The sequence below is a fragment of the Nocardia sp. JMUB6875 genome (assembly GCF_041154655.1).
Classification (GTDB): domain Bacteria; phylum Actinomycetota; class Actinomycetes; order Mycobacteriales; family Mycobacteriaceae; genus Nocardia.
The window spans coordinates 1-43486 of sequence record NZ_BAAFGR010000055.1; the positions used below are offsets into that span (position 1 = coordinate 1).

The 43486-nt window shown below is 68.6% G+C and carries 50 protein-coding genes and 1 pseudogene; 30 read left to right on the plus strand and 21 right to left on the minus strand.

What is annotated here, in order from left to right:
- The 3 genes from ACAM49_RS16275 to ACAM49_RS16285 all read right to left on the minus strand — a co-directional run.
- The coding region (locus ACAM49_RS16275; RefSeq protein ID WP_369636347.1) for an enolase C-terminal domain-like protein at positions 1 to 876 on the minus strand (876 nt) is incomplete at its 3' end.
- The gene (locus tag ACAM49_RS16280; protein ID WP_369636348.1) at positions 873 to 3299 is read right to left on the minus strand and encodes an FAD-binding and (Fe-S)-binding domain-containing protein; all 2427 of its coding nucleotides are present in this window, start codon (positions 3297 to 3299) and stop codon (positions 873 to 875) included. The genes ACAM49_RS16280 and ACAM49_RS16275, both read right to left, overlap by 4 nt.
- A 17-nt stretch (positions 3300 to 3316) precedes the next feature.
- Positions 3317 to 3775, minus strand: a complete 459-nt coding sequence (locus ACAM49_RS16285; RefSeq protein WP_369636349.1) for an FAD-binding oxidoreductase — start codon at positions 3773 to 3775, stop codon at positions 3317 to 3319.
- A 175-nt stretch (positions 3776 to 3950) separates the two neighbouring features.
- On the opposite strand from ACAM49_RS16285, the gene ACAM49_RS16290 reads away from it, so the two are divergent.
- On the plus strand, positions 3951 to 5747 hold the full coding sequence (locus tag ACAM49_RS16290; protein ID WP_369636350.1) for a thiamine pyrophosphate-requiring protein: 1797 nt from the start codon (positions 3951 to 3953) through the stop codon (positions 5745 to 5747).
- A gap of 97 nt (positions 5748 to 5844) precedes the next feature.
- On the opposite strand, the gene ACAM49_RS16295 is transcribed toward ACAM49_RS16290, so the two are convergent.
- Complete coding sequence (locus ACAM49_RS16295) at positions 5845 to 6165, minus strand: hypothetical protein (protein ID WP_369636351.1); 321 nt, start codon at positions 6163 to 6165, stop codon at positions 5845 to 5847.
- Positions 6166 to 6345: 180 nt separating this feature from the next.
- Here ACAM49_RS16295 and ACAM49_RS16300 point away from each other — a divergent pair, with 180 nt between their 5' ends.
- The 6 genes from ACAM49_RS16300 to ACAM49_RS16325 all read left to right on the plus strand — a co-directional run bounded on the left by ACAM49_RS16300 (position 6346) and on the right by ACAM49_RS16325 (position 8611).
- The gene (locus ACAM49_RS16300; RefSeq protein WP_369636352.1) at positions 6346 to 6591 is read left to right on the plus strand and encodes a CsbD family protein; all 246 of its coding nucleotides are present in this window, start codon (positions 6346 to 6348) and stop codon (positions 6589 to 6591) included.
- 13 nt (positions 6592 to 6604) lie between these two features.
- Complete coding sequence (locus ACAM49_RS16305) at positions 6605 to 7174, plus strand: hemerythrin domain-containing protein (protein WP_369636353.1); 570 nt, start codon at positions 6605 to 6607, stop codon at positions 7172 to 7174.
- A 72-nt stretch (positions 7175 to 7246) separates the two neighbouring features.
- Positions 7247 to 7519 carry a hypothetical protein gene (locus tag ACAM49_RS16310; RefSeq protein ID WP_369636354.1) on the plus strand — a complete coding sequence of 91 codons (273 nt, stop codon included), beginning with the start codon at positions 7247 to 7249 and terminating at the stop codon, positions 7517 to 7519.
- A gap of 48 nt (positions 7520 to 7567) precedes the next feature.
- Positions 7568 to 7753, plus strand: a complete 186-nt coding sequence (locus ACAM49_RS16315) for a hypothetical protein (protein WP_369636355.1) — start codon at positions 7568 to 7570, stop codon at positions 7751 to 7753.
- A gap of 91 nt (positions 7754 to 7844) precedes the next feature.
- Positions 7845 to 8048, plus strand: coding sequence for a hypothetical protein (locus tag ACAM49_RS16320; protein WP_369636356.1), 204 nt, complete (start codon positions 7845 to 7847; stop codon positions 8046 to 8048).
- Between the two features lie 125 nt (positions 8049 to 8173).
- Positions 8174 to 8611, plus strand: coding sequence for a CBS domain-containing protein (locus tag ACAM49_RS16325; RefSeq protein ID WP_369636357.1), 438 nt, complete (start codon positions 8174 to 8176; stop codon positions 8609 to 8611).
- Positions 8612 to 8646: 35 nt separating this feature from the next.
- Here ACAM49_RS16325 and ACAM49_RS16330 read toward each other — a convergent pair whose 3' ends face one another.
- Entirely contained in the window at positions 8647 to 9564 is a 918-nt protein-coding gene (locus ACAM49_RS16330; RefSeq protein ID WP_369636358.1) for a DoxX family membrane protein, read from the minus strand.
- Between the two features lie 27 nt (positions 9565 to 9591).
- Complete coding sequence (locus tag ACAM49_RS16335) at positions 9592 to 9747, minus strand: hypothetical protein (RefSeq protein ID WP_086007968.1); 156 nt, start codon at positions 9745 to 9747, stop codon at positions 9592 to 9594.
- Positions 9748 to 9850: 103 nt separating this feature from the next.
- Here ACAM49_RS16335 and ACAM49_RS16340 point away from each other — a divergent pair, with 103 nt between their 5' ends.
- The 6 genes from ACAM49_RS16340 to ACAM49_RS16365 all read left to right on the plus strand — a co-directional run bounded on the left by ACAM49_RS16340 (position 9851) and on the right by ACAM49_RS16365 (position 15309).
- Complete coding sequence (locus ACAM49_RS16340; protein ID WP_369636359.1) at positions 9851 to 10351, plus strand: DUF6328 family protein; 501 nt, start codon at positions 9851 to 9853, stop codon at positions 10349 to 10351.
- Between the two features lie 113 nt (positions 10352 to 10464).
- The gene (locus ACAM49_RS16345) at positions 10465 to 10887 is read left to right on the plus strand and encodes an STAS domain-containing protein (RefSeq protein WP_369636360.1); all 423 of its coding nucleotides are present in this window, start codon (positions 10465 to 10467) and stop codon (positions 10885 to 10887) included.
- A 198-nt stretch (positions 10888 to 11085) separates the two neighbouring features.
- A complete protein-coding gene (locus ACAM49_RS16350) occupies positions 11086 to 11715 on the plus strand; it encodes a PAS and ANTAR domain-containing protein (protein WP_369636393.1) in 630 nt (209 codons plus the stop codon).
- A gap of 159 nt (positions 11716 to 11874) precedes the next feature.
- A complete protein-coding gene (locus ACAM49_RS16355) occupies positions 11875 to 12318 on the plus strand; it encodes an anti-sigma factor (RefSeq protein ID WP_369636361.1) in 444 nt (147 codons plus the stop codon).
- Positions 12308 to 13078, plus strand: a complete 771-nt coding sequence (locus ACAM49_RS16360; protein ID WP_369636362.1) for an RNA polymerase sigma factor SigF — start codon at positions 12308 to 12310, stop codon at positions 13076 to 13078. Before ACAM49_RS16355 ends, ACAM49_RS16360 begins: the two co-directional genes overlap by 11 nt.
- Before the next feature lie 122 nt (positions 13079 to 13200).
- Positions 13201 to 15309, plus strand: a complete 2109-nt coding sequence (locus ACAM49_RS16365; protein ID WP_369636363.1) for a catalase — start codon at positions 13201 to 13203, stop codon at positions 15307 to 15309.
- A 479-nt stretch (positions 15310 to 15788) separates the two neighbouring features.
- Here ACAM49_RS16365 and ACAM49_RS16370 read toward each other — a convergent pair.
- A pseudogene (locus ACAM49_RS16370) lies at positions 15789 to 16769 on the minus strand (SDR family oxidoreductase); the annotation flags it as partial.
- On the minus strand, positions 16763 to 18571 hold the full coding sequence (locus ACAM49_RS16375) for a glycoside hydrolase family 15 protein (RefSeq protein ID WP_369636364.1): 1809 nt from the start codon (positions 18569 to 18571) through the stop codon (positions 16763 to 16765). The pseudogene ACAM49_RS16370 and the gene ACAM49_RS16375, both read right to left, overlap by 7 nt.
- A 41-nt stretch (positions 18572 to 18612) precedes the next feature.
- Between ACAM49_RS16375 and ACAM49_RS16380 the strand changes: the two genes are divergently transcribed.
- Genes ACAM49_RS16380 through ACAM49_RS16400 form a run of 5 tightly spaced genes read left to right on the plus strand, consistent with a single transcriptional unit; the run spans position 18613 to position 21614 of the window.
- On the plus strand, positions 18613 to 19566 hold the full coding sequence (locus ACAM49_RS16380; protein ID WP_369636365.1) for a TIGR03557 family F420-dependent LLM class oxidoreductase: 954 nt from the start codon (positions 18613 to 18615) through the stop codon (positions 19564 to 19566).
- 44 nt (positions 19567 to 19610) lie between these two features.
- Positions 19611 to 19937, plus strand: coding sequence for a plasmid stabilization protein (locus tag ACAM49_RS16385; RefSeq protein WP_369636366.1), 327 nt, complete (start codon positions 19611 to 19613; stop codon positions 19935 to 19937).
- A gap of 47 nt (positions 19938 to 19984) precedes the next feature.
- Complete coding sequence (locus ACAM49_RS16390; protein ID WP_369636367.1) at positions 19985 to 20545, plus strand: hypothetical protein; 561 nt, start codon at positions 19985 to 19987, stop codon at positions 20543 to 20545.
- Positions 20542 to 20811 carry a BON domain-containing protein gene (locus ACAM49_RS16395; protein ID WP_369636368.1) on the plus strand — a complete coding sequence of 90 codons (270 nt, stop codon included), beginning with the start codon at positions 20542 to 20544 and terminating at the stop codon, positions 20809 to 20811. Before ACAM49_RS16390 ends, ACAM49_RS16395 begins: the two co-directional genes overlap by 4 nt.
- The gene (locus ACAM49_RS16400) at positions 20808 to 21614 is read left to right on the plus strand and encodes a metallophosphoesterase (RefSeq protein WP_369636369.1); all 807 of its coding nucleotides are present in this window, start codon (positions 20808 to 20810) and stop codon (positions 21612 to 21614) included. The genes ACAM49_RS16395 and ACAM49_RS16400 overlap by 4 nt, the downstream gene beginning before the upstream one ends.
- Here ACAM49_RS16400 and ACAM49_RS16405 read toward each other — a convergent pair.
- Together ACAM49_RS16405 and ACAM49_RS16410 are read right to left on the minus strand one after the other, a co-directional pair.
- Positions 21500 to 25918 carry an HAD-IC family P-type ATPase gene (locus tag ACAM49_RS16405; protein WP_369636370.1) on the minus strand — a complete coding sequence of 1473 codons (4419 nt, stop codon included), beginning with the start codon at positions 25916 to 25918 and terminating at the stop codon, positions 21500 to 21502. The two genes, ACAM49_RS16400 and ACAM49_RS16405, sit on opposite strands and share 115 nt — an antisense overlap.
- A 174-nt stretch (positions 25919 to 26092) precedes the next feature.
- Complete coding sequence (locus ACAM49_RS16410) at positions 26093 to 26266, minus strand: CsbD family protein (RefSeq protein WP_369636371.1); 174 nt, start codon at positions 26264 to 26266, stop codon at positions 26093 to 26095.
- Between the two features lie 194 nt (positions 26267 to 26460).
- Here ACAM49_RS16410 and gvpJ point away from each other — a divergent pair, with 194 nt between their 5' ends.
- From gvpJ to ACAM49_RS16450, 8 genes are read left to right on the plus strand one after another with little or no spacing between them, the layout of a single operon-like run.
- On the plus strand, positions 26461 to 26958 hold the full coding sequence (gvpJ, locus tag ACAM49_RS16415) for a gas vesicle protein GvpJ (RefSeq protein WP_369636372.1): 498 nt from the start codon (positions 26461 to 26463) through the stop codon (positions 26956 to 26958).
- Complete coding sequence (locus tag ACAM49_RS16420) at positions 26955 to 27737, plus strand: GvpL/GvpF family gas vesicle protein (RefSeq protein WP_369636373.1); 783 nt, start codon at positions 26955 to 26957, stop codon at positions 27735 to 27737. The genes gvpJ and ACAM49_RS16420 overlap by 4 nt, the downstream gene beginning before the upstream one ends.
- Positions 27734 to 27958 (plus strand): gas vesicle protein GvpG, encoded by a 225-nt coding sequence (locus ACAM49_RS16425; RefSeq protein ID WP_369636374.1) that lies wholly within the window; start codon positions 27734 to 27736, stop codon positions 27956 to 27958. The genes ACAM49_RS16420 and ACAM49_RS16425 overlap by 4 nt, the downstream gene beginning before the upstream one ends.
- A gap of 5 nt (positions 27959 to 27963) precedes the next feature.
- A complete protein-coding gene (gene gvpO, locus ACAM49_RS16430) occupies positions 27964 to 28317 on the plus strand; it encodes a gas vesicle protein GvpO (RefSeq protein ID WP_369636375.1) in 354 nt (117 codons plus the stop codon).
- On the plus strand, positions 28314 to 28715 hold the full coding sequence (locus ACAM49_RS16435; RefSeq protein WP_369636376.1) for a gas vesicle protein: 402 nt from the start codon (positions 28314 to 28316) through the stop codon (positions 28713 to 28715). Before gvpO ends, ACAM49_RS16435 begins: the two co-directional genes overlap by 4 nt.
- Entirely contained in the window at positions 28705 to 29460 is a 756-nt protein-coding gene (locus ACAM49_RS16440; RefSeq protein ID WP_369636377.1) for a GvpL/GvpF family gas vesicle protein, read from the plus strand. The genes ACAM49_RS16435 and ACAM49_RS16440 overlap by 11 nt, the downstream gene beginning before the upstream one ends.
- Entirely contained in the window at positions 29457 to 29669 is a 213-nt protein-coding gene (locus tag ACAM49_RS16445; RefSeq protein WP_369636378.1) for a gas vesicle protein, read from the plus strand. Before ACAM49_RS16440 ends, ACAM49_RS16445 begins: the two co-directional genes overlap by 4 nt.
- A complete protein-coding gene (locus ACAM49_RS16450) occupies positions 29666 to 29956 on the plus strand; it encodes a gas vesicle protein K (protein WP_369636379.1) in 291 nt (96 codons plus the stop codon). The genes ACAM49_RS16445 and ACAM49_RS16450 overlap by 4 nt, the downstream gene beginning before the upstream one ends.
- Positions 29957 to 29974: 18 nt before the next feature.
- Here the strand turns inward: ACAM49_RS16450 and ACAM49_RS16455 are convergent, their stop codons facing one another.
- The 3 genes from ACAM49_RS16455 to ACAM49_RS16465 form a co-directional block, all read right to left on the minus strand.
- Positions 29975 to 30328 (minus strand): phage holin family protein, encoded by a 354-nt coding sequence (locus ACAM49_RS16455; RefSeq protein WP_369636380.1) that lies wholly within the window; start codon positions 30326 to 30328, stop codon positions 29975 to 29977.
- Positions 30329 to 30397: 69 nt separating this feature from the next.
- Entirely contained in the window at positions 30398 to 32320 is a 1923-nt protein-coding gene (locus ACAM49_RS16460; protein WP_369636381.1) for a potassium transporter Kup, read from the minus strand.
- An 86-nt stretch (positions 32321 to 32406) separates the two neighbouring features.
- Entirely contained in the window at positions 32407 to 32748 is a 342-nt protein-coding gene (locus ACAM49_RS16465; RefSeq protein ID WP_369636382.1) for a putative quinol monooxygenase, read from the minus strand.
- Between the two features lie 59 nt (positions 32749 to 32807).
- On the opposite strand from ACAM49_RS16465, the gene ACAM49_RS16470 reads away from it, so the two are divergent.
- Positions 32808 to 33131: an ArsR/SmtB family transcription factor gene (locus ACAM49_RS16470; protein WP_369636383.1), complete on the plus strand. Its 324-nt coding sequence runs from the start codon at positions 32808 to 32810 to the stop codon at positions 33129 to 33131.
- Between the two features lie 33 nt (positions 33132 to 33164).
- Here the strand turns inward: ACAM49_RS16470 and ACAM49_RS16475 are convergent, their stop codons facing one another.
- The gene (locus tag ACAM49_RS16475; RefSeq protein WP_369636394.1) at positions 33165 to 34328 is read right to left on the minus strand and encodes a lipase family protein; all 1164 of its coding nucleotides are present in this window, start codon (positions 34326 to 34328) and stop codon (positions 33165 to 33167) included.
- Between the two features lie 699 nt (positions 34329 to 35027).
- On the opposite strand from ACAM49_RS16475, the gene ACAM49_RS16480 reads away from it, so the two are divergent.
- Positions 35028 to 35747 (plus strand): cytochrome P450, encoded by a 720-nt coding sequence (locus ACAM49_RS16480; protein WP_369636384.1) that lies wholly within the window; start codon positions 35028 to 35030, stop codon positions 35745 to 35747.
- 85 nt (positions 35748 to 35832) lie between these two features.
- On the opposite strand, the gene ACAM49_RS16485 is transcribed toward ACAM49_RS16480, so the two are convergent.
- Genes ACAM49_RS16485 through ACAM49_RS16500 form a run of 4 tightly spaced genes read right to left on the minus strand, consistent with a single transcriptional unit; the run spans position 35833 to position 39045 of the window.
- Positions 35833 to 36192, minus strand: coding sequence for a hypothetical protein (locus ACAM49_RS16485; protein WP_051179680.1), 360 nt, complete (start codon positions 36190 to 36192; stop codon positions 35833 to 35835).
- 51 nt (positions 36193 to 36243) lie between these two features.
- Positions 36244 to 37221, minus strand: a complete 978-nt coding sequence (locus tag ACAM49_RS16490) for an ABC transporter substrate-binding protein (protein WP_369636385.1) — start codon at positions 37219 to 37221, stop codon at positions 36244 to 36246.
- A gap of 31 nt (positions 37222 to 37252) precedes the next feature.
- Complete coding sequence (locus ACAM49_RS16495) at positions 37253 to 38284, minus strand: ABC transporter permease (RefSeq protein WP_369636386.1); 1032 nt, start codon at positions 38282 to 38284, stop codon at positions 37253 to 37255.
- Complete coding sequence (locus tag ACAM49_RS16500) at positions 38281 to 39045, minus strand: ATP-binding cassette domain-containing protein (RefSeq protein WP_369636387.1); 765 nt, start codon at positions 39043 to 39045, stop codon at positions 38281 to 38283. Before ACAM49_RS16500 ends, ACAM49_RS16495 begins: the two co-directional genes overlap by 4 nt.
- Before the next feature lie 112 nt (positions 39046 to 39157).
- Here ACAM49_RS16500 and ACAM49_RS16505 point away from each other — a divergent pair, with 112 nt between their 5' ends.
- A complete protein-coding gene (locus tag ACAM49_RS16505) occupies positions 39158 to 39706 on the plus strand; it encodes a hypothetical protein (protein WP_369636388.1) in 549 nt (182 codons plus the stop codon).
- On the opposite strand, the gene ACAM49_RS16510 is transcribed toward ACAM49_RS16505, so the two are convergent.
- From ACAM49_RS16510 to ACAM49_RS16520, 3 genes are all read right to left on the minus strand, one after another.
- Complete coding sequence (locus ACAM49_RS16510; protein WP_369636389.1) at positions 39679 to 40548, minus strand: ParA family protein; 870 nt, start codon at positions 40546 to 40548, stop codon at positions 39679 to 39681. The genes ACAM49_RS16505 and ACAM49_RS16510 overlap by 28 nt on opposite strands.
- 160 nt (positions 40549 to 40708) lie before the next feature.
- A complete protein-coding gene (locus ACAM49_RS16515) occupies positions 40709 to 41779 on the minus strand; it encodes an alcohol dehydrogenase catalytic domain-containing protein (RefSeq protein WP_369636390.1) in 1071 nt (356 codons plus the stop codon).
- A 4-nt stretch (positions 41780 to 41783) separates the two neighbouring features.
- Entirely contained in the window at positions 41784 to 42968 is a 1185-nt protein-coding gene (locus tag ACAM49_RS16520) for an LLM class flavin-dependent oxidoreductase (RefSeq protein WP_369636391.1), read from the minus strand.
- Between the two features lie 137 nt (positions 42969 to 43105).
- On the opposite strand from ACAM49_RS16520, the gene ACAM49_RS16525 reads away from it, so the two are divergent.
- A partial coding sequence (locus tag ACAM49_RS16525; RefSeq protein ID WP_369636392.1) for a TetR/AcrR family transcriptional regulator occupies positions 43106 to 43486 on the plus strand: 381 nt, incomplete at its 3' end.

Below are 43486 nucleotides of genomic sequence, written 5' to 3' on the forward strand. Positions count from 1 at the left end.
GTGGGCGGAGATGTCGCGGTGGTGGGCGGCGGCGAGGGCGGCGGCGTGGCGGAAGCCGGTGTAGCCGCCGCAGCGGGTTACGTCGAGTTGGAGGCAGTCGACGGAGTCGAGGAGGCGGACGGCGTCGGTTGCGGTGCAGATGTATTCGCCCGCGGTGACATCGCAGCGGACCGCGTCGCGGACCAGGCGCAGGCCGGCGGGGTCGTCGCTGGTGACGGGTTCCTCGAACCAGGCGACGCCGAGGCGGTCGAGTTCGTGGCCCATGCGCCGGGCCTCGCCCGGGCCGTACGCGCCGTTGGCGTCGACCATGATGCGGGTGTTCGAGCCGACGAGCTTGTCCACCAGCCCGATTCGCTCCAGGTCCCGGCGCTGGTCGATCCCGATCTTGATTTTCACGCCGGTGCAGCCCGCGGACTGCCAGTCCATCACCTGTTCGGCGAGCTCGTCGTCGGTGAGGTTCACGAAGCCGCCCGACCCGTACACCGCCGTCGCGTCCCGCACCTTGCCGAACAGGGTGGGCAGCGGCAGTTCCAGCAGTCGCGCCTTGAGATCCCACAGCGCGATGTCGACCGCGCTGATCGCGTGCGCCACCACACCGGAGGTCCCGATATTGCGGCACGCCTTGTGCATTCGCCCCCACAGATCCGGAATGTCTTCGGGCGAACAGCCGCGCAACAGCGGCGCGAGATGCTGTTCGATGACGGTGGCGGCGGCCGGGGAACTGTAGGTCCAGCCCAGCCCGCGTTCGTAATCGGCCAGCACGGTCACCACGACGGCCGTGGTGGCGTCCCAGCTCAGGGTGCCGTCCGCTTCGGGATGCGGCGTGGGGAATCGGTAGACCTCGACGGCGACGTCGTCGATGGTGGGAATGTTCATGGGTTACCGCCTCGCAGGGCATCGGCCAGCAGTTCGGCCGTATGCCGCGGCCGGATCGCGGGCAGGAGGTGGCGGACCTGGGTGCGGCAGCTGAACCCGTCCGCCAGGATCGCCGCGTCGGGGGACGCGGCGCGCAGCGCGGGCAGGAGCTGGTCCTGCGCGCAGGCGACGGACACGTCGTAGTGCCCGCGTTCGAAGCCGAAATTGCCTGCCAGGCCGCAGCATCCGGCATCGAGTAGTTCGACGTCGGCGCCGGTGGCCCGCAACAGGTCCCGATCCCGCTCGGAGCCCAGAATAGCGTGCTGATGGCAATGCGGCTGGACCACAATCGGTCCGGCGATCTCCGGCGGACGCCATTCCGGCGCGCGTTCGGCCAATAGTTCGGCCAGGGTGCGGACCTGACCGGCGAGCCGGTGGGCGTCCTCGTCGCCGTCGAGCAGTTCGGGCAGGTCCGAACGGAACACCGCCGCACAGCTGGGTTCCAGCACCACGATCGGGATCCCTTCGCGCAGTGCGGGTTCCAGCACCCGAAGGGTCCGATTCAGCACCCGTTTCGCGGTCGGGAGCTGACCAGTGGAGATCCAGGTCAGCCCGCAGCAAACGGTGCGCCGCGGAACATCGACCGAAAATCCCGCGGCGGTCAGCACCAGCGCCGCGGCCTCGGCGATGGCGGGGTCGAAGTTATTGGTGAAGGTGTCGGGCCACAACAGCACGCGGCCGTGCGGCGCGGTCGTGGGATCCGCGGGCGCGGTGAAGGTCCGGGTGAATCTGTGTGTGGCGAAGCGCGGCAGCTCCCGCCGCGGATCGATGCCACCCATCCGGGCGATCAGCCCGCGCAGACCCGGCGTGTGGGTGAGGGCATTGGCCACCGGCGCGGCGGTGGTGGCCAGCCGCGCCCACAGCGGTATCCAGCCCATCGAGTAGTGCGCCATGGGCCGCAGCCGGTGGTGATAGTGATGCGACAGGAACTCCGCCTTGTAGGTGGCCATATCCACATCAACGGGGCAGTCGCTGCGGCATCCCTTGCAGGACAAGCACAGATCCAGCGCATCGCGCACCTCGGTGGAGCGCCAGCCGTCGGTGATCACATCGCCTTCGAGCATCTCGAACAGCAGCCGCGCCCGCCCGCGCGTGGAGTGCTCCTCCTCGCGGGTGGCCCGGTAGCTCGGGCACATGACGCCGCCGTGATCGCCGCGGCACTTGCCCACTCCGACACAGCGGTTGGCGGCATGGCTGAACCGGTGACCGTCGTCGGGATAAGCGAAGTGCGTCACCGGCTCCCAGGGCCGGTACGAAACACCTTGGCGCAGATCGCCGTCCAGCGGCCTCGGATCCACGATCTTGCCCGGATTCATCCGATTGCGCGGATCGAAGAGCCGCTTCACCTCGCCGAACGCCTCGACCACCCGATCACCGAACATGATCGGCAGCAGTTCGGCGCGAGACTGACCGTCACCGTGCTCACCGGACAGCGAACCACCGTAGGCGACGACGAGATGCGCGCTGTCCCGCGCGAATCGGCGATAGGTCGCGATCCCCTCGGCGGTACGCAGATCGAACGGGATACGGGTATGCACGCAGCCCTGGCCGAAATGTCCGTAGAGCGAACTGGATTGGTAGCCGTAGGAGCCCAGCAGGCGCTCGAAATCGCGCAGGTAGTCACCGAGCCGATCCGGCGGCACCGCCGCATCCTCCCAGCCCTCATGGGTTTCCGGGCCGTCGGGCGGGTAGGCGGTCGCGCCCAGTCCCGCCTCGCGCGCGGCCCACAGTTCGGATTCGCGCTCGGGATCGTCGAGCACGATCGCGTGCACGTCGCGGCGATCGGAGAACTCGCCGAGCATGTCCCGGGCACGGGCGTCGGCCTCGTCGGTGGAGTCACCGTCGAATTGCGCCATCAGCCAGGCCTTCCCGTCGGGCAGCTGCCCGATCGCCCGGTCGGCCAGATGCCGCAGGTGCTCGAGCTGCACCAGCCGATGGTCGAGGCCCTCGAGCGCGGCCGGATCGTGCGCGAGCACCTCGGGCACCGCGTCGGCGGCGGTGTAGATATCGGGGAATCCGAGTACCACCAGCGCCTTCGCGGCCGGGACGGGCACCAGCTCCAGCTCGGCGCGCAGCACGGTCACCAGCGTGGACTCGCTGCCGACCAGGAACTTCGCCGCATCCGGATTCCGTTCGGGCAGCAGCGAATCCAGGTTGTAGCCCGAGACCCGGCGCGGAATATCGGGATAGCTCTTGCGAATGTCGGCGGCATAGCGGTTGGCGATATCTCCCAACCCCGTCCGCAGCGCATCGCTCAGCCCGTCCATGCCCGGCCCCACCCACATGCGCTCGCCGTCGTAGGTGAGCACCTCGAGGCGGCGCACCGAATCGGCCGTCTTCCCGTACGCCTGCGCGGTGGAACCGCAGGAATTGTTGCCGATCATGCCGCCGATCGTGCAGCTCACATGGTCGCCGGTTTGGGCCCGACCATCAGCCCGTGCGGTCGCAGCGCCGCGTTGAGCCGGTCCAGGGCGATGCCCGGCTCGACCACCGCCGTCCGCGCCGCCGGATCGATCGACACCACCCGATCGCAGTACTTGCTCCAATCCAGAACGATTGCGGCATTGCAGCATTGACCGGCGAGGCTGGTGCCGCCGCCGCGCGAGAGCACCGGCATGTCATGCGCGCGGCACACCTCGATCGTCCGCACCGCGTCCTCCGGCGTGCGCGGCACCACCACACCCAGCGGCAGCACCCGATAGTTCGAGGCGTCGGTCGAGTAGGCGGCCCGCGAGCCGGCATCGAAGCGCACCTCCCCCGCCACGCGTTCGGCCAGGGCCGCGCCGACCGCGTCCAGCGGCAGCGTGGTGCGGTCCCGGCGCCGAGCCGGACGGGCCTGGTCATCGCGTCGCACGGGCATCGCCGCTCCTCCATTCGAATTGGCGCGCGCGGGTATTCACCACCCCACTTTCGCGCGGGTACCCCCGCGCGCGATCTACGCGCTCCGCTCGCGCGTGATCTACCGGCTGATTCGGACTCCGGCGCGCGGGTACCCGGGCGCTGTCGAACCCGATGCGGACCCGAACAGGAGAATCATGACGAGACAAGTCGGTGATCATGTCGTGGAGCGACTGCGAGAATGGGGCGTCGACCAGGTCTTCGGCTATCCGGGCGACGGGATCAACGGTCTGCTCGCCGCCTTCGGGCGCGCCGACGACCGGCCCGCGTTCATCCAGGCCAGACACGAGGAGATGGCGGCCTTCCAGGCCGTCGGCTACGCGAAGTTCAGCGGCCGGGTGGGAGTGTGCACCGCCACCTCGGGACCCGGCGCGATCCACCTGCTCAACGGCCTCTACGACGCCAAACTCGATCACGTCCCCGTGGTCGCCATCGTCGGCCAGACCGCGCGCAGCGCCATGGGCGGCAGCTACCAGCAGGAAGTGGACCTGCAGAGCCTCTTCAAGGACGTGGCCTCGGACTATCTGGTCGAGGTGAACGTGTCGAGCCAGTTGCCCAATGCCCTGGACCGCGCCTTCCGCACCGCGCTCACGCGGCGCGCGCCGACCGCGGTGATCATTCCCTCCGATCTGCAGGAGGAGCGGTATGAAAAGCCCGAACACGACTTCAAACAGGTGCCTTCCAGTCCCCCCGGCCCACCGGTCGCACCCCTGGTGGTGCCCCCGCGCTCCGAGATCGAACGTGCCGCCGAGGTGCTCAATGCCGGTACCCGGGTCGCGATCCTGGTCGGCCAGGGCGCGCGGAACGCGGCCGCCGAGGTCTCGCGAGTGGTGGACGTGACCGGTGCGGGCGTGGCGAAGGCGTTGCTGGGCAAGGACGTTCTCTCCGATGAGCTGCCGTACGTGACCGGTTCGATCGGCCTGCTGGGCACCCGGCCCAGCTACGAGCTGATGCGCGACTGCGACACCCTGCTCATCGTCGGCTCGAATTTCCCGTACACGCAGTTCATGCCGGGCTTCGGGCAGGCGCGCGCGGTGCAGATCGATATCGACGGCACCATGATCGGCATGCGCTACCCGACCGAGGTGAATCTGGTCGGCGACGCCAAAGCCACACTGTCGGAACTGATTCCGATGCTGAAGCCCAAACAGGACCGCACCTGGTCGATGGACATCCAGCGCAATGTGGCGCGCTGGTGGCAGGTCATCGAGCGGCAGTCCATGCTCGACGCGAAACCGGTCAACCCCATGCGGGTGGTGTGGGAGCTGTCGCAGTGCATTCCCGAAAATGCCATGGTGACAGCCGATTCCGGCTCCTCCACCAACTGGTACGCGCGCTGCCTGCGCTTCCACAGCGAGATGCGCGGCTCCCTGTCGGGCACGCTGGCGACCATGGGACCGGGCGTGCCGTACGCGATCGGCGCCAAGTTCGCCAATCCCGACCGGCCCGCCATCGCGCTGGTCGGCGACGGGGCCATGCAGATGAACGGGCTGGCCGAACTGCTCACCATCGCCCGCTACCACGACCGCTGGTCCGATCCGCGCCTGATCGTGTGCGTCTTCCACAACAATGACCTCAACCAGGTCACCTGGGAAATGCGCGCGATGGGCGGCGCACCGAAATTCGAGCAGTCCCAGACCCTTCCGGAGATCTCCTACGCCGAGGTCGCCCGCGCCGCGGGCCTGGCCGCGCTCGAGGTCGACGACGGCGAGTCGGTGGCCTCCGCCTGGCGGGCCGCGCTGGCCGCGGACCGTCCGATGCTGCTGGACATCCACACCGATCCGGAGGTCCCGCCGATCCCGCCGCACGCCACCTGGGAGCAGATGAAGGCGACCGCCGAGGCGGTGCTGCAGGGCGATCCCGGCGGCTGGCATCTGATCGCCCAGGGCGCGAAAACCAAGGCCCAGGAATTCATTCCGACCAGGGAAACCTGATCCATCAGACCACGGCCACCGGGCCGGGCACCGTCAACGGCGACGTGCCTCTCAACGGCGAGAGGACGCTTGACCCGGAGGCCCTACTTTTCGCCTGCTACTTCTTGGGCACGAGAATTCCGGTCAGATCCGCCTCGCGGATCGGCGTATCCGGATTGGCCTGCGCCCGGCACATCAGATCGATGGCGGCGATGGACGCGTCCACCTGATTCGCATCGGGCGTCGGGGTCACCTTGGTGTCCTGCTCCAGATACTTGCGCACGGTGATGCGCTGGGTGTTCTCGTCCTGCGTGGTGAATTCGCTGCACGGCGTATTGCCGCCCTTGTTGGTGATCTCCTTGGCCTGTTCGCAGGCCCCGAGCAGGACCGTCGAGCACAGGGCCGCGACCACCAGGGACAGTCGGTATCGGCGGTTCATGAGCTTTCCTCCTCGGAAAACAGATCCTGCGGCGTGGCGCCGGGATCCTTCGGCCTGGCAATGCCCGGTACGCCGCCGGTCAAACGGTGTGACGAAACAGGCTGGGGTGGTAGCCGTTTCGGCTTCGAACTCGCGGGTAGGTCCGGGATGTCCCAGTAATCGATAGGGGAGGTACATCCCATGTCCGAGCACGACAAGACCGGTCCTCGCGAAGCCGCGGAAGGCGTCGTCGAGGGAGTCAAGGGCAAGGTCAAGGAGGCCGCGGGCACCGTCCTCGGCAACGAGAATCTGCGCGAGGAGGGCCGCGCCCAGCAGGACAAGGCGGAGGCTCAGCGTGATGCCGCCAAGAAGGAAGCCCAGGCCGAGAAGGACCGGGCCCAGGCCGCGGCCGAAGAAAAGCGCCAGCGCGCGCAGCAGAACTGGTAAGGGGCGCTCGCTCATGGCTGCCGAGAACGGCACCGATGTGATCGACCTGCTGCTCGCGCAGCACGGTCAGATCAAGAACGCCTTGGAATCGGTGCGCACCTCCACCGGAGCCGACAAACAGCGCGTCTTCGACGATCTGGTGCGGCTGCTCGCGGTCCACGAGGCCGCCGAGGAGGAGGTCGTGCACCCAGCGGCCCGCATGCACAAGGTCGCCGACGAGATCGTCGACAGCCGCCTGCACGAGGAGGACGAGGCCAAACACGTCTTGTCCGAGCTCGCCGGGCTCGGCGTGGATCACGCCGAATTCGACGCCAAGTTCCGCGAGTTCGCCGAGAAGGTGGTCGAGCACGCGGAATTGGAGGAGAAGGAGGAGTTCGGCCAGCTGCTCGTCCACGCCTCCCCGCAGGAGCGGGTCCGCCTGGCGAGCGTCGTCCGCTTCGCCGAGGCGCTCGCACCCACCCGTCCGCATCCCGGTTTCGGCGAATCCGCGGCGGCCAACCTACTGGTGGGCCCGCCGCTGGCGGTCTTCGACCGCATTCGCGACGCGCTCCGGGACTGGCGCCGCCAGAGCGGCGACGCCTGATCGTCGAATGGGCCGGCTGCCGAAGACGGCACCGGCCCTTCGCTTTTCGGGGTATCGGAGAGGAGGCCGGTCATGACCGAGAACCAGCAATCACCGCGCATGCATGAGGACGAGGGCATCGAGGACGGCGTCAATATGGTCGGCGTCGTGCTCTGGCTGCTCGGCGTGGTGGCCCTGGCATTGGCGCTCGTCGCCGGCGGCTACGGCTTCGCCGGTTGGGCGCTGGTGGCCGGAATCGCCTGCGCCCTGCTGTGTCTGGCGGGCACGGCGGTGCTCGCACTCGAATGGCGGCGCCGCCATCGCCACCGTCCGCAATCGAATCGATCTGTACGACAAGGGCATTGACGATGCCTCGAGGGGCATCGACAACTTCATCGAGGGCAGTGATATCCAATGACGCAGAGAGCCAGGGGTCGCGGCGAACACGCCCGCGGCCGACAACACCGCGCCGACGGCCGGGCCGCGGCCGTCTGGCCCGAACCCAGCCCGCTGCAGGAGTGGTGGGAGACCGTCATGTACGGGCCCGGACCGGTACCGGACTGGAAACCCGCGGATTCGAATTTGTCGCCGGATAGCTGAATACCCGGCCGGGGCGCGGGTAGGGCTGGGACGTGGGCCCGCGCAGTTCGCGCCCACAGTCGAAATTCAGATCCCTGAAGGAGGTTTCGCCATGCCGGACCCGAAGAACCCGGGCCAGTTCGGCAACCGGCCCGATACCGCGGAACAGGCCAGCAAGGGCGGTAAGGCCAGCAGCGGCAGCTTCGGCGCCGAGCACGGGGCCGACCCGCGCGAGGCCGGCCGCAAGGGCGCCGCGGCCCAACCGACCGCGGCGAAGGCCCAGGGCGGCCACCGCAGTCACGGCGGCAAGTCCTAGCGCGGCCGCGGCGGCAACTGCCGCCGCGGTGGTGCGGAGCTAGTCGGAGAGAGCCGGGCCGGGTGGGATCTTCCACCCGGCCCGACTCCTATCCGGGGCTCGAAAAATAAAGGAGGACAACGGAGATGACAATCGTAGGACACGAGAAGCTGACCGCGCGCGACATCATGACACCGGAGTGTCAATGCGTGCGATCCAGCGACAGCGTGCTCGACGCCGCGCGCAAGCTGGTCGAGCTCGAGGTCGGGGCACTCCCGATCTGCGGCGAGGACAACAAGCTCAAGGGCATGCTGACCGACCGCGACATCGTGGTGAAAGTGGTGGCGCAGCGCAAGGATCCGATCGGTCTGAAGGCCGGGGACCTGGCCGAGGGCGTGCCGGTGGTGGCGCAGGCCGACGACGATGTGGATCAGGTGGTGCGGCTGATGGCCGAGCATCAGATCCGGCGGATCCCGGTGCTGGACCGCACGGAGCTGGTGGGCATCATCGCCCAGGCCGATATCGCCCGGGCATTGGAAAATCGGGCCTCCGGTGAGGTCGTGGAAGCGATCTCACAGGAATGACCCGATAGTCCATCCGTGCGCGGGTGCGGCCGGAATCAGTCCGGCTGCACCCGCGCGGCGTATTCGCGGGCACGACGCCGCGCGACCTTCCGGCGCTCACGCGCGACCTCGGCCGCGTACTCGCCACGGTGGCGAGCGGCCTCGGCCAGGTGACCGCCCTTGTCGCGCGCGACCTCCGCCAATTGCTCACCGCGATCGCGAGCGATCTCGGCCAGCTGACCACCCTTGTCAAGGGCGGTTTCCGCGAACTGTCCGCCCTTGTCGCGCGCGGTCTCGGCCAGCTGCCCGCCCTTCTCGCGGGTGACCTCGGCGACCTGGCCGCCCTTGTCCCGGGCGACCTCGGCGACCTGCCCGCCCTTGTCGCGCGCGACCTCGGCGAGATGCCCACCCTGTTCGCGCGCCGTCTCGGCGAGCTGTCCGCCCTTGTCGCGCACCGCTTCCCACACCGCGGGGGCATGGGCGGCGAGGTTCTCCGCGAGCTCGGTGGCCGAAGCGTGGTCCCGGGTCCGGCGCGCGGCGCGACGGGCGCGCCAGCCCAGCGAGGGCTTGCCACGGGTGTCGGAGGCGGCGATGAGCAGGCCGCCGAGCAGGCCCGCGTCCCGCAGGAACGCGGTCCGCGCCGCGACCCGGCGCTCCCGATCGGGTTCGTTCCAGAAGTCGTGCTCGATGAGCGCGACCGGAACGGTGGTGGCGGCCAGCACCAGAGCGGCCAGCCGGGGCGCCTTACCCAGCGCGAGCAGCACGCCGCCGCCGACCCGGATCGCGGCGGTGGCCCGCACCACCTGCGCCGGGTCGGAGGGCAGATTGCCGGCCACCCGGTCCGGCAGGACCCGTTGGCCCCGCTGCACCAGGGTGTTCGCGGACTTCACGCGCGTCTCCGGATTGGTCAGGGTCTCGACCCCGTCCACGATGAAGGCGGTGGCCAGCAGTGGATATCCCACACGTCGGAACATGTGTATTCCTTTCCGGGAGAAGCGGAATCAGTAATAGTGCGTACGGCCGCCGATCGGACGCCCGGCCGCGCCGAGGATCCAGAAGACCGCGCCGACGATCATCAGGATGATGCCGATGGTGGTCAGGATCGGGATGCCGAAGATGATCCCGCAGATCAGCAGGATCAAGCCCAGGATGAGCATGAGAACCCCTTTGGTAGGGCGGTTGTGACAGTCCCGCAGTTCCCGGCATACCGGTGCTGAAACCCGGGTATGCGAGCCGAACCCCGGAGAAAGAGGTGGAACCATGCCGCCCATCGAACAAATCGGCGCAGCTCCGGCCCGCGACGGCCGCACCGAGACCAAAGACGAACAGCTGGACCGCAATTGGAATTTCCTCATCCAGGAGCTGCGGGTGGTCCAGACCGGAGTGCAGCTGCTCACCGGCTTTTTGCTGACGCTGCCGTTCCAGAACCGCTTCACCACGCTGTCGCCGTCGATGCGCTGGCTGTACCTGGGCACGGTCGCCGCCTCGATCGGTGCGACGGTGTGCCTGATCGCGCCGGTGGCCGCGCATCGAATGCTGTTCCGCCGACACCGGATCGCGAAGGTGGTCATCGCGGCGCACCGTTATGCGTTCGCGGGTCTCGGGTTGCTCGGCCTGGCGCTGACCGGTGTCGCGATCCTCATCTTCGACACCGTCGCGGGCGGCATCGCGGCCGCGGTGGTGGGCGTTTCGGCCGCCTGCCTGTTCCTTTGGGTGTGGTTGCTGCACCCGTGGCGGCAACGCCGAGGGCAGGCCGGCTGAAAATCATTGCGGGTAGAAGGTGGCCGTCCAGACCTTCCCCGTGCAAGACTGGGATTAGGTTGAGAACGCAGCCGCCCTTTTTCGGGAGGCTGGTTATGTCAACGATTTCGATTGTGCCCGGTCGTTTTGCGGAGGAGATTCCTCCGGTCACGCCGACGCCCGGGGCTTCTCCCCCCAAGGTCCGCCCCGAAGGCAATCCCCGCACCAACGGCCATGCCCGCACCCACCGCGTCGAATCGCCGGATTGCGTGGTCGTGCAGGTCGACGGCGAGCTGGATATCACCGGGCTCGCCGACTTCCGCCGGGCGCTGGACTTCGCCATCTCCGGCGGCGGCCCGCAGGTCGTCGTCGACCTGCGTCGCGCCCGATTCCTGAGTCTGCGCAATGCCGCCGTCCTGGCCGAGGCCATCGACCGGGCCGGGGCCGCCGATATCGAGATCCAGCTGCTGACCCGCAGCCGTCAGATCGAACGGGCGCTGGAGGTAACCGGTGCGCGGGCGCGGGCCGAGCGGGCCGTGGTGTCGCAGCGGTCGTGAGACTGGAGGACGTGGTGACGGCACTCGAAACCGAGGTGTCTCACCACTCGGCGGTCGCGCGCGAAACCGCAGTGGCACAGCATATTCGGCCACTGCGACGCGGTTTCGCGCGTACCGCGGGGCCCGTGAGCGGATACTCGGATTGTGACAACGGGCGTGAACGCATCCGAGGACGACTCGCGGGCCTTCGAGCAGGTTCTGGGCAACCGCGACGCCCTGAGTGTGGGCAGCTTCCGCTTCTGGTTCGCCGATCAGCGCTGGGAGTGGTCGGACGAGGTGGCGGAGATGCACGGGCACCGGCCCGGCACGGTGCATCCCACCACCGAGCTGCTGCTGGCCCACAAGCACCCCGACGACCGGGAACAGGTCGCGTCCATCCTGGCCCGGTCGGTGGAGACCGGCGAGCCGTTCTCGAGCCGGCACCGCATCGTGGACACCAAGGGCAAGGTGCACGAGGTCATCGTGGTCGGTGACACCATGAGCGACGACGAGGGCCGGGTCATCGGAACCGTCGGCTACTACATCGACGTGACCGAGGCGATGGCCGAGGAACGCCAAGAGGTGCTCAACGAGACCCTGCCCGAGCTGTACGCCGCGCGCGCGGTCATCGAGCAGGCCAAGGGCGCGTTGATGGTGACCTACGGAATCGACGCCGAACAGGCATTTCGCGTCCTGATCTGGCGCTCCCAGGAGACCAACACCAAACTGCGGCTACTGGCCGGTCAGTTGGTGGAGGAGTTGCGTTCACTCGGTGACGCGGCGGCGGCGCTGCGCTCGCGATTCGACCATTTGCTGCTCACCGTGCACGAGCGCGTGCACGAGGTTTGACCTGCCGTGTTACTCCCGAGTCGGATTGGGTACGCGGCCAACGAAACCTGATCGCGGAGAAATTGATTCGGACGGTGGTAGACGATGACGAAACCGCCGAGGGGAAACCGAACCCGGAGTAATGGACTACCGGGTGTCGGTGTGTTGCACGATAGAAAGGTGAACAGGTACATCGACGGTGCCGAATCGGAGCTGCAGGCCCGGTCGGGAGAACTGGAGCTGCGGGTTCCGGCGCGCATGGGGCAGCTGTCGATGCTGCGCGCGCTGGCCGAAACCGTCATGCTCACCGCGGATTTCACCATCGACATGGTGATCGACATGCGGGTGGCCCTGGACGAGGTGGCCACCTCGATGATCCTTTCGGCGGTGCCGGGGGCGTCGGTGGATTGCGCGTTCCGCTACGACGCGCAGGGCATCACCGTGGAGGTGGCGTCCGTACTGGAAACCGACGGGGCCTTGGAGGGTAACAGTTTCGGCAGGGAATTCCTGGAGACCTTGACAGATTCGATGGAATCCACGATAAGCGCGTTCGATCCCGTCCTGAATGGGTACCCCGTAACAGTGCACCTGAGCCGACTACGGAGTGAGGACGATGACGGGTGACAGTTACGACGATATCGAGCCACTGCTCAAGGAACTGGCAGTCGCGGTCCACCGCAATGACCCGAGCCAAGACCGGCTACGCGAGGAGGCTATCCGTCGTTGCCTACCCCTCGCCGAGCACATAGCGCGCAAGTTCTCCGGCCGCGGCGAACCGTATGAGGATCTCCTGCAGGTGGCGCGGGTCGGATTGGTCGTCTCCATCGACCGCTTCGACGTGACCCGCGGATCGCGATTCCTGTCCTTCGCGGTGCCCACCATCATGGGTGAGGTGCGGCGCTATTTCCGCGACGGCACCTGGGCCGTGCGGGTGCCGCGCCGGATCAAGGAGATCCAGCTGCGGCTGGGCACCACCATCGAGAAATTGGCGCAGCGCCTGGGCCGCATGCCGACCGCCCGCGAGATCGCCGCCGAAATGGAGGTCGATCGGGCCGAGGTCACGCAGGCCATGCTGGCGGCCAATGCCTATCAGAGCTCTTCGCTCGAGGCCGCGATGCCCGACGGCGGTGAGAACGCACCGCTGTCGCTGCTGGACGCCCTGGGCGAGGAGGAACCCAACTACGAGCTGGTCGAGCAGTACATGGCGGTTCGACCGCATCTGCAGGAACTACCCGACCGGGAGCGGGAAGTGCTGGTACTGCGCTTCTTCGAGGGGCGGACCCAGGCGCAGATCGCCGCGCATCTGGGCGTCTCGCAGATGCATATCTCCCGGATTCTGAGCAAGACTCTCAGCGGGCTACGCGAAGCGGCCCTGCGCGATTGAGAGATCGGCCCTGCGGGATTGAGAAAACAGTCCCCCGGGCCTCCCATCGGCTCCGACCCACGCTGAGGTGTAGTCCCCCGGCGTGAGGGTATGGCGGTACCACCGCAACGAGAGGAGCCCGCATGGATGACGCACCGAACCCCAAACAGCGGCAGCTCGATTCGCATCGGGTCGACCGCCGGACCGGTTATCTGACCACCCAGCAGGGCGTCCGGGTCGACAGCACCGACGACTCGCTGAAGGTCGGTGAGCGCGGGCCCAGCCTGCTGCAGGACTTCCATGCGCGCGAGAAGATCACGCATTTCGACCACGAGCGCATTCCCGAGCGCGTGGTGCATGCCCGCGGCGCGGGGGCCTACGGGTACTTCCGGCCCTACACCGGCTGGCTCGAGCAGTACACCACGGCCCGATTCCTCATCGATCCCGACGTGAAAACACCTGTCTTCGTACGCTTCTCGACGGTCGCGGGTTCGCGCGGCTCGGCCGACACGGTCCGGGACGTGCGCGGGTTCGCGACCAAGTTCTATACCGCCCAGGGCAATTACGATCTGGTCGGCAACAACTTCCCGGTGTTCTTCATCCAGGACGGCATCAAGTTTCCCGATTTCGTGCACGCGGTGAAACCCGAGCCGCACAACGAGATTCCGCAGGCCGCGTCGGCGCACGACACGCTGTGGGATTTCGTGGGTGAGCAGCCCGAGACGCTGCACGCCATCCTGTGGCTGATGTCGGACCGCGCGCTGCCCCGCAGCTACCGGATGATGCAGGGCTTCGGCGTGCACACCTTCCGGCTGATCGATCGCGACGGCGCGGCCACCTTCGTGAAGTTCCACTGGACACCGAAACTGGGTGTGCACTCGCTGCTGTGGGACGAGTGCCAGCAGATCGCGGGCCATGATCCGGACTTCCACCGGCGCGACCTGTGGGATGCCATCGCGGCCGATGACTACCCCGAGTGGGAGCTGGGCGTGCAGCTGATTCCCGAGGAGCAGGAGTTCGGGTTCGACTTCGATCTGCTGGACGCGACGAAACTCGTTCCCGAGGAACAGGTTCCGGTGCGGCCGGTCGGGCGCATGGTGCTCGACCGCAATCCCGACAACTTCTTCGCCGAGACCGAGCAGGTCGCCTTCCACACCGCCAACCTGGTGCCCGGCATCGATTTCACCGACGATCCGCTGCTGCAGCTGCGCAACTTCTCCTATCTCGACACCCAGCTGATCCGTTTGGGCGGACCGAATTTCGCGCAGCTGCCGATCAATCGACCGGTCGCCGACGTGCGCAACCATCAACAGGACGGATACGGCCAGCATGAGATCCCGCGCGGTGAGGCCGCCTACACGAAGAACACCATCGGCGGGGGCTGCCCGATGATCGCCGGGGACGGGAACATGCGCCATTACGCGGAACCGTTGTACGGCGCGCCGATTCGGCAGCGCGCGGAATCCTTCCGCGAGTACTACAAGCAGCCGCGGATGTTCTGGCGCAGCATGTCCGAACCCGAGGCCGACCATATCGTCGCCGCCTTCGCCTTCGAATTGGGCAAGGTGCAGCGCCCGGCCATCCGGATCCGGGTGCTCGAACGGCTCGCCGGCGTCGATCCGGATCTGGCGGTGCGGGTGGCGGCCGAGCTCGGCCTGCCCGCGCTCACCACCGGCTCGGAGGTGTCGGACGGGGTCATCTCGCCCGCACTGTCGCAGCTGACCAAGGCGGTCGGCACGGTGGAGACCCGCAAGATCGCGATCCTGACCGCCGACGGCGCGGACGCGGTCGGGATCCGCAGCGTGCGGGCCTGGCTCGCCGATCGCGGCGTCGTCGCGGAAGTGGTTGCCCCGCACGGTGGTTCGCTCACAGAACAGGGCGAGACCAAGGAGACGCTCCCGGTCCACCGGGGGCTGCCGACGGTGTCCTCGGTCCTCTACGACGGCGTGATAGTCGCCGGTGGACCCGACGCCGCCGACACCCTGGTGCGCACCGGCGCGGCTGTGCACTTCGTCCTCGAGGCCTTCAAACACGCCAAGCCCGTCGGCGGCTTCGGCGCGGGCCTCACCGTGCTGCGCACCGCCGGTATCACCGGGCAGCTGCCCCTCGACACCGAGCTGGCCGCCGAGAACGGGGTGGTCCTCACCTCGGCCGCCGGGGACCGCGTACCCGAGAAGTTCATCGAGATGTTCTGCGAAGTCCTTGCCCGCCACCGAGTCTGGCGTCGCCGCACGTCGATCGTCCCCGCCTGACCCCACGACCGCCACGGTCCGGCCTCCCCCGCTCGCCTGCTCGGCCGGACCGTGGCCCCCGGGCCGCGCGGATCGGCCATCCGCGCGGCCCACACCCCGGAGAAGTTTGATCAGAATCCGGCCAAGCCGGAGGCCAGGTCGGGTAGGCGCAAGGCCTGGACGGCGGCGTCGTGGACGTCAGGGCACTGCTGCTTCATCACCGTGTCGATGAGCGACCGGTTGCGCATGATCGCGAAATTGACCCCGTTGTTGCGCAGTGCCCAGTCCTGCACGGTGCTGTTCAGGGACAGTCGGCCCGCGCCGGGATCCTCGGACCGCCAGGTGTCGATGTGCGGAGAGATCATGTCGCACAACTGTTTCGCCGAATCGGCAGTCACCGTCGGCCCGCCGGAGTTCTGATCCGGTGCGCCGGTTCCGGGCACGCCGGGGGCGGTGCTGTTGGCGCATCCGCCCGCGAACAGGGCCGCGGCGAGGGAAGCCGCGAGCAGAATCATTTTGCCGGAGCGACCGAGCGAGGTGAGCGCGCGGGCGAGCCAGGCCTGGGGGCTGTGGGCGTGGGCTCGGCCGTTGAATTCGCCGTGTGCGCCGTAGTCGATGCCGTCGGGGCCGTCGAGCGGGGTCCAGAGGTTGTTCGCGCCGTGGCGCGCGGCGGCGTCGGTCTGCTGCGAGCCGTAGCCGGTGCGGGCCAGGTAGTGGTCCAGCAGGCGGGGCGCGAGGCGCTGGGCGAGGACGGTGCCGACGGTGCTGGCGCCGACCCAATACTGTTTGTGCCGTGGATGATCCGCGGCGAACACCAGGGTGCGGGCGACCACCTCGGGCTGGTAGATGGGCGGCACCGGCTGCGGCTTGCGGGGCAGGCGCGACAGCACCCAGGAGAACTGCGGGGTATTGACCGCGGGCGCCTGGACGACGGTGATGTGCACATTGCTGTGCTCGTGCAGCAGCTCGACGCGCACGGCTTCGACCAGTCCGTTCACCGCGTGCTTGGCGCCGCAGTACGCCGATTGCAGCGGGATCGACCGGTCCCCCAGCGCCGAGCCGACCTGCACGATCGCGCCCCGGTCGCGGGCGCGCATGCGCAGCAGCGCGGCCCGGATGCCGTGCACCGAACCGAGATAGGTGACCTCGGTGACCCGGCGGAACTCCTCGGGATCGATCTGCTCGAAGGGCGCGAACACCGAGGTGAAGGCGGAGTTCACCCACACGTCGATGGCGCCCAGTTCGTCCTCGACGCGGGTCGCCGCCGCGTCGACGGCTTCGTAATCGGCGACGTCCGTGGGTATTTCGAGCGCCGTACCCCCGGCGGCGCGCACCTCCTCGGCCGCCGCGGCCAGTCCGGTGCGCCCGCGCGCGAGCAGGGCCACCCGGTCGCCGCGGGCGGCGAAGCAGCGGGCCGCGGCCCGGCCGATGCCGGCGCTGGCGCCGGTGATCACAACGGTTTTCGCGGTATCGGTCACGATGGGTCCCTTCCCGGGCGCGATTCCTGGTGCGGATGCGCCCACTGTCCCGGCCGCGCGGCCCGGGTCGAGGCCTCGAACATCAGCGCGTGCACGAAGGCCTGCGGCAGGTTGCCGCGCAATTGGCGTTGGGTGACATCGAATTCCTCGGCGAACAGGCCCGGCGTCCCGCACGCGGCCCGATTGCGTTCGAAGTAGCGGGCCGCGGTGACGGGCAGGCCGAGTTCGGCGGCGGCCATGGACATGGCGAAGCCGCACAGCAGGAACGCGCCCTCGGATTGGTCGAGCGGGCGCGCGTCGCGCCGGTATCGATACACGTAGTAGTCGGTGGACAATTCGCGGTGCACGGCGTCGAAGGTGGCGCGATTGCGCGGATCGTCGATGGCCAGCGCACCGCGAATGATGGGCAGCAGCAACGCCGCATCCACCTCCGGATGCTGCGGCGAGCGCTGCCAGCGCCCGGTCGGATGCACGCAGGTGGCGGCCGCCTCGGCGACCAGCCCGTCGGCCAGGGCGGTGCAGCGGGCCAGGTCCGCGCCGGTGGCCCGGTTCGCGGCGACCGCGCGCAGCCCGGCCGCGCACACCAGCCGGGAATGGGTCCACCGCTCGTCGTCGATCTCCCAGATTCCGGCGTCGGGCCGATCATGCTGTGCGGCAATGGCATCCACGGCGATGCCGACGGCGCGGCGGTGGCTCTCGGTGAGCAGATCCCAGCGGGCCGCCGCGGCGAACAGCAGCAGCGCCTCGCCGAAGACATCGAGTTGCCACTGATCGCGTACGCGATTGCCCACCACCGCGACACCGCCACCCGGATAGCCGGGCGCGGACACCGTCCGGGTCCGCGGCACCGGATCACCCGACATGGTGTACGCGGGCATCAGTTTCGGCCCGTCGGCGAGCAGCCGTGCGGCGGTGAACCGCACGGCGTCGTCGAGCAGCGCGTGCGGTCCCGCGGCCGCCACCGCCTGCCCGGCCAGGCACTGATCCCGGATCCAGACGTAGCGGTAGTCGTAATTGCCGCCCTGCTCGGCGCGTTCGGGCAGGCTGGTGGTGGCCGCGGCGACCATGCCGCCGCTGGCGCCGGTCATGCCGCGCAGCACCGCGTAGGCGTGGGCGGTATCGCGCGGGGCGGCGCCGCCGGTCAGTGTCGGCATCGCCGTCTTCCAGCTGAATTCCGTTGCGGTCCAGGCACTGTCGGCGTCTTCCGGAATGTCCGGCAGCGCCCGGTCGGACAGCTCGAGCACCAGGTCGTGGCAGTCGCCCTCGGGCACCCGCAGCCGCAGCCGCCAGGCCGGTCCCGACTCGTCGTCGTGCAGCACCGCCTCCGCGGCGCCGGTCCAGCGCAGCCGGAGGTCCCCGGCGCGCGCCTCCCACACCCGATGCTCGTGGTGGATATCGGTCACCGGCTCGGTCCCGAAGCCCGCCGCGGGCGCGAGTTCCACCTCGACCTGCGCGTCACCCCGCACCGCGCGGATGCGCCGCAGCAGCACCGCCCGGTGCCGGTCGCCCGGAAACGCGAGCGCCTCACGGCATTCGATGATCGCCGAACTCGTCGTCCATCGGGAATTCCAGATCAGGCTGCCGTCGTCGTAGTACCCGCCCCAGACGTAGCGGTCCACCGGCGTCACCGCGTAGACGCCGGATCCGCCGAGCAGGGCGTGGAAGATCGCGTCGCTGTCCCAGCCGGGCACGCACAGCCAGGAGATATCGCCGCGCGGGCCGACCAGCGCACCGCGCTCCCCGTCGGCCAGCAACGCGTACTCCCGCAGCACGTGCGGCTGGCGCAGCACAGATTCCGGTACCACGCTCAGCGATTACCACGGCATCGCCCGGGTAACCGCCCGGCATGGTCACCATCGGATACTTCCTGTCCAGTGAACAGTTCGGTCCGCGCGAACTCGTCGACCAGGCGCGCCGCGCCGAACAGGCCGGGTTCGAACGCCTGTGGATCTCCGACCACTTCCATCCGTGGAACGACGCCCAGGGCAACAGCCCGTTCGTGTGGGGCGCCATCGGCGCGCTGTCGGAGGCGGTCGCGCTCCCGATCACGACCGCGGTCACCTGCCCGCTATTGCGCATTCATCCGGCGATCATCGCCCAGGCCGCCGCGACGGCCGCCGTGCAGTGCGAGGGCCGGTTCGTGCTCGGCGTCGGCAGCGGTGAGGCGTTGAACGAACACATCTTCGGCGATCCCTGGCCCAACGCGCCCACCCGGCTGCGCATGCTCGAGGAGGCCGTTGGGCTGATCCGGCGCCTGCATCTGGGTGGGATGGTCAATCACGACGGCGAGTTCTATCAGGTCCGGGACGCGCGGATCTACACGCTGCCCGAGGAACCGGTCCCCATCTACCTGTCGGGTTTCGGCCCGATGTCCACGCGACTGGCCGCCCGCATCGGCGACGGCTATTGCACCGCCATGCCCGACAAGGATCTGGTCGAGTTGTTCCGTACCGAAGGCGGCGGGGACAAACCGGTGCAGGCGGGCACGAAGGTGAGCTGGTCCCCCGACGAGGACAGCGGCCTGGAATACGCGCAACGGCTGTGGGCCACCGATCTGCTGCCGGGGCAGCTCGGCCAAACCCTGCCCCGCCCGGCCGATTTCGAGGCGGCCACGCAGCTGGTCAGCCAGCGCGCGGTGGCCACGAGCATCGCCTCGGGACCGGATCTGGATCTGCACATGACGCAGTTGCGGGAGTTCGTCGACGCCGGAGTGGACGAGCTGTACATCCAGCAGATCGGCCCCGATCTCAACGGCTTCTTCGAGGTCTACGAGAAGGAAGTGCTCCCGGTCCTGCGCTGAGCGGGCGCACGTTTGCTGCCCATGGCACCGGGTATCGCGAGGCCATGCCCAAGGAATGGACAGACAAACAGGAGCGACAGTACGAGCACGTCAAGGAATCCGCCGAGGACCGGGGCGAGAGCACCCGCCGGGCGAAGGAGATCGCCGCACGTACCGTCAACAAGAACCGCGCACAGGCTGGGCAGACCAAGACCGCCAGCCGCACGTCCGTGCAGGACAAGTCGCCGCAGCAGCGCGGCGGGCAGCGTTCGCACACGGGCAGCAAGGGGCCGACCCGCGATCAGCTCTACAACGAGGCCAAACAGCGCAATATCAAGGGCCGCTCCAGCATGAGCAAGGCGCAGCTGGCCCGCGCCCTCGGCAAGGACTGAGTGCTCGGCAAGGACTGACCGCCTCGGCGAGAACTGGACACAACCGCATGGCCGCCACCATCGACCAACTGCTGCACGCGCTCACCCCCGCGGTGAACACCCTGGCGGACACAGATATCCGCTTCGCGGTGGCGGGCGGCTGCGCGGTCTACGCGCGCGGCGGACCCATCTCCGACCACGACGTGGACTTGTTCATCAAGCCCGATGACATCGGCCGCGCGCGAACGGCGCTGGTGCGCGGCGGTTTACGGCTGGCCGAGCCGCCGGAGGACTGGCTCACCAAGGCCTACTCCGACGACACGCTCGTGGATCTGATCTATCGCCCCAACTATCGAGATGTGACCGACGAGATGCTCGACCGCGCCGAGGTCATGCGCATCGGTCCCACGGTCGCGCCGGTGATCAGCGGCACCGATCTGATGGTCGACAAGCTGCTCGTCTTCGACGCCCACCGCCTGGATCTGAGTCCGCTGCTGCGCATCGCCCGCGATCTGCGCGAACAGGTCGACTGGCCGTCGGTGATCGAGCAGACCTCCCATTCGCCCTATGCCCGAGCCTTTCTCGGCCTGCTGGCCGATCTGAACGTGATCGAGGAGTCCCCCCGATGAACCACAGCGCCGACTATCTCATCGCCCGGCTGCGGCGCGTCCTGCACGAGGACGCGCGCACCGCCGAACTCGGCATCGAGGTGATGGTGAGCGGCCTGGTCGTGTCGCTGGCCGGCCGGGTGCACAGCGACGAGGCCCGCGAGCACATCGAAGCCGTGGTCCGCGAGGCGCTTCCGGGCTTCGCCGTGCACAACGAAATCCAGGTGCTGGAACCGGGCCCGCCGCGGCTGGTGGAGAACCTCAGCGTGGAAGCGCCGGGCGAATGAGGATCGCGGCGGTCGGCGACGTACACCTCGGGGACGAGTCCCGGGGCCTGTTCCGTCCCGCGCTGGCGGATCTGCCCGAGCGCGCGGATGTGCTGCTGCTGGCCGGGGATCTGACCCGCTGCGGCACCGTCGAGGAGGCGCGGATCGTCGGGACGGAGTTCGCCGACCTCGGCGTCCCGGTGGTGGCGGTGCTCGGCAATCACGATCATCACGGCGATGTCCCGGAACAGATCGCCGAAATCCTCTGCGATCACGGCATTCTGGTGCTCGAGGGGACCACGGCCACCATCGACGCCGGCGGCGAATCGCTGGGCATCGCGGGCACGATCGGCTTCGGCGGCGGTTTCGCCGGGCATTCGGGCAGTGCGTTCGGTGAGCGCATGATGCGCGAGTTCATCGGCCGGACGGCGACTCTCGCCGATTCGCTGCGTTCCGGTCTGGGCAGCCTGCACACCGATGTCAAGGTGGCGCTGACCCACTACTCCCCCGTGCCCGACACCCTGCGCGGCGAACCGCGCGAGATCTACCCCTTCCTGGGTTCCTACCTGCTGGCCGAGGCCATCGACGACGCAGGGACCGATCTGGCCCTGCACGGCCACGCGCACGCGGGCACCGAGCACGGCGAGACGCCCGGAGGCGTCCCGGTCCGCAATGTCGCCCAGCCGGTCATCCGCGCGGCCTACGCGATCTACCGGGTGAGCCCCAGCCGCGACGACAGCACCGCGCCCGCCACCCCGGCCCCGGCCGCGGAGCTCAGGGCGATGGTCCAGCCCACCGGTCCCAGTGGGCGGCAACCGAAATAGGTGCACACCCCCGGCGTCATGACGACGCCGCCGAGCACCGCACCGCTGGCCACGGTCGTGATCCAGATCAGGGGGCTGGTGCGCGCGGCCAGCAGAGTCTGTGACAACTGGGCTCCGATCAGCGCGACCAGGCCGATGGTGGCGGCGCGGCGCTGGGTGCCGGTGTAGCGGCCGACCGTCCAGGCGGCCGAAGCGGCGGTGGCCGTGGTGATTCCGCGAATCGCGAGGGCGCGGGGCAGATCGGTGCCCAATTGCGCGGGCGGGATCGCGGCCAGTTCCGCGGCCCGGTGCTCGGCGCGGGCCTCGACATCCAACGACGGGTCGTCGGCGGCACCGGATCCGCTGCGGGACAGCGCCAATGCCAGCGCGGGGAACATATCGGTGAGCATGTTCACCAGCAGGAACTGCCGGGTGCCCAGCGGCGCCTGCCCGCCGACGGCGGTGCCGTAGAGGGTGAATCCGACCTCACCGGCATTGCCGCCCACCAGGACTCCCACCGCGTCGGTGACCCGCCGCCACATGCCGCGGCCCTCGACCAGGGCGTCGAGCAGGGCGAGGGGTTCGGTCTCGGCGAGCACCAGATCGGCGGCATTGCGGGCCGCGACGGAACCCGCGGCGGCCATGCCGATTCCGACATCGGCGGTCCGGATGGCGGCGGCGTCATTGGGGCCGTCGCCGGTCATGGCGACGGTGTGGCCGCGGCGGCGCAGGGCGGCGACGATGCGCACCTTGTGCTCGGGATTGACCCGGGCGAACACGGCGCTGCGTTCGATGAGGTCGATCTGCCCCGAATCGTCGAGGCGGTCCAGATCGGCCCCGGTGGTGACGCCGTCGGCGCTGATGCCGAGCTCGCGGGCGATGGCGGCGGCGGTCACCGGATGGTCTCCGGTGATCATGCGGACCCGGATGCCATTGTCCTGCAGGACTTTAACCAGTGACACGCTGTGCGGGCGCGGTGTGTCGGCGAGCCCTAGCAGGCCGAGCAGGGTCAGCTCGCCGACCGAGTCCTCGACATCGTCGGGTGCGCTGGAGAATTCGCGGCGGGCGACCACCAGGACGCGCAGCCCCTGGTCCGCCAGTTCGAGGACGGCCCGGCGTACCTCCTCGCGGCGCACGTCGTCCAATTCGGCCGTGCTGCCGTCGGTTTCGCGGAGGGCCCGGCAGCGCGGGAGCACGATCTCGGGCGCGCCCTTCACGAACAGCCGCATGCGGTTGCGGGTTCGGCCCAGGGCGGCCGCGTAGCCGCGATTGGATTCGAAGGGGATCTGGTCGATGGGATCCCAGGAGTGGGTGTCGTCGCCGAGGTGTTCCCCGGCAGCGTCGAGGACCGCCCGGTCCGTCGCGTGCTGGGCGGGACCGTCGGCGGGGTCCGGGCAGGCGCGGGCGGCGGCGCGCAACAACCGCCGGGCATCGGGTGAATCATCACCGGGCTCCCATTGCCCGTGAGTATCGGCGAGCGCGGTGAGCCGCAGCCGGCCGTGGGTCAGGGTGCCGGTCTTGTCGAAGCAGATGGTGTCGACGCGGCCCAGCGCCTCCACGGTTCGGCTGGCGCGCACCAGGACTCCGTAGCGTGAGAGGCGGCGCGCCGCCGCGAGCTGGGCCACCGTCGCGACCAGCGGCAATCCCTCGGGCACCGCGGCCACGGCGACCGCGACGCCGTCGGCGATGGCCCGGCGCAGCACCTGGCCCCGCAGTCCGCCCAGCAGGGTGACCACCGAACCACCGGCCAGGGTGAGCGGCAGGGCGCGGTCGGTCAGTTCCCGCAATTGCGCTTGCACACCGGTCTTCTCGGGCGGCCGCGCACCGGCGGTGGCGCGTCCGGCCTGGGTGTCGCGTCCGGTGGCGACCACGACGGCCACGGCGTCCCCGTTGACGACCGTCGCGCCCTCGAAGACCATGCAGGTCCGATCCCCCAGTACCGCACCGGGTGTCGCGGCGGTGTCCTTGTCGACGGTCACCGATTCGCCGGTCAGCCCGGATTCGTCGACCTCGAGATCGTAGGCGCGCAGCAGGCGGCCGTCGGCGGGGATGACATCGCCCGCGTGCAGCGCGATGAGGTCGCCGACCCGTAATTGCGCTGCGGGAACGACGTTTTCGTCCGGATCGGCGTCGTCGAGGGCGTCGCGGGCGATCAGCCGTCCGACGGTCTGCTCGCGCTCCATCATGCCGTGCAGGGCGCGCTCGGCGCGCTGGCGTTGCAGGGCGGACACCATGGCGTTCACGGTGAGCACCGACGACAGCAGCACCGCGTCGGAGAACGATCCGAGGATCGCGGTCGCCAGCGCGCCGACCCCGAGCAGCGGGGTGAGCGGGTCGGCGAGTTCGCGGCGCACATGCCCGGCGAAATCGGTCACGGGCAGCAGCGGGGCGACAAGCCTTGGGTGCGAAGGCTTCTCCTCCTCGACGCGCTCGTCGATCGGTGCGGGCGCCGGCAGCCGGTCCAGCACCTCCGATCCGCCCAGCGCATGCCAGGGCAGCAGCGGCGCGACCGAGCCGACGGGCTCGCCCCGCGCGGCACGCCAGCCGGTGGCCGCACCGTTGAGCAGCCCGGCGACATTGGCGGCCAGCAGCGGCGCGGAGGGCCCGCCGCGCGGTGTCACGGCCAGCATCAATCCGCCCAGCGCCGTCGCCGACAGCGCCAGCACCCGGGCCCGCTCGCTCACCTGCCGCGCGGGCGGCACCACGGCCAGAATGCGTTGCACCTGGGCCAGATCGCGGCACACCGCGTCGGCGCTCCACGGCACCCGCAGCTCACCGTCCTCGCCGCGCGCCATGCCGATGGCGACATCGGCCCAGTCCAGCGCCTTGAACGAGCGCGCGCCCACCACCGCGACCACCTGGCCGTCGCGCTGCAGATCGTCGACCAGCTTGCTGCGCGAGACCTCCGCGGGCACGAATTCATCGGCCAGGGAACGCAATTCGCGCAGGTCCTGGTGTGCGGAGAGGATGACGCGCAGCCCCGCCCCGCGCGCGGATTCCAGCACGGCCTGCGCCCGGCGGTCCATCTCGCGGCCGATCAGCACCCGCCCGAGAACCCGCTCGCCCCTGCGCAGTTCCCGCCAGACGGGTCGGCGCGTCATGCCTCGATCCGGCGTGCCGCTGCCCTGGTGCACGAGGCGGGGCTGGTCGCCGTCACTCGAATCCGATTGCTGCTCAGCCGCTCTGAGCGCCTGCTGGGCGGAGGCCCACAGATCGGCGGCCGAACAGTCCGGTTCCGGTTCGGCATCGAGGACCACGCGGCGGTCGGTCAACAGCGCCTCGCCGTCGATGACCACGGCGGTGAGCCGGTCCAGACGCCGCCAGACCCCGGGTTGCAGGGTGAGCACCCCCGCACGCGACAACGTGCTCGATACGGTCGCGGCGAAGGCCTCGCGGCTGGCGCGGGCCGCCTTGGGCGCGCCCAGTTCGAGGGAGTCGATGGCATCGGAGAAGCGGGTGCCGCCCGCGAAAGCCATTGTGCCGAAGAGGCTTCCGGTCGCCGTCTCATCGGCCACCTGTTCCACCGGCCCGTTCGGCAGCGCGACCGGACGGTCCCGCGGCGGCAGCGGATCCCGGACCGCGGACAGCTCGTGCCCGGCGACCTCGCGCTCCCATTCACCCCATCGGGTGTAGGAACTGCTCGCCTCCAGGAAGGTGAAACCTCGTTGTGCCGCATCGACGGCCAGCTTCGCCACGCTCTCCGTGGCGGCGCTGCCGATGGCGGTCGCCAGGGTCAGCACCACATCGGTGCGCACCCGGCCCAGCCGCGCCTCCAGCTGTTCGCGCAGCCGTGGTTGATTGTCGGCCAGCAGCGCGACGCCGCGCAGCAGCCGGGCCGGGGCATCGAAGGGCAGCAGCGCGCCGGTGGCGGCCAGTCCGATGGCGGCCACATCGGCGGTCAGCTGAATCGCGGCCGCCAGCAGCGGTTCCCGATCCGCGGGATGCTCGACCGACCGGTCCCAGGTCTGTTCGTCGACGGCGGTGTCGGCCTCCACCGCTTCGACCGCGTCGAGCAATTGCGGCAGCTCGGCGTCGGGGTCGTCCAGGCCCGCGACCACCCGCCCGGTCACGGCATTGACCCGCCACCAGCGCACCACGCCCAGCTGATCGAGCCGCTCCTCCAAAGCGGCCAGTACGCGGGCGGATTCGGGCGAGGTCAGCCCGCGCACCTCCACCGCGGCCCGATCGCGACCGGGCGCGATGCGCCGCTGGGTGCGCTCGGTGTGCAGATCCGCCAGTGTCACCAGATCGTCGCGCAATCGCCGCACCGATTCCGGAGTCACCGCCTCGATCCCCGAACCCGCCAGTTCGAAACTGGTTTCCACGGCACGAATCGGAAGTGCCAGAGACATTTTCGCGAGGGCAGCACCGGTCCTGATCAGTGTGGGAATCATGCTTCGCAGCTACCCGCGCACGGCGACCGCAAACAGCGCCGCCGGTCGCGCGGACGGAGCGGTGCCCCGGGTGTAGCGCACGCCCGGGGCACCTGTTCTCGGGAATCAATCCCGGAACGCGTCCTTGACCTTCTCGCCCGCGTCCTTGACGTTGTCCTTCGCCTGGCGGTTCTTGCCCGCCTGTTCGCGGTCGGCGTCGCCGGTCACCTTGCCCAGCTTCTCCTGGGCCTTGCCGGCAAGCTCATCGGCCTTGTTCTTGGCCTTGTCGGTTGCGCTCATGTCGAATTCCTTCCGATCGAGCGTTATGGCTGGGCCGTCGCATCGACCCGGTCCTCGGCTACCCGGGCTGCGCCCACCGAAACAGCCCGGACATCGCGAACCGAAACAGGCTGACAAAAACCACTTTTGGCGCATACCCACCGTCGTAGCGGGTAGGCGGCCGATAGGAGCAACAAACAAGGAGATGATTCACGATGACAACCGCGCTCCAGCCCCGCGGTGGCGGTGGCGGCGTCGGCAGACCGAATGCGAGCAGCCTCGCCGAAGTGCTCGACACGATTCTCGACAAGGGCCTCGTGATCGACGCGTACGTGCGAGTCTCGTTGGTCGGCATCGAGATCCTGACCATCGACGCGCGCGTCGTGATCGCCAGTGTCGACACCTATCTGCGGTTCGCCGAGGCCGTCAACCGCCTCGATATCTCCGCGCAGGACCAGAAGCCCGGGCTGCCCGACGTCGTCAAGGACGTCGCCTCCGGCGGTAAGGCCTCTTCCACCAAGGAGGCCATCGAGTCGGCCACCAAGCAGCTCTCCGGTGCGCTGTCCCAGGGCGGCGGTGACGCCAAGGAACTCATCGAGGCGGCCGGGCAGCAGATCATGGGCGCCCTCGGTCAGGGCCAGAGTGAGGACAAGGACAAGGAGAAAGAGGAAGCCAAGCCGAAGCCGAGCACGCGCCGGAGGAGCCAGTCATGACCACCGCGGATAACCCCTCGGCCCAGTCGAATACCGCCCTGCTGATCTACGGGATCGTGCCCGCCGAGGCGAAACCCAAAGCCGCGCAGGGCATCGGGCGCAAACCGGCGCCGCTGCGCAAGGTCGCCTACGGCAAGATCGCGGCGCTGGTGAGCGAGGTGCCGCTGGACGAGCCCCTCGACCGCGCCGAGGACCTGGAGGGCTACTCCCGGATCGTGGACGACCTGGTGAGCCAAACCTCGGTGGTGCCCATCCGTTTCGGCGCGGCGCTCGAGGACGAGGCGGCCGTCGAATCCGGACTGCTGGAACCGAACGCGGAGCGATTCGCCGCCGCGCTCGATGATCTGGGCGGCACGGCCGAATATCTGGTGACCGGGCAGTACGTCGAGCAGACGGTGCTGCGCGAGATCCTGGAGGAGAACGAGCAGGCCGCGGCGCTGGCCGAGACCATGCGGACCACACCCGAGGCGGCCAATCGCGATGTGAGCCTGGCCCTGGGCGAGATCATCAACTCCGAGCTCGAGCGCAGGCGCGAGGCCGACACCGAGGTCATGGTGTCCGCGCTGCGGCAGCTGACCGAGGAGCTGGTGCTGCGGCCGCCCACCCATGAGGAGGAGCTCGCCACCCTGGCGGTGCTGGTGCCGCTCGACAAGGAGGACGAGCTGGTGCACGCCGTCGATCTGCTGAGCAAGCAGTGGGAGAACCGGGTGACCATGCGCATTGTCGGGCCGCTGGCGGCGTGGGACTTCCTGGCCATCGAAGCGACGGAATCGCAATGATCGGCACCCTGCTCAGCCTCCCGGTGCTGCCGGTGAAAGCGGTGGTCGCGATCGCCCGGGTGATCGCCGACGAGGCCGACCGCCAGCTCTACAGCCCCTCGTCCATCCGCCGTGAGCTCGACGAGCTGCAACGGCGGCGGGCCGCGGGCGAGATGGACGAGGACGAATACCGGGAGGCCGAGCAGCGGGTGCTCAACCGGGCCCTGCACCGACGGGAGTGAGAGCCATGGCCGAGGAACAGCGGTCCCGGACGAAGAGTTCCGGAACATCACGGGGATCGGGACGCACGGGAAGGTCCGCGGCCGACGGCGACGACCGGTTGTCGGCCGCGACCGCCGCCGCGGCGGGCGTGCGCGTGATCGCCGAGCTCACGGGTCAGTCCGTGCTCGGCGCGACCGGGGTGCGGCCGACCGATTCCGGCTGGACCGTCGAGGTCGAGGTGCTCGAGGAGACCCACATCCCGTCCTCCGCGGATGTGCTGGCGCTGTATCGACTGGAGCTCTCCGAATCCGGAGAGCTGCTGTCCTACAGCCGGATTCGACGCGGTCAGCGGTGTTCGATCGGGGATGACCGGAGATGACGCTGCCCGATCGCTATTCCGCGCGGCCCGCGCGCAGCGGGTCCGAACCGGCCAATCTGGGCGACATCCTGGAGCGGGTGCTCGACAAGGGGCTGGTGATCGCGGGCGATATCCGCGTGAACCTGCTCGATATCGAATTGCTCACCATCAAGCTGCGGCTGGTCATCGCCTCGCTCGAGACCGCCCGCGAGGTGGGAATCGACTGGTGGCAACGAGATCCGTGGCTGCGCGGCGACCACGCACTCGAGGACGGGGACGGTGCGGCGCGGCTCAACCGCCGTTCCGATGCCGAGCTCGAGGCGGCCGGTGATGCCGAACTCCGTTCGGAGAACGAGCGATTGCGCCGGCGGCTCGCGGAATTGGAGGCCGAGAAATCGGAGATCGAGAATGAACAATGAGACTGCCGTCTGGGTGTACGCGATCCGCGCCGGCGGTGCGCCCGCACCCGAGGCGAGAGGGGTGAGCGGGGAACCGGTGCGCTGTGTGGAGGCCGGAGGATTGACCGCCGTGGTCGGTTCGGTGCCGCTGGCCGAATTCAGTGCCGAAGCCCTGCAACGCAATCTGAACGATTTCGACTGGCTCGCGAATGCCGCGCGCACCCATCACGCGGTGGTCGAGGCCGCCGCGGCGGGCAAGCCGGTCATCCCGGTGCGGCTCGCGGTGCTGTGCCTCGATGACGACGGGGTCCGGCGACTGCTCATCAAGCGTGGTGAGGATTTCCGCGCGGGATTGTCGTTGGTCGAGGGGCGGGCCGAATGGGGGGTGCGGGCATATCTGCGCCCGTCCGATCCCGACACCGAATCGGTGCGCCCGACTTCCGGTGCCGACTATCTGCGTCAGCGCCGGGATACCTTGCAGCGCGGGCGAAACGATCTCGCCTCCGCGGAGCTCGCCGCGTCCGGAATGTTCCGGACCCTGTGCCGGTACGCGGTCGCGGGGCACAACCGTCCTACCACCGAGACCGCGCTCACGGGGCGGCGCGCGCATCTGCTCCTGAATGCCACGTATTTGGTGGAGGACGACGAGACCGCGGAATTCCTGTCCGCCGCACAGCAATTCGACGACAACGAGCTGCTGACGATCGAACGGTCCGGTCCGTGGCCGCCGTACACCTTCGTCGGCGCGGCCGGGGATCTGCGATGACGAGCGATCCCTACTTCCCCGAGGACCTGCCCGCCGTATCCGGCAATCGGGATGTGGCGCTGATCGACCTGCTCGATCGGGTGCTGGCGGGCGGGGTCGTCATCTCCGGCGACATCACGCTGTCCATCGCCGAGGTCGAGCTGGTGCGGATTTCGCTGCGCGCGTTGATCGCCTCGGCCGCGGCGCTGATCGAGCAGCAGCCGCGATGACCGGAGCGGACCGGCGCATCGAGCTCGATCCGGAAGGGGTGGAGCGCGGGCTGGCCACGCTGGTGCTCACCATTGTCGAACTGCTGCGTCAGCTCATGGAGCGGCAGGCCGTGCGCCGCATGGAGGCCGGTGACCTCTCCGAGCGTCAAATCGAGGAAATGGGAACGACTCTCATGCGGCTGTCCGACGCGATGGACGAGTTGCGAGAGCACTTCGAGCTGGAGCCGGAGGACCTCAATATCGATCTCGGTCCTCTCGGCACCCTGCTCCCGCGCGATCCGCTGTGAAGCCGTAACCCGTACGGCTCAGCCGAGCGGGTCGACGGCCGCGACGGGCGGCTCACCCGAGCGCGACTTGGCCATGGACCGCACCACGGCGGCCGCGACCAGCAGCACCACGGCGACGATGAGCGCCGCCGACCACGCCGGAATGGCCAGGGCCAGTAGCAGGATCACGGTGGCCACCAGTCCGGCGCCGCCGTAGAGTCCGAGCAGCGCCGCGCCCGCGCTCATCTTCATGCGCTTGCTGAATTTCGGTGTGCGGCCCAGTGTTTCCCGCATCGCCGTTTCGATCTGCTGACGGATCACCGTGTTCAGCTGATCGCCGGCGGCGAATCCGGTGATCGCCGTCGGATCGAATTTCCCGGGTGTCTCGGCCATGCGCTTACCTCCTCGAATGGCGTCGAATACTCCTACGACCCGTCTACCCGCCGAGCCGGTTCCGACACGTCAGATCTCGATGCGCGCGCCCATCACCACCGTGCGATCGCGTGGGAGGTTGAAATGGTCCGCGGCGTCGGCGGAGATGTAGCTCATGGCGATGAAAAGCCTGCTGCGCCAGCGGGACATGATCGATTCCTCGGCGGGGCTCAGCTCGATTTCGGAGAGGAAGTAGGTGGCGGTGTCGAGGTCGAGCAGGCCCTCGGTCTCCTCCGGGTCCAGCTGCGCCAGGGCCGCGGGCACATCCGGCCGCTCCAGATAGCCGATGCGGACCGTGACGTGGACGATGCCGTCGTCGGTGTAGCCGAGGTGGTCGATCCGGATGCGGTCGCCGGGCGGCACTCGCGGCGTGGATTCGGTTTCCACGGAAAGAATCACGATCTGGCGGTGGCGGACGTGATTGCGTTCGACATTGGCACGCAGGGCCAGCGGGGCGAGTTCCTTGCCGCGATTGAGGAAGACCGCGGTGCCCTCGACGACGGCCGGGCGCGGATCGCGGTGTCGCAGGTCCTCGACGAATTCGCGCAGTGCGCCCTCGCGACGCTCGCGTTCGGCCATGACCACCCCGCGGCCGCGCTGCCAGGTGGTCATGAGGACGAAGGCCACGGATCCGATCAGCAAGGGCAGCCAGGCGCCGTGCACCAGCTTGGTCAGGTTCGCGGCGACGAAGAGCAGGTCGACGCACAGCAACGGGATGGCGGCGCAGGCGATGAGCCAGGGCGGCAGTTGCCATTTCGCGTAGGCGAGGTAGCACAGCAGCAGGGTCGTGATGGTGATGGTGCAGGTGACGGCCATGCCGTAGGCCGAGGCCAGTGCGGTCGAGCTGCGGAAGGCGAAGGCCAGGGTGAGTACCGAAACCATGAGCAGCCAATTGATCCACGGCACGTAGATCCGGCCCGGGGTCGAGGCGGAGGTGTGCACGACCCGCAGGCGCGGCAGGTAGCCGATCCGGATGGCCTGGGCGGCAACCGAATACGCGCCGGAGATGACGGCCTGGGAGGCGATGACGGTGGCGGCGGTCGCCAGCGCCACCACCGGCAGCCGCGCCCAGCCCGGCGCCAGCAGGAACAGCGGGCTCGCGGCGTGGCGGGGATCGTCGAGGATGAGCGCGCCCTGACCGAGATAGCTCAGCAGGCAGGCCGGGAAGACGACGAGCAGCCAGGCGCGGGTGATGGATCGGCGGCCGAAATGGCCCAGATCCGCGTACAGCGCCTCCGCGCCGGTGACCACCAGCACGATCGCGGCCAGCGCGAAGAACGCCACCCCGAAATGGCCGAAGAGGAATCCGGCCGCGTAGGTCGGCGACAGCGCCTTCAAGATGGCCGGGTCGCGGGCGATGCCGCCGATCCCGCACGCCGCGATGGTCGCGAACCACACCAGCATGACCGGACCGAACAGCCGCCCGACGGTTCCCGTGCCGCGCCGCTGGACCAGGAACAACACCAGGATGATGACGGCGGTGATCGGCACGACCGCGCGGGCCATCGGCGGCGCCACGATCTCGAGCCCCTCGACCGCCGACAGCACCGAGATGGCCGGGGTGATCATGCTGTCACCGAGAAACAGTGCGGCGCCGAAGATTCCGAGCGCGGCCAGCACCGCCGCCAGCCGCTTGCGGCCCGGCACCGCCCAACGCCGCACCAGGGTGATCAGCGCCATGATGCCGCCCTCGCCGTCGTGGTCGGCGCGCAGGGCGATGAGCACGTAGGTGGCGGTCACGATGATGACCATCGACCAGAACACCAGCGACACCACGCCGAAGACGTTCTCGGCGCGAATCGGCACCGGATGCGGATCGCCCGGATCGAACACGGCCCGCAGCGCATAAATCGGACTGGTCCCGATGTCCCCGAACACCACGCCGAGCGCACCGAGTATCAGGCCGGGCCTGATGCCCTGGCCGGTCTCCCGTTCGGTGGCGGTCTTTGTCATCGCAGCCCGTCCTTGCCGATCTACTCCGCCATCGATCTACCCGCTCCGGCGTGCCGGACACCTAGGCGCGGGCTACGGGTGACCGTCTAGGCGGGGATGGGCCGCGGGTAGGTGCTCTGCATCGACAGGAAGCGGAGCTCGAGGTCGCGTTCGAGGTAGTCCATGCGCCGGCTCCAGAACTCGCGCATGTGCGGCAGTTCGAGGTGGCGGTCGAGGTCCTGTTTGGAGCGCCAGACCTCGTAGAAGACGAAGGTGGACGGGTCGTCGGCGTCCTCGTGGAAGTGGTATTCGAGTGCGCCGGGCTCGTCGCGGGTCGGGGCGACGAAGGACAGCAGGAGGTCTTTCAGTTCGGCCGCGCGCTCGGGTTTGGGATGGGCCAGGCCCATGAGGGCGAAGGGCGTCCGGTCTTCGGGTACGAGATTTGTCATACCTCGGGACGCTAGCGCGGCCTGAGGTACGATGCAAACCGTACCTAGGAGGTGTGATCGTGGCGGACGACGAGCCGGAGCTCGCGGAGATGGAACTCGGGGCCGTGCTGGCGGCGCTGGCCGACCGGAATCGGCTGGAGGTGGTGCTCGCCCTACTCGCCGATGCCGAAGGGGCGGAACGGCTTTGCAGTTCGTTCGGCCTCACGGTGTCGAAAGCGACTCGTACACACCATTTCCGGGTGCTGCGCCAGGCCGGGCTGATCCGCCAGGTCAATCGCGGCAACAGCAATATGGCCCAGCTTCGGCGAGCCGATCTGCGGCAGCGGTTTCCCGGACTGTTGGACCTACTCGCCGCGGAGAACACCCGCCGGGCTACGGCCTAGCATTCTCCGCGGCCCGGCGCTGTTGGCGTCCGGTCAGCAACTCTTCGCGACCGGGTCGCCGCGGAAGCGGGATTCGACGTAGTTCCAGGCATCGGGGAAGCCCGCGACCGCGGTGGTCATGTGCTCGGCGATGTCGAACGGCCGGAAGGTCAGGGGCACACCGGCTTTGCAGTAGCGGTCCGCGACCTCGGCGACCGGGTCGAAGAAGGTGAGGGTGTCGAAGCGGCCCTGCCAGATGTAGGTGGGCGCGGTCGGTGTGCCCGGGAAGTAGCGCAGGCTGTTCTCGCGCAGCACGGCGTGGGCGGCCGGGCTGTCGAGCAGGCTCTTGGACGCGGCCATCTGCTCGGCGCTGCGGAAGGCTCCGTGGAAGAGCAGGAAGCGGCGGCAGGCGTCGTGGGTGAATTCGCGGAACCAGAGGCCGTTCTCGTTGAGCTGATCCGAGACCGGCAGCCGGTCGGGGTATTCGCGCTCCAGGCCCATGGCGGCGGCGAACGCCAGGCCGAAACCGGGATGCGGTTCGAAGCCCAGCGACAGCGCCATCTGCTCCAGGTCGGCCGGAATACCGCCCGCCACAACGGCATCGAGCTTCAGATCCGGGGCGTATTCGGGCTGCAGCGCGGCGGCCCAGGCGGTGGCCATGCCGCCGCCGGAGTATCCGGCCAGTGCGACCTTCGAGTTGCCCAGGCCCAGTTCGGTGGCCTTGCGGACGGCCTTCACGCTGTCGAGGGTGACCATGCCGCTCAGCTTGGCGGCGCCGTAGGCCACGTTCGGGCCGAGGTAGTCCGGCAGCGAGATCGCCCAGCCGCGGCCGATCGGCAGCATGGCGCCGACGCCGTCCTGGAGTTCGCCGTTGAACAGCGAGCGCGACGGATTGCATTGCGCGCCCAGGGAATTGATCAGCGCCTGATACGACACCAGGGGCGGGTTCTTGACGCCCGACGGCAGCAGCACCGTCGTCATGCCGAGGATCGGCTGCCCCTGGGAATTGGTGCTGCGGAAGGCGATCTGCCAGCCCTCGGTGCCGACGTACAGGCCGGTGTCGATCCGGCGGGTGCGCACCACATCGCCGGGGGCGAAGGCGCCCAGGTCGGCGGGCGGGGCGTAGAATGGATCGGAATCCTGTGTGGGATACAGGGGTTGAGCCGAGACGGGCGCGTACCCCGTCGCCGCGGTCAACACACCCAACGCCAGCACCATCGCCCTGATGGACACCTTGAACAACCGCGTTTCCTCACACTTCAGCCGTCAGCCCCAGCAAACCACTCGCGAATCGTGGCGGGACGCTACCGTTCCCAGAAAGACGAGTCCAGACATTCAGACAAACCCGGCACGAACTGTCAGCAATCTCACAGCACCGGCGCAGGTCCCACGAGCGACACTGACAGACCGTTCCGGCTGTGATCCGGGCCGCGGGTGAGCGCAGCCGCTACGTTGACACCATGGGCGGTGTCTCGTTCGACGACAACTACTTTCGTGATCCGCACGCGTTCTACGCCCGGGTCCGCCAGGACGGCCCGATCCATCGCTTCACCACCCCGTCCGGCGTGCACGGCTGGCTCGTGACGAGCGAGGAACTCGCGCGCACGGTCCTGACCGATCCCCGCATCGGCAAGGGTCGCGACACCATGCTCGGCGTCTCCCCTACCGAGGCCGCCGGAATCGGCTTGCGGCAGCGGGCATTGCGCTCCGCCACGGAGTGGGTGGTCACCCATATGCTCGGCTCGGATCCGCCCGAGCACACCCGGCTCCGCAAGGCCGTCGCCGACCATTTCAGCCCGCGCGGTCAGCGCCCTGACGCCCCGAATCGACACCCTGGCAGCCGAATTCGTCGACGCCATCGACCCGTCCGGACCCGTCGACCTGGTCACCGCCCTCGCCTGCCCACTCCCGGTCGCGGTGATCTGCGAGATCCTCGGCGTCGACCGCCGCCATCACCGCCGCATCGAACGCTCCTCGGCCGTCCTGTCCGATGTCACCGTCGCGACCGGCCCTCGACTCCGCAGCGCGAGCATCGATTTCGCCCGCCTGATACTCCCCCACTTCGCCGCCCGCCGACTCCGGCCACGCGAGGATCTGATCACCTCGCTGACCCGTCAGATGGCCGCGGACGAACTGTCCTTGAAGGAAGCGCTCTCCACCGTGGCCCTGCTCCTTATCGCCGGGCACGAGACCACGTCCAACCTGATCCTCGGCACCGTTCTCACCTTGCTACGCAATCCCGTGGACCTCGAGCGCGTCCGATCCGATCCGTCCTACCTCGATACGATCATCGACGCCGCTTTGTCTTCCGATCCCCCGCTCCCCGTCGCCACTCTGCGCCAGGCACATTCACCGATCGACCTCGCCGACCACCGCGTCAACCCCGGCGAACTCCTGATGGTCTCCCTCCTGGCCGCCAACCAGGACCTCGAATCCGACTCCCGCCACCTCTCTTTCGGCGCCGGAATCCACTACTGCCTCGGTGCCCGCCTCGCCCGCACCGAGGTCACCGCCGCGGTCTCCCACCTCATCAACCGCTACCCCACCATGTCCCTGGCAACCCCACCCCACACCCTCCGCTGGCGCCGCAGCATCGTCTTCCGCCGCCTCGAGTCCCTCCCCGTCCACCTCGGCTAACACAAGATCAGGGAGCTCTCACGGTAGGAATGCGGACAAATTTCCGCCGTGAGAGCTCCCTGATCTTGAATGCGAAAAGCGGGGATCAGCCCGGGATCTGAGCGCCGATGGCGCTGCCGATGCCTGCGCCGATCGAGCCGCCGATGGCAGCGCCCGCCGCGCCGCCGATGCCCGCGCCGATCACGACGGATATGGGGCAGGCGGGGACGACGACCGTGCAGCCGATCGCGCCGCCGGCGACGATGCCGATGACCGCGCCGGTAACGCCGCCGACAACCATGCCGATCTGTCCGCCGGGAATGGCTTGGGTCTGACCCGCGCCCACGGGGGTGACGGCGGCGACGGGCTGGGGTGCCGGGTCGTTGGTGGCGGCCGAGGCGGTGGCCGCGGTGCCACCGGCGAGGGCGGCGGCGATCATCGTGGTGGCGGCAATCTTGCGGAACATGGTGGTACTCCTTGGAATTCAATCAGGGGTGAGGATTGAAATTGGGGGTGGTCAGCACTTCGACTTGTAGAAGTACTGCTCATCGGCGGACATGGTGTCCTTGGTGATGGCGATCATGTTGGTTTGGATCGTGCGGGTGACCGGCTTGCCCTCGAGGGCCGCGGCGGCCTGATCGACGCCCTGTTTGCCGATGTCGCCGGGGTTCTGGGCGATCAGGGCCTGGACGGTGCCGTCCTTCAAGTCCTGCACCTGTTTCGGGCTGGCGTCGAATCCGACGACCTTGACCTGATCGAGCTTGCCCGCATTGCGCAGGCCGGTCGCCGCGCCCTCGGCGGAGCTGAGGTTGGTGGCGAAAATGCCCGCGAGATCCGGGTGCGCCGCCAGGGTGGCGGTCACGATCGAGGCCGCTTGGGCCGCTTCATTGTTGTTGTACTGCACGCCCAGCGAGGTCATCCCCGGATGGCTCTGCTTCAGCTCGTCCTCGAAGCCCTTGGCGCGCTGATCGGTGGTGGATGTTCCAGCCTTGGTGTTGATCACCAGCACGGATCCCTTGTCGCCCACCAGTTTCGACAGGGTCTGGGCCGCTAGCTGCCCGCCTTTGACATTGTCCGAGGCGATGGAGGACAGCGCGATGGAGGTGTCCTCGAGCGCCGTATCGACCTCGATCACCTTGATGCCCGCGTCCTTTGCCTGCTTGATCGGGCTGGCCATGGCCTGGGCGTGAGTGGGTGCGATGAGGATGGCGCCGGGCTTGTTGGCGATGACGCCGGTGACTATGGGTGTCTGCAGCGAGGCGTCGAATTGCGAGGGAGCCTGGGTGTCGAGGGTGTAGCCCAGCTTCTTGGCCTCGTCCTGGGCGCCGCACTGCATGGAGATGTAGAAGGGTTCGTTGGCGACGCCGGGGATGAGCACCAGCTTCTTCGCGTCGGTGCCGCCCGAATTGTTCACCGAGCCACCGCATCCCGCCAATAGCCCGGCCACCGCTATCGCGACGCCCGCTATTACGGCGGCCCTACCACCGGTCCTCATCATCAGGCCCTCACCTTCGAACTGTGTTCTGTTATTTCCGGTCTCGGGACCGCCTGCGGATCTGGTCGAACCACACGGCCGCCACGAGCACGACGCTCACCGCGATGGGCTGCCAGAACACCGGCACCCCCACGATGACGAAGCCCTTGCGCAATACCGACGGGATGAACACCCCGATCACCGTGCCCACCACCGAGCCCACGCCGCCGAACAGGCTGGTCCCGCCGATCACCACGCCCGCGATGGCGTCGAGATTGTCGGTGCCGTGACCGGCGATGGTGGTGGTGCCGAAGTACGCGAGATTCATGAAACCGGCCAGGCCCGAGAGCATTCCGGCCATGAGATACACCAGGATCAGATGCCGGGTGACGCCGATGCCGGCACGGCGGGCGGCCTCCGCGTTCGAGCCGATCGCATAGGTGTAGCGGCCGAAGCGGGTCGTGTGCAGCAGCCAGGCGCCGAAGAGGGTGACCACGGCGGCCACCAGCACCAGGTCGGGGATGCCGCCCATGACGGTGCCGAAACCCAGTGAGTTGCGCAGCTTTTCGGGGACGGTGCGGGTGTCGACGCCGCCGGTGATCAACTGCGCCGCGCCCAAGGCCGCGCCGAACGAGCCGAGGGTGACGATCAGCGGCGGAATCTTGGCCTTGGCCACCAGGAATCCGTTGATCAGACCCCAGAGCGCGCCGCCCGCAAGCGAAACCAGCAGGCCGAGCAGGATCAGGCCCCAACCGCCGTGCGTCGCATCCTCACCCGGGCTCAGCCATTCCATGGTCTTGGAGGCGAGCACGCCGGAGAAGATCAGCACCATGCCGACGGACAGGTCGATGCCGGCGGTGACGATCACTAAGGTCATGCCGATCGACAGCACCAGCAGCACCGAGGTCTCGATCAGCAGGGTCTGGAAGGTGAATCGGGTCGGGAAGGCGTTCGGCTTGGCGATGCTGAACGCCAGATACAGCACCACCAGCACGATCCCGATCCAGAAGGTGCCGGTCCCGGCCAGTCTGCGCACGCCGCGGCCCAGCACCGCGCTCGCCCCGCTCGAGCTCTGCCCACTCAAGATTCGTCCTCCGTGGTCAGCGCGCCGGTCATGGCTCCCACCAGCTGTTCCAGCGTGGCGTCGGCCGCGGTGAACCGCGCCACCCGCCGCCCCAGCCGCAATACCTCGATACGGTCGGCGACGGCCAGCACCTCGGGCATGTTGTGACTGATCAACACCACCGCGATGCCTTGATCCCGTACGCGGCGAATGACATCCAGCACCCGCTCGCGCTGCACCACGCCGAGGGCGGCGGTCGGCTCGTCCATGAACACGACCTTGCTGGCCCACATGACCGCGCGGGCCACCGCGACCGTCTGCCGCTGGCCGCCCGAGAGCGAGCCGATGGGCACGTCATCGCGGGGCAGCACCACGCCGAGGCGTTGAAAGTGCTCGGCCGCCTGGGTTCTCATGGCCTTGCGGTCCAGCATGCCGAGCCGACCGGCCAGGCCCTTGCGGAACAATTCGCGCCCGAGAAAGAGATTCGCGGCCGGATCGAGGTCGGGAGCCACCGCGAGGTCCTGGTAGACGGTTTCCACGCCCATGCGGCGGGCCGCGACCGGGGAGGCCATTCGAATCGGATTCCCCTCCAGCAGAATTCGCCCGCCATCGGGTTGTTCGGCCCCGGAAAGGCATTTCACCAGTGTGGATTTCCCGGCGCCATTGTCGCCGATCAGGGCCACCACTTCCCCGGCGTCGACCTGAAAACTGGCTCCCTGCAGCGCTTCCACCCCGCCGTATCGCTTGTGAAGCCCCTCGGCTTCCAATACCACGGCAGGCATCGGCGATCACCCCGGCGAAATCGATTGAGCGGACGTCCGGTCCGCAAACCGAGGGTACGTTTGATCTCGATGCTGCGGGGTCGATATGGGAAACACGGCTATCGTCGGTGCGGTGAACCGACTCGGATCTCGCGCTGCGAAGGTGTTCCCGGTTGTCGCATTGTGCGCCATGCTCATCGGCTGCGGGGGAAGTCAGGGCCACGGTCAGCACACGGCGCAGCCGACTCCGACGCCGCCGGTCGGATCACTCGATACCTTGGGGACCGGATCGTCGACACCGGCCCCCACCGGGACTACGCCGCCGTCGGCGCTCGCGACCAGCGCCGCACCGTCGCCGACCGCGGATCCGGGCCGCACCGAGGACGATGCGCGATACACCGTCCGCCGCTATCTGTCCCGCTGGATCGGGCAGCCGCTCCAGCCCGATGACACCGAAGGCCGGTTTCCGCTGGTCTGCGCCGGTTCCGTGCTGGCGGCCAATCCTGGGAAACTCACCGGCACACTGTCGTTCGACAATGATCGGATGACCGCGCGGCGCATCGGCGACACCGGCGCGGAAGTGACTGTCCCGGTGACGAATTCCGCCACCGTCACCACGGTCCGCACCTTCACCCTGCGGGCCGCCGCCCAGGGTTACTGCATCGAGGACATCATCAACTGACCGCCGGGCTGTCCGGAACGCCGCAGGAATTCCTGGGCCAGTTCGCGATACTGCTCCGCGCCACGCGATTTCGGATCCCATTTGGTGAGGGGTTCGCCGGCGATGGTGGAGTCCGGGAACCGCACGGTCCGCGAGATGGCCGTCTCGTAGAGCAGATCACCGAAGGATTCGGCCACCCGGTCGCGCACCTGCCGCGAGTGCAGCAGTCGCGTGTCGTACATGGTGACCACGATGCCGCAGAGTTCCAGCTTGGGATTGAGCCGCTCGCGCACCTTCTCCATGGTGTCGTTGAGCAGAGCCAGCCCGCGCAGCGAGAAGAACTCGCACTCCATCGGGACGATCACGCCGTCCGCGCAGGCGAGCGCGTTCACGGTGAGCAGGCTCAGCGACGGCTGGCAGTCGATGAGGATGTAGTCGTAGCGGTCCCGGATGGGGTCCAGCACCCGGCGCAGGGAGTGCTCGCGGCCGACCTCGTTGACCAGCTGGATCTCCGCGGCGGAGAGGTCGATATTGCTGGGCAGCAGGTGCAGATTGGTGACGCCGGTGTCGAGCAGGACGTCGTCGATCGGCGGCGCGTTGCGGGTCAGCAAGTCGTAGACGGTCAGCTCGAGCTGGTGGTGCGCCACGCCCAGGGCCGCGGACAGGGCGCCCTGCGGGTCGAGGTCCACCAGCAGCACCTTCAGCCCGCACTCGGCAAGCGCGGCACCCAGATTGACCGTCGAGGTGGTCTTCCCGACGCCGCCCTTCTGATTGCACAGCGCGATCACCCGGGCGTCGCGTGCGGCCGCCCCGGCAGCCACAGGTACCGCCCCGGCATCCTCAACAGCTATGTTTGCCGACATTTCGCCAGCCTAACCCGAAGGTTGCTGGATCTGTCGGACCCCCTGCTGAGTCCTTTCTCACGGCGGTCATCGCGTCTGATTACCAGTATTTTTCGGACATTTCGACACGAACTGGCCTGGTGGACAAGGACCGAGCAGGGGCAGCCAGGGAAACTACCGATTAGCCGGAGGTCGGGACCACCAGGATTTTCACATGCTCCTCGGGATTCCGTAGCGCCGTGAACGCTTCTTCCACGCCGTCCAGGCCGACCCGGCCGGTGATGATCGATTCGGCGTCGATCAGCCCGGAGGCCAGGCGTTCCAGGGTGATGTCGTAGGCGTTCTCGTACGGTCCGTGCCCGAAGTTGACCGCGATGCGGCGGAACTGGCCGACCACCGGGATGATCGGCTCCTCGTCGAACGGCGCGGCCAGCACCTGGATGCGGGAATTGAACGGCAGCTCCCGCATGAGCGTGCCGATAATGCCTGCGCGGCCGCTGCATTCATAGGCGATGAGAATGCCCGGACCGGATTGGCCGACCACGGTGTCCTGCTGGGCGGCCGCGCGGGTCCACGCCTCGATCGGGTCCTGTTCGTTCGGATCCACGACGATGTCCGCGCCGACGGCCCGCGCGAGTTCGCGGCGTTTGGGCGAGGGTTCGGAAGCGACGACCAGGCGCGCCCCGTGCGCCTTGGCGGCGATGATCGCGCCGAGCCCGATGGTGCCGCAGCCGATCACCAGCGCGGAATCGTCGGGGGTGAGACCGGATTGCTGCACGTGCATCTCGCCGACGTGGAGTGGTTCGGCCAGTGTCGCGTGTTCGAGCGAGAGGCCCTCGGGCACGTGGCGGACCCAGTAGGCGTCCACCACGATGCTCTCGCCGAAGGCCCCGTGGTAGTCGTTGGAGTAGCCGATGATGGTCGGGATTCCGGTCGCGGTCTCGGTGGCGAGGCCGATCCCGGCGACGCGGTCACCGATCGCGAAATCCGTGACACCGGAACCGATTTCGGTCACGGCTCCCGCGTATTCGTGGCCGAGCACGACGGGTCTGTCGGTGTCGAAGGTGGCCAGCGGATATCCGCTGTCGGTCGCCACCGCGACGAACCGGCACGGATCCTTGGACATCGACAGGTCGCTGCCGCAGATGCCGCACGCGGCCACCGCGATGCGCAGCTGTCCCGGGCCGAGGGCGGGCGGTTCGGCGACCTCGGCGACGGTGAACCGCCCGTTCAGGAACTGGGTGGCGCGCATGGCTTCACGCTCCCGTCGCGGCGTCGGCGCCGTAGTAGTCGGTGTGCGCCTTGGTGATCGCGGTGACCAGCTGCCCGATCAGCAGTTCCCGATTGTCCTGCGCGTACTGCAGGCTGGCCTCGCGGCCGCGATTGCGGTTCTTGAAGTGCGGGATCACCTCCGAGGCGAACAGCTCATAGCTGCGCTTGGTGTCCTCCCAGCTCGCCATGTCCACGTGCAGGACGAGCATGGTGCCGAAGCCGCCGGTCTTCTCGATGAGCTGTTCGATGCGCGCGATCGCCTCGTCGGGGGTGCCGATGATGGCCTGGCCGAATTCGCCGAGATTGTCATTGCGCCACTGGTCGATGACTCCCTTCGGGGTGTCTGCCCATTCGGGTGTCTGCCCGGTCTGCCGGTTGACGTAGGCGGCCATCGATCCGATGCGGCGGCTCACCGCGCGCTCGGCGTCCGCACGGGTTTCGGCAAGGAAGATGGGGTTGACCAAACGCCAGCGGGAGCGGTCGGCGGTATGGCCGTGTTCGGCGCACACCTTCTCGTAGACGCCCCAATTGCGGTCCAGCACTTCGAATCCCATGGGCGAGCTGGCCGCCAGGGACAGCAGCGAGAGACCGTGCGTGCCCGCCAGCACCGAGCCGTTCGGGGAGATGGTGGAGGCGGTGGCGACCTCGATGCCGGCCGGATCGTAGGTCGGCAGCTGGGCGCGGGCGTCGCGCAGGGTGAACCAGTCGGTGGTCATGTTCACGACCTCGCCGCGCAGCAGCGGCAGGATCGCCTCCAGCGCTTCGCCTTGGCGGCGGCGCTGATCCGACGGGTCGATGCCCATCATGTGCGCGTCGAGCGGGATCTTGCCCGGGCCGGTGCCGAAGATCAGTCGGCCGCGGGTCTGCAGGTCGAGCTGGGTGATGCGGTCCACGGTGACCAGCGGATGGTGGTACGGCAGCGAGGTGACGCCGGTACCGAACCGCAGCCGCTGGGTGCGTTCGGCGGCCGCGGCGATGAAAACGTCGGGGGCGGGGACGATTTCGGCGCCGGTGGAGTGGTGTTCGCCCATCCACGCCTCGTCGAAGCCGAGGTGGTCGAGGTGTTCCATGAGGTCGATATCGCGGCGCAGCTGCAGGGCCGGGTCGGCGTCGAGGGGGTGGTAGGGGGCGAGGAAGGCCCCGAACTTCATCGATTCAGCGGTCCACACGGTGGATCTCCTTACCCAGTGCGCCGGGCTTCGTCGCCCGGTGCGGTACACTGAGTAAAACTGGATCAAGTGATCCAGAAGTTGAGCTGTCCCGGTGAGCGGAACAGCGTGGAAGGGCCGGTGGATAAGCTCGTGGCGTGACCGTTCAGACGCAGAATCGCCAGGGCAACGCGACCCGCACCCGGCTGGTGAAAACCGCCGAGCGCCTGTTCGCCGCGCACGGCGTCGACGCGGTCTCGGTCCGCGCGGTCAATGCCGCCGCCGGCCTCGGCCCCGCCTCGGTCAACTACCACTTCGGCACCAAGGACGACCTCATCGCCGCCGTCCTGCTCGACCTCGGAGCCACCGTCCGAGACCGCATCCGCGCCAACACCGACGCCCTGGCCGCCGCCGAAACCCCACCCACCACCGAAGCCCTGGTCCGAGCCGTCACCGAACCCTACCGAGACCTCCTGCTACGCCACCGAACCCGAGGCATGCGCTGGATCAAGATAGTCACCCAACTCTCCCTCCACTCC

Coding starts and splice junctions, on each gene's coding strand:
- ACAM49_RS16490 (WP_369636385.1), bottom strand. CDS start 37,221: ATGAGGACCGGTGGTAGGGCCGCCGTAATAGCGGGCGTCGCGATAGCG.
- ACAM49_RS16465 (WP_369636382.1), bottom strand. CDS start 32,748: ATGACAAATCTCGTACCCGAAGACCGGACGCCCTTCGCCCTCATGGGC.
- ACAM49_RS16280 (WP_369636348.1), bottom strand. CDS start 3,299: ATGATCGGCAACAATTCCTGCGGTTCCACCGCGCAGGCGTACGGGAAG.
- ACAM49_RS16410 (WP_369636371.1), bottom strand. CDS start 26,266: ATGAGCGCAACCGACAAGGCCAAGAACAAGGCCGATGAGCTTGCCGGC.
- ACAM49_RS16420 (WP_369636373.1), top strand. CDS start 26,955: ATGACCACCGCGGATAACCCCTCGGCCCAGTCGAATACCGCCCTGCTG.
- ACAM49_RS16365 (WP_369636363.1), top strand. CDS start 13,201: ATGGATGACGCACCGAACCCCAAACAGCGGCAGCTCGATTCGCATCGG.
- ACAM49_RS16440 (WP_369636377.1), top strand. CDS start 28,705: ATGAACAATGAGACTGCCGTCTGGGTGTACGCGATCCGCGCCGGCGGT.
- ACAM49_RS16395 (WP_369636368.1), top strand. CDS start 20,542: ATGAACCACAGCGCCGACTATCTCATCGCCCGGCTGCGGCGCGTCCTG.
- ACAM49_RS16325 (WP_369636357.1), top strand. CDS start 8,174: ATGACAATCGTAGGACACGAGAAGCTGACCGCGCGCGACATCATGACA.
- ACAM49_RS16330 (WP_369636358.1), bottom strand. CDS start 9,564: ATGTTCCGACGTGTGGGATATCCACTGCTGGCCACCGCCTTCATCGTG.
- ACAM49_RS16435 (WP_369636376.1), top strand. CDS start 28,314: ATGACGCTGCCCGATCGCTATTCCGCGCGGCCCGCGCGCAGCGGGTCC.
- ACAM49_RS16295 (WP_369636351.1), bottom strand. CDS start 6,165: ATGAACCGCCGATACCGACTGTCCCTGGTGGTCGCGGCCCTGTGCTCG.
- ACAM49_RS16385 (WP_369636366.1), top strand. CDS start 19,611: ATGCCCAAGGAATGGACAGACAAACAGGAGCGACAGTACGAGCACGTC.
- ACAM49_RS16460 (WP_369636381.1), bottom strand. CDS start 32,320: ATGACAAAGACCGCCACCGAACGGGAGACCGGCCAGGGCATCAGGCCC.
- ACAM49_RS16450 (WP_369636379.1), top strand. CDS start 29,666: ATGACCGGAGCGGACCGGCGCATCGAGCTCGATCCGGAAGGGGTGGAG.
- ACAM49_RS16285 (WP_369636349.1), bottom strand. CDS start 3,775: ATGCCCGTGCGACGCGATGACCAGGCCCGTCCGGCTCGGCGCCGGGAC.
- ACAM49_RS16510 (WP_369636389.1), bottom strand. CDS start 40,548: ATGTCGGCAAACATAGCTGTTGAGGATGCCGGGGCGGTACCTGTGGCT.
- ACAM49_RS16335 (WP_086007968.1), bottom strand. CDS start 9,747: ATGCTCATCCTGGGCTTGATCCTGCTGATCTGCGGGATCATCTTCGGC.
- ACAM49_RS16425 (WP_369636374.1), top strand. CDS start 27,734: ATGATCGGCACCCTGCTCAGCCTCCCGGTGCTGCCGGTGAAAGCGGTG.
- ACAM49_RS16390 (WP_369636367.1), top strand. CDS start 19,985: ATGGCCGCCACCATCGACCAACTGCTGCACGCGCTCACCCCCGCGGTG.
- ACAM49_RS16380 (WP_369636365.1), top strand. CDS start 18,613: ATGGTCACCATCGGATACTTCCTGTCCAGTGAACAGTTCGGTCCGCGC.
- gvpO (WP_369636375.1), top strand. CDS start 27,964: ATGGCCGAGGAACAGCGGTCCCGGACGAAGAGTTCCGGAACATCACGG.
- ACAM49_RS16315 (WP_369636355.1), top strand. CDS start 7,568: ATGACGCAGAGAGCCAGGGGTCGCGGCGAACACGCCCGCGGCCGACAA.
- ACAM49_RS16400 (WP_369636369.1), top strand. CDS start 20,808: ATGAGGATCGCGGCGGTCGGCGACGTACACCTCGGGGACGAGTCCCGG.
- ACAM49_RS16290 (WP_369636350.1), top strand. CDS start 3,951: ATGACGAGACAAGTCGGTGATCATGTCGTGGAGCGACTGCGAGAATGG.
- ACAM49_RS16360 (WP_369636362.1), top strand. CDS start 12,308: ATGACGGGTGACAGTTACGACGATATCGAGCCACTGCTCAAGGAACTG.
- ACAM49_RS16500 (WP_369636387.1), bottom strand. CDS start 39,045: ATGCCTGCCGTGGTATTGGAAGCCGAGGGGCTTCACAAGCGATACGGC.
- gvpJ (WP_369636372.1), top strand. CDS start 26,461: ATGACAACCGCGCTCCAGCCCCGCGGTGGCGGTGGCGGCGTCGGCAGA.
- ACAM49_RS16445 (WP_369636378.1), top strand. CDS start 29,457: ATGACGAGCGATCCCTACTTCCCCGAGGACCTGCCCGCCGTATCCGGC.
- ACAM49_RS16455 (WP_369636380.1), bottom strand. CDS start 30,328: ATGGCCGAGACACCCGGGAAATTCGATCCGACGGCGATCACCGGATTC.
- ACAM49_RS16310 (WP_369636354.1), top strand. CDS start 7,247: ATGACCGAGAACCAGCAATCACCGCGCATGCATGAGGACGAGGGCATC.
- ACAM49_RS16515 (WP_369636390.1), bottom strand. CDS start 41,779: ATGCGCGCCACCCAGTTCCTGAACGGGCGGTTCACCGTCGCCGAGGTC.
- ACAM49_RS16320 (WP_369636356.1), top strand. CDS start 7,845: ATGCCGGACCCGAAGAACCCGGGCCAGTTCGGCAACCGGCCCGATACC.
- ACAM49_RS16485 (WP_051179680.1), bottom strand. CDS start 36,192: ATGTTCCGCAAGATTGCCGCCACCACGATGATCGCCGCCGCCCTCGCC.
- ACAM49_RS16305 (WP_369636353.1), top strand. CDS start 6,605: ATGGCTGCCGAGAACGGCACCGATGTGATCGACCTGCTGCTCGCGCAG.
- ACAM49_RS16475 (WP_369636394.1), bottom strand. CDS start 34,328: ATGGTGCTGGCGTTGGGTGTGTTGACCGCGGCGACGGGGTACGCGCCC.
- ACAM49_RS16300 (WP_369636352.1), top strand. CDS start 6,346: ATGTCCGAGCACGACAAGACCGGTCCTCGCGAAGCCGCGGAAGGCGTC.
- ACAM49_RS16340 (WP_369636359.1), top strand. CDS start 9,851: ATGCCGCCCATCGAACAAATCGGCGCAGCTCCGGCCCGCGACGGCCGC.